Origin of the sequence: Planktothrix sp. PCC 11201 (genome assembly GCF_900009135.1) — a bacterium.
In the GTDB taxonomy this organism is placed as follows: domain Bacteria; phylum Cyanobacteriota; class Cyanobacteriia; order Cyanobacteriales; family Microcoleaceae; genus Planktothrix.
The window spans coordinates 142,163-199,833 of sequence record NZ_LT797699.1; the positions used below are offsets into that span (position 1 = coordinate 142,163).

The window sequence follows — 57,671 nt, forward strand, 5'->3', positions numbered from 1 at the left end:
AGGGGGGGCAGGGGGGGTTAGGGGATGCTGATCTGTTGCTTCTTTGCGAATGACTTGATTTTGTTCTAGGGCCACGGGATCGACCCAGAGAACTTTGGGGGTCTGGTGTTTGTGTCCACCAGAAATAAACAGGGTGGTTTCAGCCATTCCGTAGCAGGGATAAAACGCCTCCAGTTTGAACCCACAGGGGCCAAAAATTTCTGTGAACCGTTTTAAAGTGTCCCAACGCACAGGTTCGGCACCGGAAAAGGCCACATCCCAGGAACTTAAATCTAACTTTTCTAGCTTTTCAGGCGTCGCTGTCCGACAAACCAAATCATAGGCAAAATTTGGCCCGCCGCTGGTGGTGGCTTGATATTCAGAAACTGCTTCTAACCAACGAAAGGGTTTTTGTACTAAAGAAACAGGTGACATTAATGTTACGGGAAATTGTCCATATAAGGGTTGAATTACCCCTCCAATTAATCCCATATCGTGAAATAGGGGTAGCCAAATTAACCCTTGACTATTGTTATGATGTCCAAAAGCGTTATAAATAATTGCCGAATTATGTAGAACATTTTGATGGGTAACAATTACACCTTTTGGGGTTCCCGTTGAACCAGAGGTATATTGTAAAAAAGCGATCGTATCCCCGTTAATTGACGGTTCTTGCCAGTCCGTAGGGAGGTTTTGAGAAAAAAGGTCATCGGTCGCCACCCAATGTAGAGACGTGCCACGGTGCGTCCCCTCCTCCACAAAAAATTGGGTTTTCAGGTGTTCAATTAACCCTTTTGTACTTAAAATTGCCCGACATTGAGAAGATTCTAAACGGGTTTGTAACTTAACAATTGCTTGGGGTGAGACAGGAGGGTTATCAGTAACGGCGATCGCACCCGCATATAAACAGCCAAAAAACGCCGCAATAAATTCTAATCCCGCACTATAGGGATAAATGACTAAAACCCGATCGCCTGGGGATAAAAATGATTGTAAATAAGATGCAATTTGGACGGCTTGTTGATATAACTGTTGATAGGTCAAAGTTCCCGACTCGGTTTCTCCATCGGCTAAAAACCGATAAGCGAGTTGATCCGGTTGAGATTCGGCGCGATCGCGCAATAAATCGACTAAATTAGAAAAATTGCTCATACCTAAGATAGAGTCCTAAAGGACTCACTACGATAGAAGTACAGTTTAAATGAAAATTGCCATTATTTCCTCTGGTTTTTTCCCCGTTATTGATGGTGTTACTGTTAGCGCCATGATGCGACTACAAAGGTTAAGTCAGTGGGGACATGAGGTTTTATTTTTTTGTCCCGACTATAGCACCATTGAAACTGTTTATCCCAATTGGCGAGAATATAGCGGAAACATTTTACCAGGTGTGCGAGTTTTAAATTTACCTAGTACGCCATTTTTAGGATTAGATTTTGAACGTAACCCCTCTATTACATCCTATTCTATTTTATTAAAAGAATTAGAAAAATTTCAGCCAGATTTAGTTCATGTCGATGAACCAGAAAGGCTGTTTTTTGGATTTTTTAGACGGGCTGGAATAGACTATGCTAAAAAAGCCAATATTCCCTGTATTGCGTTTTTTAGAACTTGGTTTTTATCCTACGCTGAAGATTATATTCCCTTGCCAAAATTTGCCGTTGAAATTATTAGAGAAATATTTAGAAGAATTTTTGCTTGGATTTATAACGGTTATGATGTCACCTTATTTACCAGCAAAATCACCTATCAACTCGCCCCCCAGATGGGAATTACCAATGCAATTTACGAGAATTTAGCCGGATTTGATGCCCAACGCTTTGATCCCAATTTAAAGGAAGAACACTTTTTTAAAACCTATTATAATTTACCCGAATTAGATGGGTTAACTAAATTAATCTTTGTGGGTCGTTTAACTCCCGATAAGGGCTGGAATTTCACCTTAAAAACCATCGCAAAAATTGCAGAAAAAATTGATTTAGAAAAAGTGGGTTTTATTATTATTGGGGATGGACAAATGCAGGACGAAATCATCGCAGGTTTAACAAAATTTACCCGTCATGTCTATTTCCTGGGTCGGGTGGCTTATGACCAGGTTCCGGCGGTTTATGCTAATAGCGATATTCATATTACCACCTCAGAACGGGAATCGAGAGGATTAACCGTATTAGAAGCTTTTGCCTCGGGAATTCCAGTATTAGTTCCCCGGGCGGGAGGGTTAGTTGAAAATGTTATAGATGGGGAAAATGGATTTTTATATACCCCTAAAGATTCCGAGGATTTTACTCACAAATTAAAACAATTAATCGATGATCCTCTATTAAGAAAAACCCTAGGAAATCGCGGAATAGAATCCGTCGGAAATTACAGTTGGGATGTAGTTATTAAAAATTTAGTTGATATTTGGGAACAAAAAATTAAGGCAGCTAATCAAATATCCTCTCATTAACCTAATTTTAAATATCTTCGTGTCTTAGTACCTTTGTGTTTCTGTGCAAATCAGTTGCCTAATATTGAAATAGATTGACAAATGCTCTTTACAATACTTAATATAGGCAAGCTATAACTGATGAAACTGTGGGACAAAGAGCGTATGCCGACTTTTTTGCTGGTTTGGTTGGGACAAATTGTTTCGATGTTTGGTTCCAGCTTAACCGAATTTGCCTTGGGGGTTTGGGTGTATCAAACCACAGGTTCCATTACCCAGTTTGCTCTGATTTCTGTTTGTATTCATCTTCCTAACCTGTTGATTTCCCCCCTCGCAGGGGCGGTGGTAGACCGTTCTAGTCGTCGCGGCGCGATGATTATTAACGATATTATTGCGGCGGTCGGAACGCTAATTTTAATGGGTTTGGTGTTTTCCAACCGTTTAGAAGTTTGGCATATTTATGTTGCGGTGTGCGTGAGTTCGATTTCCAATGCCTTCCAATGGCCCGCTTATATGGCCTCCATTCCCCAATTAGTTCCCCGCAATGATCTGAGTCGTGCTAATGGGATGGTGCAAGTTTCTAGGGCGATCGCTAAAATTTCTGGCCCAACGGTTGCGGGAATTTTAGTCGGGAGTATTGGCATTGGTTCAATTTTAATTATTGATTCTGGAACCTTTGTTTTAGGGTTAATTACTTTATTAATTGTACGTTTTCCCAAAGTAGAACCTTCAAAATCCCAACAAAAACCCTTAAGTTTTAACCGACTTTGGAAAGAAACTCTTTCCGCCTGGAATTATATTCTCATCCGTCCCGGTTTAAAAAAATTATTAGGCTTTTTTGCTGTCACCTACTTTACCGAAGGAATGCTTGCTATTTTATTCTGGCCTGTGGTTTTAACCTTTGCCAGTAGTCAACAATTAGGCTTAATTCTTTCTATTAGCGGTTGTGGAATGCTCCTGGGAAGCGTGGCGGTCAGCGTTTCGGGAGGCCCTAAAAACCGGATGAAAGCAATTTTATGGTTAGTGGGTTTACAGGGTTTATGTCTGTGTTTGAGCGGGTTTAGACCTTCGATTTTCCTAGCTGGAATTGGGGGATTTGGTTATTTATTTGCCCGGCCTTTTATTGTTAGTAGTAATCACACCATCTGGCAATCTAAAATACCCTTTGAATTACAAGGACGGATCTTTTCTTTACAAAGTGTGGTCGAGCGATCGCTTTTAATTCTATCCCATTTAACCGTTGGGCCCTTAGCTGATCGGGTTTTAGAACCCATGATGAAACCCGGTGGACTCTTAGCTGATAGTATCGGTCAAATTATTGGAGTCGGCGCGGGACGAGGAAGTGGGTTATTATTTATGTTAATTGGTATCCTCAATATTGTTGCCGCTTTAATTGCCTATCGGATGCCTCGTTTACGACGAGTTGAAAAAGAAATTCCCGATGCCATTCCCGTCATCAGTTAACAATGTAGAGACGTGCCAGGACGCGTCTCTCTTTCAAATCTTGTAAATCTTTTAACAGGTTACTAAATACTATTAACTCTTAACTTATTATGAAAATCCTACAAATTATTCCTTCAATTTCCTTAGTATATGGTGGCCCAAGTCAAATGATCCGGGGTCTGTCTGCTGCGTTAGGAAAACTGGGGGTTGAGGTGACGGTTTTAACGACTAATTCTAATGGCGATCGGGGACAACCGCCCTTAGATGTTCCTTTGGATATTCCTGTACAGGAAAAGGGTTATCAGGTGCGCTATTTTCCCTGTTCTCCCTTTCGTCGTTATAAATTTTCTTTAGATTTATTAAACTGGCTAAAAAACCACGCCTCTGAATATGATTTAGCCCATATTCATGCCTTATTTTCTCCCGTAACTTCGGTGGCTGCAACCGTCGCCCGTTATCAAAAATTACCCTATATTTTACGCCCATTAGGAACCCTTGATCCAGCCGATTTAAACAAGAAAAAACAGTTAAAAAAACTCTATGCAGCCTTATTAGAACGTCCCAATATTGCCGGGGCGGCGGCGATTCATTTTACCAGTCAGGAAGAAGCCCGAATATCGGAACGATTTGGAGTCAAAACGAATGATTTAGTGATTCCTTTAGGCGTAACTTTACCTGAATTAACCGAAATTCCCCAAGTAATTTTATCCCATTTAGAAATAAAGCCGAATATTCCGATTATTTTATTCTTATCTCGAATTGAACCCAAAAAAGGACTGGATATTTTGATTCCGGCTTTAGAAAAAGTCTTAAAAACCGGATTAGAGTTTCAATTTATTTTAGCAGGTTCTAATCCTCAAGATCCCGAATATGAGGCCAAAATCAAACAACAAATTCAACAATCTCCTTTAGGCGAAAAAACAATAATTCCCGGGTTTGTCACCGGAGAAATCAAAACCGCTTTATTAACAATAGCGGATTTATTTGTTTTACCTTCCTATTATGAAAATTTTGGCATTGCCGTCGCAGAGGCGATGGCGGTTGGTACTCCGGTGGTGATTTCCAAGGGAATTTATATTTGGGAAGATGTGGAAAAAGCCCAAGGAGGTTGGGTCGGAAATGGCAATATTGATGAAATTGCAAGTTTAATAGAAACCGCATTAACTAATCCACAGGAACGTCAACAGCGAGGATTAAATGCTCAAAATTATGCCTTAAATTATTATAGTTGGGATGCGATCGCTCAACAAATGATTCAAGCCTATCAAGGATTAATTTCAACTTCAAGATCATTATAAAGTTAGATATAAGCTCTATCTTTCTATTTGTGGGAGCTACAAGGATCAAAAAGCGATCGCTTTACAAAATCGGCGATCGCACGAGGGGAATTATCTTAAGAAAGACCGTGAGCAAGTCTTATAAAAGAGTCACATTCACTGCGGAGGGGCCTTTTGGCCCCGGTTCGGTCTCGAACTCCACAACCTGGCCTTCCTCCAGGGTTTTAAAGCTGTTGCTTTGAATAGCCGAGAAGTGCACAAAAACATCTTTAGAGCCATCCGCGGGGGCAATGAAACCAAAGCCTTTTTCTGCGTTGAACCATTTGACCTGACCTTTCATTCTAGCCATGTTTTGACCTCTAGGGAATTATGATCACCACGAACCTGTGATCGCCGACTTTGTAGAGCGATCACACGAGGGAGTTATCTAAAGAAAGACCGTGAGCAAGTCTTATAAAAGAATCACATTCACTGCGGAGGGGCCTTTTTGACCCTGTTCGATCTCGAATTCCACAACCTGGCCTTCAGCTAGGCTTTTAAAGCCACCGCTTTGAATAGCCGAGTGGTGGACAAAAATATCTTTAGAGCCATCCTCGGGGGTAATGAAACCAAAGCCTTTGGAGTCGTTGAACCATTTGACCCGACCTTTCGTTTTAGCCATGTTTTAACCTCTAGGGAAATAAAATTAACCTCAAACCACTATTCTATAAGAGTTTGATTGAAATTTTTGGATATGTCTATTATAGTTTAGCTTACTCAAGGATCAAATTTCGACAAATAAAAAAGGTCTGACTGATAAAATCATCCGATCCAATTCAGATCGATTGTGTTCAAGAAGATCATGCCCCCATAATTCATTCGTCTTCTTGGCACAATCTTCTGCTAGAGCTTCCCCGATCCCTTCAAAACTCTTATTAGTAACTCTCCTGAGCTTCTCTGGGTTGGATTTTACTCCCAGAATAAATACTCTTTCTATTAAATCATCTGGAATATAACTCTGCACATAACTGAATCGATCCTCCCGCTTATCAAAATCAATCAGTAAAACCATTCTTCTTTCTTGGAATTGCCTAATTTTTGGGAGATGATCATTGATAAAAGTCTCCAAAAGATTTTCCCAACCCCGATCATGGGGTAGAACTTGAATAACTGTCCCATTCACGTTTCGATTAAGAATAAATCCATTAGCAATTTGGCGGTTCGCATCATCTTCAGGCAATATAAGAATATGGAGTAGATGCCGATTAATCCTCATACTTCGATATCCCCAGAAATCAAGGTATTAATTAAGTCCCCTGTAAAAGTTATATCACTGAGGGATCTAATTAAAGTCGGCTCTAAATGGCTTTTGCGATCTAGTAGAAAGGTATTTTCATCCGAAAACTTTCGGATAGCTTCAGGATTATGGGAAGTCACCAAAATTTGCCCATTATTCTTAAATGAGCGTCGTAATGACATGACAAAATGTCCAACTTCTGATAAAGAAAGATAGTTATCAGGCTCGTCCCAGAAGCAAAAAAGCGGGCCATAGAATTTATTGGCAGCTAAAACAAAAGCACAAATGAAAAAGCATTTTTCGCCATCAGATAAGTCTTGAAAGTCAACACTCAGATTCGCATTATTGGCTTCAAATCGAACAATCATGCTTTTGGTGTCTTTGCCAATCTGTTCATTCAAAAAATCCTGAATATCAGGAATAACTTCTCGGAGATATTTGTCAACTTGTGTATAGGCTGCTGGATAGCGACTCAGTAACCCAGAAAACCACTCCCCTAAGTTTGAACCGTCTCGCTTGGGCTGTAACGTTTCGGCGTGAGAATCTCCCGTCATTAGACTGGGAATGGGAGCTAAAATAATCATTCTAGCCAGCCAAGTCTTAAAAATCCGAAGCGGATCAGTTTCCGATTGCTCCTGAATAATAGGAAGGGCAACTAAATGCCAATCTACTAGAAATTGAGCTTCACGATTTTGTGAACTGGTGTAAAGAGTAACTTGGGCTCCTTGGCGAGAGTAAATTGGAGATCCTGAAACTAGCAATTCCTCCTCAAAAACTCGAAGCTCTTTAAATCTTTCTGGCAACTCCAAAGCCAGAACATATTTGTATAATTTTTCATTTAATAATACTTCTATTTCAAATCTGATCGGAACATCAGATCTGCCACGAGCGAAATCTTTGGGACTAATCAGCTTAATCTTTTCAAGTTCGCCCATTCTATTGACACCCCGACCAATCGTCTGAAGTATCTCTAATGCAAGGGCAATAGTTGATTTACCCGAACCATTTTTTCCAATCAAGAGGACAGATGGCATCCCTTTTATAATCAGTTCAAAGTTTTCTAAGCATCTGAAGTTATGGACATATAACCTTTGGATCATGGTAAAATCACTCCACAGTATCCACAAAAATTTCAACAATACCGACGTAATCGCCCTTTCTCCATCAATCCTACATCAATTCACGGGTTGCGCCCAGATGTAGTTACAATAGGGGCAGTATATGAATGACTATTTTTACCCCTTATTGATCCCCCCAACGATGCAACCGACCGATCCGACAAAATTTACAGATAAAGCCTGGGAAGCCGTGGTTAAATCCCAAGATGTGGCGCGTCGTTTTCAAAATCAGAATTTAGAAGTCGAACATCTGATCACCGCCCTGCTAGAACAAAATGGACTCGCCACTAGCCTCCTGAGTCGGGCGGGAGTCGATACGGATATTTTTAGCCAACAGTTGGAAGCCTTTACCAAACGCCAACCCAAGGTCGGACGCATCGAACATTTATATTTAGGACAGAGCTTAGATCTGTTATTGGATAAAGCTGAAGCAGACCGTCAAGCCCTACAGGATGGTTTTATCTCCATTGAACATTTAATCCTAGCTTTCTCCGAAGATGACCGCATTGGTCGGAAACTCCTGGCCGGAGAAGCCCCCACCAGCCAACGGCCCGGACGTCCGGGTTATGATCGTCCTGGACGTTCTCCCTCCCTGCGTCCGAAATTAGAAGAAGCTATTAAAGCCATTCGCGGCAGTTCTAAAGTTGAAACCCAAAGCCCAGAAACCAGTTATGAAGCCTTAAAAAAATATGGCAAAGACTTAACAGAACTGGCGAAAGCCGGAAAACTTGATCCGGTAATTGGTCGGGATGAAGAAGTGCGGCGGGTGGTCAGTTGTTTATCTCGCAGAACTAAAAATAATCCGGTGTTAATTGGGGAACCGGGAGTCGGAAAAACCGCGATCGCCGAAGGTTTAGCCCAACGAATTGTGAACGGAGATGTGCCAGAATCCTTAAAAAATCGCCAGTTAATTTCCTTAGATATGGGAAGTTTAATTGCTGGGGCAAAATATCGGGGAGAATTTGAAGAAAGACTGCGCTCGGTATTAAGAGAAGTCACCCACTCCGAGGGACAAATTGTATTATTTATTGATGAATTGCATACTGTTGTTGGGGCGGGTTCCGGGGGCGGTTCATCAGGAATGGATGCCAGTAATTTACTCAAACCCATGTTAGCCCGGGGAGAATTGCGGTGTATTGGCGCTTCAACTGTTGACGAATATCGCAAACATATTGAAAAAGATCCGGCCTTAGAACGACGGTTTCAACAGGTTTATGTGGATCAACCTTCTCCAGAAGATACTATCTCGATTTTAAGAGGATTAAAAGACCGTTACGAGCGCCATCATGGGGTAAAAATTACTGATAGTGCGTTGGTGGCAGCAGCGATGTTATCGAGTCGGTATATTAGCGATCGCTTTCTACCCGATAAAGCCATTGATGTTGTCGATGAAGCCGCCGCCCAATTAAAAATGGAAATCACCTCAAAACCCGTGGAATTAGAACAAATTGATCGGCGGGTCATGCAGTTAGAAATGGAAAAATTATCCATAGAAGGAGAAAGTTTAGGAACCGGAGAAAGTAACCGCCGAAATGATGGCGGGGTGGCGATTCGTTTAGGCAGAATTAAGGAAGAAATCGAGAGTTTAAAAACCAAACAGGAAAAACTTGCCTCCCAATGGCAAGGGGAAAAACAACTCTTAGATAGTATTAATAAACTCAAGGAAGACGAAGAAGAATTACGGGTACAAATTGAACAGGCAGAACGGGCCTATGATTTAAACAAAGCCGCCCAATTAAAGTATGGTCAATTGGAAGTTTTACATCAGGAACGCGAAGGCAAAGAAGCGGAATTAGTTAAGTTACAATCTCAAGGTTCTTCGATGTTGCGTGAGGAGGTCACGGAGGCCGATATCGCAGGAATTATTGCTAAATGGACGGGGATACCCGTTAACCGTTTATTGGAGTCAGAACGGCAGAAATTACTGCGCTTAGAGAGTCATTTGCATCAACGGGTCATCGGACAACAGGAGGCGGTGGCGGCGGTTTCGGCTGCGATTAGAAGGGCGCGGGCGGGAATGAAAGATCCCGGCCGTCCGATTGGGTCTTTCCTGTTTATGGGGCCAACGGGGGTGGGAAAAACCGAGTTGGCAAAGGCCCTAGCGGAGTTTTTGTTTGATAGCGAGGAGTCGATTATTCGGATTGATATGTCTGAATATATGGAAAAACACGCGGTTTCTCGGTTAGTGGGGGCGCCTCCGGGCTATGTGGGGTATGACGAAGGCGGTCAACTATCGGAAGCGGTGCGACGCCATCCCTACTCGGTGATTTTATTTGATGAGGTGGAAAAAGCCCATCCCGATGTGTTTAATATCCTATTACAAGTATTAGATGATGGTCGCATTACCGACTCCCAAGGAAGGACGGTAGATTTCAGAAATACGGTTATTGTGATGACCAGTAATATTGGGGGGGAACATATTTTAGATGTGGCGGGGGATGAGTCCCGTTATGGGGAAATGGAGAAGCGAGTGATGACGGCTTTGCGATCGCATTTTCGCCCAGAATTTTTAAATCGGGTGGATGATACTATTCTATTCCATCCGTTAAGTAAAGGGGAATTACGGTATATTGTGGCAATTCAAGTTAAACGGATTCAAAGGTTATTATCAGATCAAAAAATATCGATTGAATTATCGCCTGCAACCTTAGATTATTTAGCGGATGTTGGTTATGATCCGGTCTATGGAGCCAGACCGTTAAAACGGGCGATTCAACGGGAATTGGAAAACCATATTGCCAATTTATTGTTAGAACAGAAGTTCGTCACGGAAGATACAATTTATGTGGATTATGAAGATGACAAATTAGTCTTTAATCATCAACCTTTGATTCCTAAAGCGAAAGAAGAACCGTTAATTATGAATGTTCAACCGATGAGAAAAACAATATCTGATCCGTTGGAAATGGATGTGCAACCCGTGATATTAACTACCTCTAAAACAGCAGAGGGGGATGATATTATTACGGTTGAAACCGTGAAAGATGAATAGATTTTGATTGAACTTGAGGGACGTTCGCTGCAACGTCTCCTAAGATTTGACTCAGCTATAATAAAAACAAGAAATTTTAATCCTTGTGACTCCTATGGTTGATATTACTATCGCGATTCCTACCTATAATGGGGCGACCCGTTTACCTGCGGTTTTAGAAAAATTGCGATCGCAAACTGGAACAGAACAAATCAACTGGGAAATTATAATTGTTGATAATAATAGTACGGATAGTACCGCAGAATTAGTTAAAACTTATCAAGATAATTGGTCAGATATTGTTCCTTTAAAATGTGTTTTAGAAACAGAACAAGGGGCAGCCTTCGCTCGAAAACGAGCCATTAAAGAGTCGGAATCGTTATTGATTGGCTTTTTAGATGATGATACCTTACCCGCTTTAGATTGGGTGGAAAAAGCCTATGAATTTGCTCAAAACCATCCTAAAGCTGGGGCATTTGGGAGTCAAATCCATGGGGTTTATGAAGCAGAAACCCCTACTAATTTTAATCGGATTTCCAGTTTTTTTGCTATTACAGAACGGGGGGATAGTCCCCATTTATATGAACCCAAAATGAAGATGTTACCGCCTTCTGCGGGGTTGGTAGTCCGTTGTCAAGTTTGGTTAGAAACTGTACCAGAAGACACCTTTTTAAGTGGACGTTCTAGTCAATCTATTTTGAATAGTGAAGACTTAGAAGCGATTATGTATATTCAAAATGCTGGGTGGGAAATTTGGTATAATTCGGAAATGCACCTCTATCATCAAATTCCTAAACAACGGTTAGAACGAGATTATTTATTGTTTTTAATGCGAAGTACGGGGTTAGCACGGCATCATATTCGGATGTTACGGTTAAAACCTTGGCAACGGCCGTTATTATTTCCCCTGGGGTTAGGAAATGATATGAGAAAGGCGATCGCTTACTATCTCAAACATCGAAAAGAATTAAAAACCGATGTGGTGGCGGCTTGTGAAATGGAGTTTTTAAAAAGCACTGTGATTAGTCCCTTTTATTTGTGGAAAACATCTTATCTAAAAAAATTATGATTGATTTTACCGTTGTTATTCCTACCTATAATGGTGCTAGTCGGGTTCCTGATGTGTTAGAGAAATTGCGATCGCAAACTGGAACAGAAAATATCACTTGGGAAATTATTGTTGTTGATAATAATAGTAATGATCAAACGGCTGATATAGTTCAGAATATCATTGCATCCTGGCAAGAAGTTTTCCCGCTCAAGTATGTATTTGAAGCCAAACAGGGTGCAGCTTTTGCCAGACAACGGGGACTAGAGGAAGCTCAGGGGGAGTTAATTGGGTTTCTCGATGATGATAACTGGCCGGATGAAAATTGGGTAGCCCAAGCCCATAATTTTGCACAGCTTTATCCCCAAGCGGGCGCTTATGGCGGACAAATTCATGGAGTTTATGAAGTGCCACCCCCAGAAAATTTTAAGGCCATTGAGGGATTTTTAGCCATTCGAGAACGGGGGCCAGAACCCAACCGTTATCAACCCCAGGTGTTAAGCTTACCCCCAGGAGCAGCAATGGTGGTTAGAAAGCAGGTGTGGAGTCAAGTTGTACCCAAGCAACCTCAAATGAGTGGGAAGTTACCCGGGGGAAAAATGGTGCAAGGGGATGATTGGGAACCCTTGATGTATTTACATAAAGCAGGCTGGGAAATTTGGTATAATCCATCTATGCACACCTATCATCAGATTCCGGCTTGGCGACTCAAACGGGATTATTTATTATCTTTGATTCATGGGTCGTGTTTATCTTTTTGTCCCTTACGAATGATTGGTGCTAAATTCTATGAAAAGCCTATAATTTTATCGCGAACTGTAGTAGGAAATAGTTACAATGCTATGCGGCATTATTTTAAATATCAGGGTCAGCTTAAAACCAATTTAATTGCCGAGTGTCAAATGCAGATTTATTTAAGCCGAATTAGTAGTGCTTTTTATTGGATGAAGCGAAGTTTAAACCCTTAATTATCATGATCTAATTATGACTTTAATTTCTGTGATCATTCCTGTTTACAATGCAGAGCTAACAATTAAAGAAACAATTGAGTCGGTTTTAAATCAAACTTTTAAAGACTGGGAATTAATTATTATTGATGATGGATCTCAAGACTCAACAGTGAGGATAATTAGGGAAATAGAAGATTCACGAATTAGAATATTTTCTTACTCTAATGCAGGTTTAGCATCAAGTCGAAATCGAGGCATTGATCATGCTCAAGGGGAATATATTACTTTTCTGGATGCTGATGACCTATGGACTCCAGACAAATTAGAAGCGCAGTTTCAAGCATTACAAGAACATCCAGAGGCTGCTGTTGCCTATAGTTGGACAGACTATATCGATCAGTCAAGTCAATTTTTGCATTCTGGTAGACAGATTACAATAAATGGCGATGTTTATGAACATTTATTAGTTAATAATTTTTTAGAAAATGGTTCTAACCCGTTAATTCGTAAACAAGCTTTAAATCAGGTGGGAGAGTTTGATACATCTTTAAAAGCAGGAGAAGATTGGGATATGTGGCTGAGATTAGCAGCAGATTATCAATTTGTAGTAGTTACACGCCCTCAGATTTTATATCGAGTTTCGACTGGTTCCATGTCCTCTCAAATTAAAAATCAAGAAAGAGAATGTTTAAAAGTTATTGAAAAAGCTTTTAAATTTGCTCCTGAGTCTTTACAGCCTTTAAAAAGAAAGACTTTAGCAGAACTATATAAATATCTCATGTGGAAAATTTTTCAGCAGCAGCCGAGTCATAAGCAAGGTTTGATTTTAATGGAATATCTCATTAATTATTCTACTCATGAGCCTGAATGGAAAAAAGAAATAAAATTTATCTTGATCATGTTTATAAAAAGTTTAACAACTTTAATTTTACCTTCTAGGTTTTCCCAAAAAATTCTTAAAAAAGATTAGTTATATTAAGAAGTTAATTAACTGTTTTGACTTGAAAAAACATGAGTATTATTTTAATAGTTACACTTATAATAATTTTGGGTTTTAATAATAATTCTGGTTTATATTTGCAATATTGCCATAAACAGTAGGCAGCTATTCCAGCATTCTGCCGTGAAGGAGAATCTTCAATAGCTTTAAAAGTGAGATATTTATAAAGATTTGATAAACTTAAATACTTTAAATTTTGTCGAGATTCAGGAGCAAATTTAAAAGCTTTTTCAATAACTTTTAAACATTCTCTTTCTTGATTTTTAATTTGAGAGGACATGGAACCAGTCGAAACTCGATATAAAATCTGAGGGCGTGTAACTACTACAAATTGATAATCTGCTGCTAATCTCAGCCACATATCCCAATCTTCTCCTGCTTTTAAAGATGTATCAAACTCTCCCACCTGATTTAAAGCTTGTTTACGAATTAACGGGTTAGAACCATTTTCTAAAAAATTATTAACTAATAAATGTTCATAAACATCGCCATTTATTGTAATCTGTCTACCAGAATGCAAAAATTGACTTGACTGATCGATATAGTCTGTCCAACTATAGGCAACAGCAGCCTCTGGATGTTCTTGTAATGCTTGAAACTGCGCTTCTAATTTGTCTGGAGTCCATAGGTCATCAGCATCCAGAAAAGTAATATATTCCCCTTGAGCATGATCAATGCCTCGATTTCGACTTGATGCTAAACCTGCATTAGAGTAAGAAAATATTCTAATTCGTGAATCTTCTATTTCCCTAATTATCTTCACTGTTGAGTCTTGAGAACCATCATCAATAATAATTAATTCCCAGTCTTTAAAAGTTTGTTTCAAAACTGATTCAATAGTTTTTTGAATCGTTTTTTCTCCATTATAAACGGGTATAACAACAGAAATTTTAGGCATATTTTTTAATTGATATCGGTTTTAATATACATCATTAAAGCTCCAATATTAGAGATTCTACCAAATTTAGATAAAATCCATTCAGCTTGTTTTTTAGGTAAGAAAATAAATGTGGAAATTTTTAACAAAGTTCTGAAAGTAACTTTCTGACGGAGCATGGTTGGATCATTAATTAGGATATTGTATAGAAAATGCAACGCTAATAAACCCTGCTTTGGGCCCGGTTGAACTTCGAGAGCTTTAAAAGTCAGATTTTTATATATATTAGCAAGACTTCTCTTTTTTAGAGGTTTTAATGAATCAGGAACTTGGCTAAAAGCTTGTTCAATTACCTTTTTGCTACCTGCTTCTAGTTTTAACACATTAGCAGATGCTGATTCAGAGGATTGTCTATATAAGATTTGAGATTTAGGAACAGTAATAAACTGATAATGTTTTGCTAACCTTAACCAGATATCCCAATCTTCTCCAGAAAGTAAAGACGAATCAAATTGACCTACTGCTTCTAAAGCCTGACGACGAATTAAAGGATTAGAACCATTTTCTAAAAAATTAACCACTAACAAATAAGGATAAACATTACCATTAATGGTAACGTGACTACCTGGACGTAAGAACTGGCTTGATTCATCAATACAATCCGTCCAACTATAAGCAACAGCCGATTCCGGGTTATCCTGTAGGGCTTGATATTGAGCCTCAATCTTATCGGGTGTCCACAAATCATCTGCATCTATAAAGGCAATATATTCACCCCTAGCATGGGATATTCCTCGATTCCGACTGGTCGATTGATTCGTCTTAGCATAGGAAAAAACCTTGAGTCGAGGATCATTAATTGGGTTAACAATATCTAAAGTTGAGTCAGTGGAACCATCATTGATTATAATGAGTTCTAAATCGGAAAAAGTTTGATTAAGCACAGATGTAACTGTTTCTCTAATCGTTTTTTCTCCATTGTACACAGGAATAATTACAGAAACTACAGGCATATTTTGATCAATTAAAAGTCAAAAAACATGAAAATTAATTCATTTCAAACTTTCTTTTTAGTCGGATGTTCCCGTTCTGGAACCACCTTTTTACAAAGTCTATTAGCAGCCCATCCTCAGATTACTTCTTTTAAAGAATCCCAGTTTTACCATTTCATGGTTCCTGTAAAATATGAACGGAAAAGATTTGCTTTAAATTTGGCTTCTCGGAAACTCAAGCCCCATATTCAAAAGTATTTTGAACAGGATCTTAAACGCCCAGAGTTATTAAAATATTTTCCGAGTTTACCTCTGATGCGCTGGCAAAGCGATGCTTTCATCAAAACCATGAGATCTTTAACTCAGGAAGAAGGAAATCATGTTTTTTTAGAAAAAACCCCTGACCATATTTATTATATCTCCTATATTGTCAAACTCGTACCCAATGCCAAATTTATTCATATTGTTCGCAGTGGTGCGGAAGTAATTGCTTCTTTATACGAAGCTACCCATCAATACCCTGAACCTTGGGCGGGGGCGAGAAGTTTGGATGTTTGTATTGAAAACTGGTTGAAAGCCATTAAAATTACTCAAGATTACATGAACGAACCTAATCATATCGTAGTGGGTTATCAAAATCTTGTAAACAATCCTGAATCCACCTTAGAAAAACTCTGTGAGTTTATGGAACTTAATTTTGATATACAAATGTTAAATAACTATACAAAGGTGTCGGAAAAACTAACTTTGGAACAGGCCGGAAGAACCGTTAACAATGAAATTAAAAATACGGGTTTGAAGAAGTTCTATAAAATTTTTGATGAAACTCAACAGCAGTATGTTTTGAGCCAAATTAAAAACGTCAATCTTGAATTAATCAATCAGATTTAATTGAAAGTTAGTCAGATACGGAAATCCGAATCAACCTTGGGGCGGTGATCCATCCCTAGTAAGGGAACGGCGATCGCACACAATCATAACATCACCATTCTATAGATACCTTAACCTGAAATCACTATGACCGTACTCGAACAGGGAACCATTACCATCCATACTGAGAATATCTTCCCGATTATCAAAAAATCCCTCTACACCGACCACGAAGTCTTCCTGCGGGAACTCGTTTCCAACGCCGTTGACGCCATCGCTAAACTGAATATGGTGTCTCGGTCTGGGGAATACTCCGGGGATGCGGGAGAACCCGAAATCACCATCACCCTCGATAAAGAGAACAAAACCCTTGCCATTACCGATAATGGTATCGGTATGACCGCCGAGGAAGTCAAAAAATATATTAACCAAGTCGCCTTTTCCAGCGCCGAAGAATTTATCGAAAAATATCAGGCCAACTCTGACCAATCCATCATTGGCCATTTTGGTTTAGGGTTTTACTCCTCCTTCATGGTCGCCCGTCAAGTCGAAATCGATACCCTCTCCTATCAAGAGGGCTCCCAAGCGGTTCACTGGACGTGCGATGGTTCTCCGGTCTTTAAACTGGAAGACTCTGGCCGCATCCAACGGGGAACTACTATCACCCTGACTTTGATGGATGAGGAAATCGAATATACCGAACCCTCCCGCATCCGTCAACTAATTAAAACCTATTGTGATTTTATGCCCGTCCCGATTAAATTGGACGGCGAAATCATTAACCGCCAAAAAGCACCCTGGCGGGAATCTCCTAATAACTTAACCGACGAAGATTATTTAGAACTCTATCGCTATCTCTATCCCTTCCAAGAAGAACCCCTGCTTTGGGTACATCTAAATACTGACTATCCTTTTATTGTGAATGGGATTCTTTATTTCCCCAAACTCAAGCCCGATGTGGATGTCACCCAGGGCAATATTAAACTATTCTGTAATCAGGTCTTTGTCAGTGACCACTGCGAAGATATTATTCCTAAATTCCTGATGCCTTTACGGGGGGTGATTGATAGTACGGATATTCCGTTAAATATTTCCCGCAGCGCCCTACAAAGTAATCGCACCGTCCGTAAAATTGCCGATTATGTGGCGAAAAAAGTCGCCGACCGTCTGAAAGAATTATATCGGGATAACCGCAAAGAATATATCCGTTGTTGGCAAGATATTGGTACTTTTGTTAAGTTTGGTTCCCTCAACGATGATAAGTTTAAAAAACAAGTTGAGGATATTCTGATTTGTCGTACCACCTATACCCCAGAATCTGTTAATAACGAGGAAAAAGCCGTTGATGTGCAGGTGCAAACCGAAGCCGGAGATGTGTGGCAGGATGTCGCCGCCCAAACCCCTGAAAATACCGATGAAAAAGGTCGTTACTATACAACCTTAAGCGAATATCTCGAACGCAATAAAGAGCGCCATGAGAATCGGGTATTTTATTGTACCGATGAAAGTAGCCAAGCCACTTATATTCAGTTACATACCAGTCAAGGATTAGAAGTTTTATTCTTCGATTCCTTTATTGATAGTCATTTTATTAGTTTCCTAGAACGGGAACACACGGATGTTAAGTTTTCCAGGGTGGATGCGGAACTAGATGACAATTTAATTGCTAAGGATAATAGTCCTGAAATTGTTGATCCGAAAACCAATAAAACCCGCAGTGAAATCATTAAAGACCTGTTTACCGCAGCCTTGAACAAGCCTAAATTAACGATTCGGACTGAATCATTAAAATCCGAAAATACCCCGCCTGCGATGGTTTTATTACCGGAATTTATGCGACGGTTGCAGGATATGACCGCTCTGATGCAGCAACAAAAAGTTGAATTTCCTGAAGAACATATTCTGTTAATTAATACCGCCCATCCGTTGATTCAGAATTTAGTCAATTTGAGTCAAGGGGCGATTATTCAAGAGGGTGGCGAGTCACCTTCGACGGAGTTAGCAAATATGATTTGTCATCATGTCTATGATTTAGCCTTAATTGCTCAAAAAGGCTTTGATGCGGAGGGAATGAAAGACTTTGTAGAACGTTCTAATCAGGTGTTAACGCGGTTAACAACTAATTAAGATGACAGTAAAAAACCCCTGATGACATCTTCAGATAGATCCCCCTAAATCCCCCTTGAAAAAGGGGACTTTGAGATGACAGATCCCCCTAAATCCCCCTTGAAAAAGGGGACTTTGAAACGATAGATCCCCCTTGTAGGGACTTTGAAATCCAGTTCGTTTCTCAAGGGGGGTTAGGGGAGATCTAAAACTCAAGTTAAAATCAAAGGACTTTCAAAGCGATGGGATTGTTAGAACCAAAATTCTGTATAATGGAGGTTTGGGTGCGAGACGTTCCTGCCAAAGTCTAGGAATAAAACCCGAAAACGTAAGCAGGGAGATAGGTTCAGACAATTGGTCAATGGAGTTAAAATCCACCAATAAATCCAATCAAAACCTGTCTTAACTTTAAATATGTGACCTTAAAGGAAGGTCAATCTTGGAATCAATGGTACGGATATCCGAAATTAAAAAAAATACGGTAGCCAAACCAAAAAGATTCGGCAATTCCCACAACGCCAGACTGATTATCAAAACGTTGAAGCTGGGAATAACGGGAAATCGGGTGTAAGTCAAATGCCTAGGTAGTTCTCTAGCCAATTGCCCAAGTTTAACGCGAGTAAACATCCGTCTGAACTGTCGTAAACATTATGTAGTGAAATTGACTTGATACACTGCGTTCAAAAGAACAAGGGGAAAAGATAGAGGTCTCCAAACACCTTTATAAAAGGTAAGGTTTTTTATACAACACTTACTGAGATTCCCAAAAGTACCCCGGCAGATAGGATGAAACTAAAGGCAATAATCCCATATTTAAGGAACGTGTGCGATTCGTTTAACCTAAAATAAGCTGAAAGGCTTATGGGACGGTTAGCCTAACTGCTTAAACAGTTAGTGACAACTGATTACATTTATGGGTGAACTGCCGTGCAGTAAGTCCCATCCCTCAAGTGCTGACTAGATTCGAGGGTGAAAGCTACGGGTTCAGACCTGGACGTTCAGCCCACGACGCAATGTCAAGAATCTTCCAAAGCATCAATCAAGGTGAATACTACATCCTAGATGCTGATATCTCAAAGTGCTTTGACCAGATTAACCATAAACACCTACTGTCCAAAATTGATTGTCCATCAACAATAAAAGCCCAAATCAGACAATGGTTAAAAGCTGGAGTTATGGACAACGGCATATTTAACGCAACAGAGGCAGGCACTCCGCAAGGAGGTGTCATTAGTCCTTTACTTGCAAACATCGCACTAGATGGAATGATTAATTTAGTTAAAAATTTCTTTCCAAAGAAACCAAATAGCAAAAATTACGCTACCACCATCAGATATGCCGATGATTTCGTGGTAATCAGTCCACAATTAAAAATCATTCAACAGTGCCAAGCCTCCATCGAAAAATGGTTAAAACCTATAGGGTTAGAACTGAAACCAGCCAAAACCCGTATATGCCACACACTGAGAGAAATCGAAGTAAACGGCAAAAAGGTAGCACCAGGATTCGACTTTCTAGGTTGGAATTTTCGCCAATATCCAGTTGGTAAACATCATGCCAGTAAAACTGGTGGTAAAAATCCTAAATTATTAGGACTCAAAACCCTAATTAAACCTAGTAATAAGGCAATCAACGCTCACGCGAATAAGGTAAAGGAAGTGATAAAAAACCACAAATCCTCACCCCAACACGCATTAATCAAAAACCTAAATCCGGTCATAAGAGGATGGTGCAATTATCATTCCAAAGTCGTTTCTAAAGAAACGTTCTCCTCCTTAGACCACATGACATGGCAAAGATTAAGAGCATGGACAGTCAGAAGATGCGGTAAAGCAAGTTATGGAAAACTGAAAAATTATTTCAGGAAAAACGGGAATAGTTCGTGGAACTTTGAAACCAAAGAGGGTTATAAACTATTAGCCCATCAAGATACATCTATCACCCGTCATGTAACTATAAGACCTGAAGCATCACCCTATGACGGAAACTGGACATATTGGAGTACAAGAAAAGGTACATCCTTCGATGTACCCAACAAAGTAGCGTTTCTGCTTAAAAAACAGAAAGGCAAGTGTACCTTCTGTGGACAATATTTCACCTCAGAAGACATTGCAGAAATCGACCATATCATTCCTACGTCTTTAGGCGGAAAAAATGACTATAAGAACCTGCAATTACTACACCGCCATTGTCACGATACTAAAACGGCAACTGATGGGTCTTACAACTCAAAAGAAACCGGATGTTCTGATGATAACAGTCAACTAGACTAGGAGCCGTGTGCGATGAAAGTCGCAAGCACGGTTTTGAATGGGAGTCGGGGGTTGCAAAGCCCCCCTCGACCCCTAATACTTTTAAAACAAGAGTAAGCTGGAGTTAACCATGTCTCGGATTTGTCAGTTAACGGGAAAGAGAGCCAATAACGGTATGGCTGTGTCCCACTCCCACCGTCGCACCCACAAATTGCAGGAAGCGAATTTACAGTGGAAACGGATTTGGTGGCCCCAAGGCAATCGTTTTGTCAGATTGAAACTTTCTACAAAAGCCATTAAAACCATTGAACTCAAAGGGTTACAAGCCATGGCAAAAAAAGCCGGGCTTGATTTGAACAAATTTTAAATGTGGCCGAACAACAGCCAAGATTTCCCCAGCCCCCCTAGACAACAGGGGGGCTATTTTTTGGGGTCTATCTGAATTTTAGTTTTCGCGATCGCTTTTCAAAAAAAACTGGGCATTCTAATAGAGTAGAGGAGAATCCCTAAATTGTATCCCTGACAGTCGAAAGTGTGATAGCAAGCACAACAAATCAAGAATTATTGACTGTTTTGATTTGGGCTAGAGGTTTTATTTTATCATAGGGTTAGCATCTAAGAAGTCTGCAATCCCATGGAGTTGAAGCGCGACTGAACCCGGAAAGATCCGTATTTTTACTGGAGCTATTCTGGGGGAAGAAATGCTAAAACTAAGGGTAGGGAGTTTTCCCCATATTAATACAATTTAATCCGTTCACGGTTTTACTTAATTTTGGCTTCAGGCATTATTCCCCAATACTTCCTAGTAAACGTGAAATTTTAAACTGATTAGCCATCACAACCATTCCAATAAAAGGTTAGGTAGGCATCTATGTCACAACATCACAAAAACAAGTTCTCTAACCCCATTCTGTCTTTGTTCCGTTCGATTCGGATTGCTGTTCAACGGATGACACGGCAGACACTGCGATCACTGCTTAGAGTTTGGGTCAAAATAAACCGTCAGGGTCATTATAGTCGGGCGGGTTTTGTGTTGCCTACTGTGACCATGGTGCTGTTAGTGGTGGTGCTATTGACCATAACGATTATGCTGCGATCGATGGATCGGGCAAAAATGGCTCAATATCGGCGGGTAGATGAACAGGTTTTACAAGCCGCAACCCCGGCATTAGATCGGGCAAAAGCAAAAATTCAACGTTTATCTTCAGCTAAAGATCCAACACTGCCCCGTGCTACCCCATCAGACAGTGAACTATATCGAGCTTTAACAGGAAGTATTTATAGGTTAAAAGATGAAACACAACTTCAAGTTAGATATGCCACAGATGGTAATATTAACCTGAATGAAGATAGTGCTACTCCACCCATACCGTTAGAAGACCGGACAACAATCTCAACAGCCTGGAAGTTTCCAGTTGATACGGATAATAACGGTAAATTTGATACTTGGACAATTTACGGAGTTTACTTCCGTAACCCTATTGAGAAAAACGGCATTGTTCCTGCTAGAAACCCTTTAGATGCTCGGACTCCACCCTACACGGCGGTATCTGATATCAAATCAGGTTGTAATGTGGAAGGAACCAGTTCCAGTTTAGTGGGAGGGGGGTGGTATCCCGTTGGCAGTAAATTGAAAAAAGCAATTTTTACCTATGTTGTGAATGTTCCGATCGCAGAAGATCCAACAAACGATGCAATTACTAAATGGAATGCTGCGAAATACGGCGGTATTACAGCCGAAGCTAAAGCAACTAGTGCGGTTTCTGCCCTGGAATATCAACAAGATGTCAGCCGACTTCCCCTAGTTAATAATGCGGTGGTCTATCGAGATGATTTAGAAATGGCACCTGGGGGGGGATTAAAATTTCAATTAAATGGGCGAATTCTGACCAACAGTAGCCTGTTGGTAACTCAGTTTACCGGACTCAGATTTTATCAAGTTAGTAGCCCGGGTTCTTGTTTCTTTGAAGATCCAGAAAATAGCAAGATTATTGTTGGCGGAGAAGTGGTCAGAGGGTTTTCAGGAGGTACTACTGGTAACTTGGATGTCGATGTTGATTTATTCCAAGGAGATTTTTTAACTCCTACCGGAGCTAAAATCTCAACAGCTAATCAAACCGTTACGGACGCAGCCCTAGACACCCTATCTAATAGCAGTGCCTACGAGACCCGTCTAAATTATTTAGTCAGTAAGGCTCCTGCTAGTTTACTAAATCAGATCACAGACCCCATTAAACGCAGTAAAGCTCTCAGAACCTATTTTGAAGACCGCACCAGAAAAGTTCCCTATAAAGAAGTTGATGTCAATGGGACAGATACTATGCAAGATCCTCTAGTCAGTGGCACAGTTGTTAGACCTGCTGATGGTTGGATCTACCCAACTAAGCCCAATGACGGGGGAAAAATTAGCTTAGAAAATCAACGACTGAATTTATTAACCGCCAAAGGAACCTCTACGGCTGCTTATCGCATGGAAGCAAGCGAGCCCTCTGATGATGAAAAAGAAAGCAAGTTAGGTGATCGAATTCTAGCGGGGAATGGTTTACCCCTGAAATGGTATATCAACAATAAAGAGGTGAGCGGTTCAGAGCCCCAATATCTCACCAATGCTGGTACAGCGATCAACTGGACAGTTGGTGCTGGCGGAAGCGGGACTTCCTCACAACAAAGAACCCGTCAAACCCGCATTCAAGAACTCCCCGATGTGGGTTCAACCGATCGAGATGGGTTCTGGGAAATTGTCGCGGGAACAACCCCAAAAAACCCCGATGAGCCCTATGGGGGCCTGCGGGTGGTCACAGGGGCAGGAATTTATAGCCGGAATAACTCCTTCTTACCTCCTCCTGAACTTGATGTTGATTCAGCCGGAAAAGTGATTGCGGGAGTCTATGACACCTCGACATCCGTCAAAAATCCCATCGTCTGGCCAGATACGATGCCGATGTCTGTTCCCGACAAAGCCAAAATTTTCGATAATAGTGACCTCTATGATACCGATGGCCTCACTCCTTTAACAACCTTGATTGGAACCGCAAAAGAAGCAGGTGATGGAGGACGTTGGAAACCCCAAGATAGTGCATCTCCAACGAAAGGAGATTTACAAATGCGGGCAACGGTGGTGTATCACTATGCTCAAAGTAGTTTTTCTAAAGAACTCAGTGAAGAAGCTAATCTAAAAGGAGTTTGGACTAATGTTAAACAAACTCCCATCGCCTGTGTCAGTAACTATTATGATCCTTCAACGGCTTTAACTGCCAAGAATATGCCGACTCTGAGAGTCGATAAATTGAACGCCACCGGAAAGATTGACACAGATCCCGCAGGACAAGTCATCACCCTACCCTGGAATACCGCAACCGGTGGTAAGTCCAATAATGGGATCGTCTATGGCCCACCTCCGGCAGAAAGCTCTTACACCACGGCTTTGAAGAATCAAGCCGCCCTGGTTTTCCCCGATGGTAGACAGGTTAACCCCACATTAGCTTCGGCATTAGCCGCCAACCCTCGGAAGTTATCAGAACAATCGGCCATCGACGCGGCTCTGTGTGCCTATGGCATTCTCGATGGAACCCTAAAACCCTTAGCCTCTCCTCCAATTCCCCATGGGGCGATTCGAGAAACAGCCTTCTTAGATGCCCGACAAATCAAAGCCATTGAGCAGGATAAGACGACAGCTAATGCTGTTGATGAAACCTTTACCCTTAATAAAGAAGGAGGAATAAAAGGCACTTTAAGCGGAAGTGCCTACGACTTACCCTTAGAAAATCGTCAACCCCTGGAAATCCGAGCCACAATTCTGGATCTGTATCAACTGCGGAGCAAACAAATTGCCCAAACAACAACCGGGCCAACAAAAGGGGGTCAAGAATATCTGCTCCCCCTGAGTGGAGTTGTTTATGCCAGTCGTGAGGATGCACTGCCCGACGAGACAGGTTCAAATACTTATGCCAGTTCAACGGACTCTTTGCTAGACCCGACGCGCCGTCCCAATGGGATTATGTTAATTAATGGCAAATGTTTGGCACGGGATACCGCAGGCACTTGTAACCCCGCTCTCGCAGGCAATGATGAAGCAAAAATTCAAGCGATTACCCGTGAAAAGGGCCTAACCTTGGTTTCCAATCTTCCGGTCTATATTAAAGGACAGTTCAACCCCCATACGAAGGAAGAATTCAAAACAGCCCTAACTGCTGACTGGAGTAATTTCTACACCCGCGCCCCTAGTGCTGTTAACAAAACCACAGCCACCATTACCAAAGCAGACCGCAACTTAGAGGAGAATTTTGCCTGTCGTCCTGGTGATCCTCGACTGCCCGGTTGTACAACTGGGGATAATTGGCGACCAGCAACGATTCTGTCTGATTCTGTGACTGTTCTTTCGGGATCTACAACCACTGCTGCTGATACCCAAGGAACAGCCCTAAATACGGGCTTCCGATTTGGCTTCCGCAATGAAGGAGACTTTGACCTGAGAAATAATGCCGGGGTTGCCAGGGTTGGTTATGACTTAGATGCTGATGGCAGTATTAAAGCGACATCAATAGTTAATGAATCAACCTTTGGTTTAGATTTGAATGGGAATGGAACAACTACTGATACGAATGTTAAAGAGGTAGATATTACCGCTAAAGCAGCCAGGATGATCAATGGTTTCGATCCTTATAACAACTTTGTAACGAATGGCTTAAGCAGTGGTCTTCGTACCTTTGATACAAATAACGATGCGATAATCAACAGTTCCGATACGGTTTATACCGATGACAACTATATAGCACTAACAGGCTTCAACAGTTCTTACTTCAATAACTTTGTCACCCCAGTTCAACGACGTTCTGCCGATTTTCCTGATTACATCATGGAAACTTGCCTCAAGTTGCCCCTTTCTGCCTGTGGGCCTCAAGATTGGGCTGTGGGATACAATATTGATGCAGATTACACGGATATCGATGGCAATAATAAATATGATGAACTGATTGATTATCAAAATTTTGATACGGTTTATCCCGGCAGCAGTAACTTACTGAATAAACCTGATGGAACCAAGAAAAAAGAGTCAGAGTTAACCATTCGAGATTTGTTTAATCTTAAGAATTTACCGAACAATGATTCTTGGAAGCTAGATATTACTCAGAAAGGAACAGGTCAGTGTAAACAATTTTCAACTACTCCTAGTGGTTCAAATTTGGATAAATTTTGCCCTAATCGTTTGATTTCAGGTGGGGGATCTTATTGGAATCAGCCACAATTTCAGCGCTTTCCTCGTCGATTAGCTTTTCCACGAGATTCTCAATACAGATTGGTATTAGACAGTAATGGTCAACCTCCGATGGTGGGAGTTGCTGACCCAGGTGCTGGGGGGGGTAACGATATTTATAACGGTTCTTTAGGATGTTTTGGGATCAGTAGTGATGTTAATCAGGATATCTATAGTTGTGCTCAACACGGTTCAGGTTCTGGCGGAAATAAATGGGAACCCCGTCGCTTGAATGATAATAAGAACTCGGTTACTACCCGTGCTTTATGGTTTAGAACCAGAAATGGTAACGTAGTAGACTACGGTGCAAACTATCCCCTGTGGTACTACGATCCTTTAAATCCGGGGACTCCCAACAAGTTACAAACAACTGTTCAAAACCCCCTATTAGTTCCAGTTTTGCAACTTGAAATGACCACTGGAACACCAACTACCTCAACAACCAACACCAAGGCGGATCTAGGTACTAGCTGGTTGATGATTCCTGATAATGGCCCGACTGGCAATAAAGTTACACCCTATGATGTGGTTATGGGTACGGGTGATGTCCCTTCTCGGAAAACTGGCGCAATTGGAGATTTTAATGGGGGATTACCCAACCTAGCCAGACTTCTGGAAAACTGGCAGGGGAAAACCGTTAAAGTCAGTGGCTCGTTTCTTCAATTCCAACGCAGTAAATATGCCACTGCCCCTTTCTGGGGTGTCTTCACCACCACTGCCCAGCAGGCTCCACCAATCTTTAACACGGGCGCGCGAGTCTACAACACATCTAGTGCTAGTGGGCAAACACCTTACTTCTCGCAACCTCAACGGAACTGGGGGTTTGATGTGGGTTTGCTCTCCCAATCTCCTGACCTATTCGCCCAAAAACTAACTACTCCTCCTTCTGGTTCCCAACCGGCGGAATATTTCCGAGAAGTGAGCCGGAGTGATGAATGGGTGAAAACACTGTTGTGTGCTAAAGAAGTGGACGATACTACTGGCCAACCCACAGCCACGAACGCTGTTCAAAATACTTCTATACGACCAACAAAATCATTCTGTAAAGATTACACAGGAGGCTAAAATGAACAATCAATTTCAATTCAAGGGGGGCAGTCCCCCCACATCGGGTTACACGATCTTGGAAGGTTTAATGGCTGTGGTGGTGGTATCCGTAATGCTATTAGCAATTGGCCCAGTTATTGCCTTCTCCGTGGGAACCCGTGTTCAGGCTAAACGGGTTGAACTAGCTACCCAGGCGGCAAGAAGTTATATTGATTGGGTAAAAGCTGCTTCTGATGACAATACAGTAACGGAAAGAACGCCCAAACAAAGTGCAATTCCTGCAATTACGGCTCCAGCAACAGGTGATTTAACAGGTGATTGCACATCAAAAGATGGTTATTGTACAACAGATAAAAAATTGTACTGTGTAAATCTTGATGAAACACCAGGATGTCAAACCAATAGTCCGGTGGATATGGTGGTTCAACCTATCATAACTCAGGTAACTGATAATGATGTTGCTAATTCAAACAAGGGTTATCAAATGCAAGTTGGAGTTTATCGCGCTAACTCTTTTGTCGCTGGTGTAACCCTTCAACCTGCTACCAAGTCAGATAGCTTAACAACAAATGCGGTAGGCAATCGTAGTTTACCTTTAGTTGTTATCAAAACAGAAGTTTTACCGTCAGGTGCAACCTTTGACAATCTTAAAGAACGACTAAATGGTACACCTTCACCGTAATATTTTGAGTGTAACTTAATTCCCCTGCTTTTCTGAAGTTAATGGAGCAATAAAAATGAGTATCTTTCTAAAATTATTACTTAAACATCAAGTTAGGTCAAGTTCGGCAAAATTTGATCAAAACTATCAAGTCAAAGGCATGACGATGATAGAACTGTTAGTCGGTACAGTTATTGCTTTTATCGTGATCACTCCCTTGATGGGAATGGTGCTTGGTATGTTAAATGATGATCAACGAGAAAGTGCCAAAGCCAACACTGAAGAAGAAATCCAATCTGCATTAGATTATATTGCAGAGGATGTTAGTCAAGCTCTATATATTTATGTTCCCAACAAACAAGAAACAACATCATCAGGAACAACTATAACTACTGATGAAATTAAAAGTCTAAAAGATAATGGTTTTTTACCGAATACTGCAAGTCCTAATAATGAAATACCTGTTCTCGTTTTTTGGAAACGAAAAATAGTAGAAGATGCTGTTCCCGTTGATTCTACTAAACTACCTAAAGACTGTAACCCCAAACCCTACACTCCACAAAAACAAAGGAACTGTAATGATACCTACGTTTTATCATTAGTCAGTTATCAATTGCTTCCAGGAACAGATAAAACATCAATTTGGTGTCAACCTTCAGGAACAACTTGTCCTAGTCGAATAGTTCGGTATGAAATTTCTGATGGATTAAAAAACTCTAATGGAATCTACTACAAAAAGGCTGAACTTACGACAGAACTCCAGGAGTATGCAGAAGAAAATATTACAGATTATAATAGTGGTTTTAGTCTATCTGATCCATCAAAAAATGTCACTACTAAAGCTAATTTTCCAGTAAGTCAAGTGTTAGTTAACTACATTGAAAAATTTGAACTAGATCCTAGCTCAACAAATAACTTAGCTAAATTAACAATTCAGGCAAATGCAATAAGACGTAACGACGCTAATGCAGTTTGTCCGACTGATTCTAAGATTGGTGTTAACAGTAATTCACCCTATTGTCCAAAATCATCAGTTCAATTGCGAGGCTTAAGTCGTCTAGGCAATTAGAACTAACTCAAAAATTATTAAATCATCAAAAAGGATTAATTATGAAAACTCAACAAATATTAAATAGGCTGTTAATAAATCGCTTAAAAAAAAATCCTAATCAGATTAATCAGGGATTTACCCTGATTGAATTATTAGTTGTAGTTTTAATGATTGGTATTCTGAGTGCGATCGCGGCTCCGGGTTGGCAAGCATTTACAACCGGACAACGGATTAAAAGTGTTAATAATCAGATATCTCAAGCTATTAAAACTGCTCAAGCAGAAGCTAAGAGAAATAAATCCGACTATGTACTAGGATTCGATCCCGCTCAAGATCCACCAAAGTATAGTATTTACAAAAAAGATACACCAGATGCTGAGAAACAATGGCAATCTTTGAGTCTTGACGGTGCAATTAAAGAGAATATGCTCAAAATTTATTCTCAAGCTGATGGTACGAAAAATAATGAAATTCCTTTTAAGTCAGATGGGACTGTAAATGTAGATGGAGATAAAATTAAACTTGCAGACACGGGTAAAAATACAGATGGTTTTAGCGTTGTTGTTTACCCTAAAGATAGTCCAAATTCTCGAAACTGCATAATTGTACAAACGATTTTAGGAGCAACAAGAACCGCAGAAGGCACTGATCCAAAAACAGGTTGTCCACCAGAACCCAAATAGTTGAAAGAATGCGATCGCGTAGCCTCCACCCTGCAACATTGCAATTATAGCAATGGGCAAAAACTTCCTGTGTCTTGGTGGTCAAATTAAGCCTAATCTCTCTCAGGATAACAGCGTCTGCGATAACTCCGTAATGTCCACAAATTGATTAATCTTTCAACGTTCAAAATAGTTTTAAAAAATCCGTAATTCTCCCGTGGTCAGAGCCTCTGATTTTTCGCAAACTGGTAGTTAGGTTCGTTGAACAAACATAACTATTTAAGTTGAAATCAGGCGTGCTTTCATGATCAACAAAAAAAAGACCTGCGATCGCTCCCTAACCCCCTCTGATAGCGGATTTACCCTAATTGAACAACTAATTATTATCTCCATAATTGGTGTTCTGGGTGCCATTGCCGCCCCCAGTTGGTTAGGCTTCATTAACCATCAGCGCCTCAATACATCCATAGACCGAATTTACTGGGCGATGCAAACCACCCGTGCAGAAGCCAAACTCAATAAAGAGACCAGGCAAATCAGCTTTCGAGATCAAAATAATACCGTGCAATGGGCAATTCATCGTCCAGATGAGACCCCCACAGAAAATCAATGGACGATCCTAGATCAAGGCGTTCAAATTGACGAGGCAGAAACAACCCTATATCAAAATAAAACTACCAAAATCTGGAGGATGCAATTTGACCATAAAGGTCGTGCTAATGGTCAGTTAGGACGGGTGACCGTATCCCTTCGCAATGGTAGCCCCGCCAAACGCTGCACATTCGTGTCCACCCTATTAGGAACATTAAGAATAGCCCAAAATAACCCAAAACCCAAAGATGGGAAATATTGTTATTAAAAAAGTTGACAATAGAATTTCCTTTTCCCTTTCTTTGTGTCTTTGTGCCTTAGTGGTTATTGGTGTCAACTTAAGTAATAATTTCATTGTTTTTATCCTAGACCAGATCCCCCTAAATCCCCATTAAAAAGGGGGACTTATGAAGTACAGTTTCCCCATTTTTAAGGACTTATGAATCCAGTTCACCTATTAAAAAGGGGGACTTATGAAGTACAGTTTCCCCATTTTTAAGGACTTATGAATCCAGTTCACCCATTAAAAAGGGCGACTTATGAATCCAGTTCCCCCCTTTTTAAGGGGGGCTAGGGGGGATCTACACGCCCAGAGAAAATCAGTTGAATATTTTTTTTTCCCTATTTTTTTGTGTCTTTGTGGTTCGTCAAATTGACCAATAACCCAACTATTCACCACCAGACATCATTTTCTGTAAAGAACTCAACCCTTTTTTCACCCGACGAGAAACCGTCACCGAACTAATACCCAAACGTTCCGCCGTTTCCTTCTGGGTTAAATCATACAGAAACACAAACTCCAAAACCTTACGGGTTCCGTCCTCTAATTTAGCTAAAGCCTGCTGGACACGAATTTGATCCTCTTGCGCCAACTGAAAACTCCGATAACGACCGTCAGGAACCATTTCCCCCAAACAGGTCGCCCCATCTTCCCCATCTTGAATCGGAGCATCCAAACTCAGCACAGAACGGTTGTAGTTAGCCAGCTTCACCTCATTCCACTCATTCACAGAAATTCCTAACACCTCCGCCACTTCTCCATCCGTGGGCGGGCGCTTGAGTTCTAACTGAAGTTGTTGAATCACCTTCACCGATTGCCGTTGTAGGGTCAACCATTGACGAGGTACCCGCACTGACGGGCTTTTATCTCTTAAATAGTGCTGAATCTCTCCCCGAATATAGGGAATCGCAAAGGAACTAAAGGCATGACCTTTGGACAGGTCAAATCGCTCGATTGCACGAATCAAGCCAATACAGCCGACTTGAAGTAAATCTTCATAACTTTCCGTACACTGGTTCACCCAATGGTGTACCTCCTTACGCACCAATCCAATATTTAACTGAACAATCCGGTTGCGGATATCCTTAGAAGCAGACTGTTGATATTGGTGCAACAGTTCTAAACTTTCTCCTCTAGGGTAATTGACAACTTGAGTAGGCATGACAAGATCCTGCGTTGGTAGGGCTGGCTAATTAGTTCCGTATTAATCTTGACCACACTCGGCTTTAATGGGATGGGAGGTTAGAGGGCTTGCCCCAACACAGGGGGGACTCTGAACCTATATTCAATAGTCAATGTGAGGTCGCGCTGAAGCACTAAACGAGGACTTTTAAGCCATCGGCTAGAAGCCTAGCTTTAGTAAATTTATATACACCATTAGGGCTAATAACATACTATTGTAGCCCAACTTGCGGGGTTAACGCAAGATATTTATAGAAGTTTGATTAATATTTTTTGAAATTGGGAATTATATATGTTCACTTAGTAAAAATACCCTCTGTTAATTCAGGAAGGCTGAGGGTTGAACCCTTACCCATCATCAGTCAGTGATTAAGTCCACAAACCGGAGACAGGTAACTGTTGATCCCCCATTCTTCCTGGATCAAATCATGGGTTAATCTATCGATAGGTGAGCTTAGGAAGCGGCTTCAATCCGACCATAGAAGACACCCCGAACCTTCACGTCCAAGGATTCCTTCGCACCCAAATCATCATCAGAAGGCTGTTCACTTTCAAAAATTCCAGCCACTTCTCCGGTTTCGCCGTCGATTTTAGAAACCTGTAAAGAAATCCGACCCGCTTTGACTTTGGTATCGGCTAACTTAACATTAGCATTACTTAAATCGACTCCATCGGCGGTTGCCGGTAAAGCAACGGCGTTGTCATAGCCAGCATTCACCCCACGGGCTTTAGGATCTAAGAAGTTGGCGCCTCGATAGGAAGGAACATTAAAATCTCCCCGTAAATCGGTAGAAGTGTTAATACTGGATAATCCGGGCTGGGAACTGGCCACTAACCCTTTAACCGTGAATAAGAAAGGAACTTCTTCGCCACCTGGTAATAAAACCGTAATCGCTTGGAAATCAATCCCATCTTTTTCTTCAAAGGTGAGTTTACCATCGGAACCGACCAACAGGTTGCCGGTAATTTGATCTAAGCTATAGGTGAATCGGGTTAATAGACGACCCGGAACAAATTCGGCTTCTTTGCGTTTGTTGGTGGGTTCTTCTTTAACAAAATAGCTGGTGGGTTGCAGACACAAACCACTGATACTGTAGGACTTTCCACTATCAATTGGAATAGAACCCCGGGCAGTTTCTGGCAAAGTTGGACAGTTTACAGCTAATCCTGTATTTCTAATGTCATCATAGGTCAGTAGCTTCGGATCTTTAGCCTCTGGGCCATCAGAACAAGCTGTAAGTACAGTTAAACAGATTGCTAATAGTGCAGCAACCAAAGCGCGATATCTCATTGTCAACCTCAAATATGCAAAATTGATATTTGACACTCTGCCCTGTAAAGAGAGGCAGATTCTTTAAGACTTGCTTAAAAGGGATAGTCAAATATCCCCCTAGACACTCAAAACAACTATCAAAAAGACGCTGTAATTGCGCTTACTTATACCATTTTTTGGCTTTCCGAGTCCATCACCATGCCAATTCGGTACGCTCCGCGTTTTTCCGTTGCTTGCTTGCCCTCCGGCTACAACTTTGTAGGGGCGAGGCAAGTCAGGGGTTACTCCTTAAAAAACACTTCTTCGCGTAGATGGTTATTCCTACTTGCTGCCGATATTTTATCATTTCTCATGGCAGTTAAAACTGCGGTGAGTCGTTTTTCCTCCCCAAAGCTCAATCCTCCGTGCTTCCCAACTCCGGGTTTATTGCTCGTGACTGTTTTTGTGACGAAGTACAAATTTTTCAAGGATCAGTTAAACTACTTAAGTTAATGTTACCGATCGCTCTCTCTCAGACGGTTGTCGGCAATGATAGATTTCAATTATGGACAATCCCACGGAATTTGATTCACAAGCTCGGTCAAATCAGCTTGAATTTTTAGCAGAAAAGGTTTTAACCTTAGCCAAAACCGCCGAAGGAAACCCTCTGGAAATTTTAGCGGTATTGAGAATTTTAGAACAGTTACACCAAGACATCCGAGAAAGTTTCTTTCAGCAATCTTTACCCGATAATCGTCAAAAACTCTATCATTTATTACGAGAGATTGAATCTAAAGGAGGTTGGCCCTATATTCCTCGGAGTTCTCTCAACTCTGTAATGGAAAATTTACAAAAGGAGTTTCCAGAATTGATGCAGGAGTAGGGATACCGATGGTGCGGGAGAGAAAAATCAAGATAGATTAATGGGTTTTTAATTCTGAGAAAAAAGCCGAAAGTGTTTGAAATAATTGACTCACTTTTACCAAATCTTTATCACCAGCAGAACGTTCAACGCCACTAGAAAGATCAATGCCATCGGGTTTTAACTGTTGCAATGCGTCCCCAATATTATCGGGGGTTAATCCTCCGGCTAAAAACCAGGAACAGGGGGGGTAAAATTGTTTCAAAATTTGCCAGTCTAACCTTTGACCCGTCCCTCCCAACTGTTGTGGATGATAAGCATCTAATAATAGGGCATCAATATGATTAAAATAGTCTTGGGCTTGAATTAAGGTGGCTGGGGATTTAATCCGTAGGGCTTTAATCAGTTCTGTATCAGGAAGAATCTGACGCAGGCGATCGCAAAAATCGGGAGATTCATCCCCATGCAGTTGTACACCAGTTAATCCCGTTTCCCTGACCGTTTGATAAATTTCTTCCACACTCACATTAGCAAATACACCAATGGTTTGAATCGAGTTCGGTAAATTCTCTAAAATCCGGCAAATTTGCTGCGATGTGACATAACGAGGGGAGCACCGAACACAAATAAATCCTAACATTGTCGCCCCCAGTTGGGCGATCGCACGCCCTTGATCCGGTCGAGTAATTCCACAAATTTTAATTCGCATTGATGGTCTTGAAGTTAAGTTTAAGGTCTGATTCACAGCAGACAATTCAGATCAAAATTTTACAAGAATTATATCAATCGGGTGCATTCTGTCTATTCCCTGTTCCCTGTTCCCTATTCCCTATTCCCTGCTATATTAACTTTTTCAACAAATTAGGAGTTTTTGGCATCAGATTTTTATAATCAATTGTTGAAATTAAGAAAATCGTAAAATTACTCAGGAGAATAGAAACTTGATTTACACTTCATTACTGATGTCGATACAAAGCAACGTTCCCATCACCGTGAGTTGGTCTCCGAGTGTAGCCATTGTTATGATTATCTCTAACCTAGTGGCTATTTTCATCGGTTTCTATGCCATTTCTAAAGAAAATCGTGGCAAAGGGCCTAGTTTACCCGGTTTACCCCGGATGTTTACGGGATTTGGAATTCCCGAATTATTGGCCACCGCCAGCTTTGGACATATTTTAGGGGCTGGGGTGATTTTAGCTTTAGGCAACGCAGGAGTTCTTTAACCCACCCCTCGTAGAGACGCGCCATGGCACGTCTCTACACTGGCTCCATGGCGCGATTAATGAATGGGTAAAGAAGGCCCTGGAGGTGAATTAACGGAACCTGCAATCGTGATTTTGTTGCTTTCTCGTTGGGTTTGCATTTCCACCGCGATCGCTTCAAATAAAACTTCCAAACTACTGTAGGGAATCTCTAAATCAACCGTGGTTTCAATTTGATCAAACCCATTAGGAGAAAATTCCGTTAACCAACGGGGGCCATCAACAACGGTGCGGGTTTGACGGTCAAATAGCCAAACTTTGATATAAATTCGCGGTAAACCATCGGGAAGTCTTACCCTCAGTTTAACTAACCTTCCGGCAATAATTTCCGTTGATAAAACCTCAACTTGAGGGTCTGGAACGGGTTGATCTTCTGGCAAAACATAGGAAATTGGTTGATTGACCGCCGGGGTTTCTGGTTTAACTCCTTTGATATTTTTACGGCGGGGAAAAAATGCCCCAGGGGATTCTAAAGGTTCATCATCAACTACAATTTCTTCTAATTCCTCCTGAGCATTGATTGATTCTGGGTATGGCAAAGGTGCTGTGTCCGATGCAGTTGGATCAGAACGTTTAACAATATTAGTCGCAGCATTAAACGGAATCTCCGGTAAGGGATTAATATTAGCCCGTTTCACCCATTGTGACCATTCTTGATCACCCGCCAAAGCATTCAACCGCGACCAAAACCGATTATTTAAGTCTAAGGCTTGAAAAGCTTCTTGAACTTCTGGATCAGATTTCGGTTTAGCTATCGGGTCAATTTTTTCAATCCCATCTGTCGCCGGGATTAATTCCGATGATTCCCCTGCTAATAGGGGTGAAATTGCAGTTGATATATCTGTATAATTCGATTCCCAAGAGGGAAGAACCGTCGATGAATCCCGATCCTCAGACGATACAACACTTTGATCCGGTTTTGGTGCAGGTTCAACTTCCCCAGTTATGGAACTAGGGCTGAATATTGGCAAATCTAGGGATGTAGCAGAGCGAGATTCCCAGCTAGAATTATTTAGTTTGGGAGGAAGCACTGTAGTCGTTTCGGGGGTTAGGACTTCAGCCCGATTAGTGGTATCGGTCAGGTCGGGTAATTCCAGAACTCCCATATCTAAATTAGAAAGGTCGGGGAAGTCGTCTTGATCCAATTCTGGACTAAAACCCTGATCTATAGCTTCTAAAAGATGTTCAACCTGGGTAACAATATTAAAGGATTGAGTCGTTACCGCCACCCCATCATGGGAAAAAATCACTTCCCCTAAAATTAAACGGGTTTTACATTCAAAGGGAATATAAACTACACCGGAAAAAGCCAGAGGGAAGTCAGAGGAAGGAAGGGTTTGGTTAACCTCAAATAACGGTTCTGAGCTTTGGGGGTCGCGTAGGCGAAATTGCAATTGTCCGTCAGTCAGAATTGGGTAAGTAGAAGATGGGGTAGGCGTTGGCAATTCTACCCGTCCCGACACGATTAAGGCTTCTCCTAAGCGGCCAACAAAGGAATCTTGCTCTAGGAAGATGTGCAGAGCATTTAGTAACTTGTCTACAGTATCAAGAGGTTGGGGGGATGGTTGGGGAGTATCAGGAACAGCAGGCGTTAGCTGGGTTGGTTCAGGAACAATATGGAGGCCAGAGGTAGGGAATTGTACAACGTTAGAATACTGTTCTGTAGGCGAATCAACAGCCTGGGGTGCTGCGGAGTTAATATTAGCCGTCGGGGGTTCCGTATCCCCAAAAAATTGCTCAAATTCTTCTGCTTCCGAGGGGAGAACCCGCAATTGTATGGTTTTTTTACCAACGGTTGCTAATAACCCGGACGTTAGTTGAGGCGCACAAGAAAACTGCCAATTCCCAGGTTTAAGGGAAGTATAAGGCATGACCACCATTAAACCTTCGGCATTGGTGGTTAGTGTTCGGGTTTGAACCTGTTGGACAGGTGGAACCGCATCAAAATCTTGATAAATAATCCGAACATCAATTGAGGTGTTTGTATATCCAGACCGGGCTACCATCCGGTAGCGTCCTTCTAAAATTTCAACATCCGGGGATTCCAAGGTTAACCAACTATTGTCCCCTTCTTTTTGCAGTAGAAACTCCCAACTTGCCATTTCCCGCCTCTATATTAGGTGGTTTTTCGTCTCTCTAATATAATAGCGGAATTGAATTGCACCGAAACAATAGGAGGCAGGAGGCAGGAGGCAGGAAGAATTAAGAATCAAGAATCAAGAATTAAGAATTAATCTTTTTTCTTTTTTCCGGTGTTCTTTCTACCTTCTGTCCCCTGCCTCCTGTCTTCTACAGCAATCCGGCGTTAGTTCCGGGCTTGCCCGTTGCCAGTTCCACTTTGACAATTTTACCGCCCATTTTCATGATCCGTTGTTGTTCTTTAAACCAACTGTCATAGGGAACTAACTTAGTAAAGTAGGTATTTTGTAATTCCCGTTGGGTACGAATCCGGCTTTGGCTTGGAACACAAGCCGTTACTTTAAACATCCGCATGAGGTTCGTCTCTCCTAGGCAAATTTAACAAGTTTTACATCAATTTTAAAATGCTCAAAGGCCGGGAGTCGGGAGTCAATCCTAGCTCGCTAAAACTTATCAGGAAAAACAGACAAGCCTTTGGCGGTCTAGCATTCACTCCAGACTTCCCTGGCCTTGAAGGTCGTTTAGATTTGGGACGGGGAATCAAACTGAGTGATCACCCTCAAAAACCTAACCTCGGTTTTAGCTTAAGCCAGAGGAGATATAGTCCAAGTAAATACCCATTTCTTTGCCAGCATCAGCACCCACTAAACTAGCGGTCACTTCTTTGATGGCTTGGATGGCTTGCACGGTAGAACCGATGGGTACACCCAGGGAGTTATAGGTTTCTTTCAAACCGTTGAGAACGCGCTCATCGAGAATGGAAGGATCGCCAGCTAACATTGCATAGGTAGCATAACGCAGGTAGTAGTCTAAGTCGCGGATGCAAGCAGCATAGCGACGGGTGGTGTACATATTTCCACCAGGACGAGTCACGTCAGAATACAGCAGAGATTTGGCTACTGCTTCTTTGACGATGCTGGCTGCGTTAGCACTAATGGTGGAAGCAGCACGAACCCGCAGTTCGCCAGTGGCGAAGTAAGCTTTTAACTTTTGCAGGGAGTTGGCATCCAGGTACTTACCCTGAACGTCAGCAGAATTAATTACGGAAGTAATGGCGTCTTGCATGATTGTTCTATTTCCTTGTAGTCGCTGAATCTAGGAATCGTTTAAAAAATGTGATAAAGCGATCGGACTTATGAGAGCGCACCGATCACATAGTCGAAGTAAGCTGCGGCTTCGGCTGCATCTTCACCAGATAACAGACCTGTAGCAACACTCTTCAGCGCACGAATTCCTTCGGCAACGGCTTCAACGGGAGTACCCAAAGATTTGTACATTTCCCGAGCGCCAACAATCCCAATTTCTTCGATGGGGGTAATATCACCCGCAACGACTCCATAGGTAACCAGACGCAGGTAGTAGTCAAGGTCGCGTAAGCAAGTAGCGGTCATTTCCGGGCCATAGGCGTTACCAGCAGGGGAGACCACATCAGGGCGTTTCTGGAACAGTTGGTTTCCAGCTTCTTTGATGATCCGTTCACGGGCACCGCTCACAGTTTCGGCGATGCGCAAACGACGCTCACCAGAGGTAACAAAGGCTTTGATCCGGTCTAACTCACCAGGGCTGAGGTAACGCGCTTCGGCGTCGGCATTAACAATGGATTTTGTGACGATACTCATTTTCTACAAAAGCGTTTAGCTAACGTTTTCCTGATTGACGCTCTCCCGAAACCCATTAACTGAGTTGGAGAGCCTCATCGTTACCGATGAGCGTTCGGTGCTGGTTTAGATACAGTCTGGGTCAGGTTATGACATAGAGTGCATCTGCTTTTTGATCCGCAATCAAATCTATCGGTTTGAGATTTCTACTGCTTCACTTCCTGCTGGTTTGTACCCTCAAAAATTTTTGAGATTTTCAGGGGACAATTCACAAGTTTGATATCTTCCACTGGCTTTTGGGCAATGGATTCCCAAACTGCTCCCCTTGGGGCTACAGTCGATGGGGTAACTGGCTTTGGACATTAATCCGCCCAACACCGTCACTACCTATCGCTTGTATTTTCAGGCATGGAGTACACATTCTGAGCCAGATTGTAATAGTTTTTAACATTACCAACGAAATCGCGGGTTGACGGTTGAGGTGTTGACAGTTGTGATATTAGGATTTTAGAGCCGATGTCGGGTTCGTTTTCCCTTTCCTTCACTGGGCTGAAACAGACCCAAAAATGTAACAATAGATTCTGTTTAGAATCTCAATGGCTTTCGACCTAGTATGCGTTTAACTCGATGGAATTCTCCCCAGTTCAATGTCCCGCCACAGTGCTTTCAGGGTTTTAGGGGTTTCAAAATCCTGCTGACTACCTTGGTGATTATTTGTGTATTATTTTTGACCATCACTCCTTCCGCACTAGCGGGTCTGGATGATGACCATTTTGATGGTAATATTTTTGCGCTGTATGCTGGGAATGGTTCCTTGGTTCCCCCGAGAGTTACCTTAACAGAATCCATGAACCAGGGTAGACCCTCATTATTAGTATTCTTTTTAGATGATAGTAAAGATTGTAAAAAATTTGTCACTACGGTATCTGAACTTCAGCGTTTTTACGGACGAGAGGCGGACTTTATTCCGGTGAATGTGGATACCCTCTTACCCGATGCCCAAAATTCCCGCCAGGAACCGGGCTATTATTACAAAGGCTATGTTCCCCAAACCGTATTAATTAACCAATCGGGGAAAGTCGTTTTAGATAAAAAGGGACAGGTCGCCTTTGAAACCGTTGATGATGCGTTTCGCCAAGTCTTTGATTTATTGCCTCGGAATGAATCCGTAGAATTACGACGTCGTTCTTTCAACGAATTTAACACCGAGTTAGTCCCATCCCAGAAGTAAATCTCTGCGGAATATAGATTCGACGGCGCGATCACTTCATAAAATGTAACATTTTTGTTATGATCAAGTCAGTCGGTCTATTTCCCTAGCAAAATCCCCCCATGAATACCCCATCAACTCCAGACCTAGAACCCCAGGACAAACCCAAGGAACCCCAACCCAGCTATGTTAAATTAGCGATGCGGAATATGGTTCGTAAAGGCGGAAAATCCCTATTTCACTTCACTTTAACCACTATGGGTCTAGTCGGATTTCTAGTAGGAATGGCTTATCTAACTCGCTAAATTCTTTAAATTCTTATTAGATTGTTTATTAATGACTGTACAGGTTGAAGTTAGTATACAGGACTATTATTGGGAACAGTTAGAAAACTTAAAAAATAACACAATTCCTAATAATTCAATAGAGTCTTCTCCTCGGCAAATCGAATGTCCCTTGACGCTCGAAGAATGGGAAAATTGGTTCCAAAGTTGGTTAAATTATTTAGAGTCCTATCTTCCATTGGCATCCAGTTACGAGTTAAGCTTACGTCTTACGGATAATACGGAGATAGAAATGTTAAATACTCAGTATCGTTCCCAAAATCAACCAACGGATGTGTTAGCCTTTGCTACATTAGAAGTCAATTGTCCCCAACCTCCAGAAGAATTTTCTTCTGAATCTCTGTATCTTGGTGATATTGTAATTTCGGTGGAAACTGCTTACCATCAAGCCCAACAACAAGGACATTCCCTAAAAATTGAGCTAGGATGGTTAGCGACTCACGGTTTACTACATCTCTTAGGTTGGGATCATCCCGATGATCAAAGTTTAACCGAAATGTTAGACCAACAACGGGTGCTCTTAAAAACAGTTGAGTTAGGGGTTTAACAGGTAGCCTGGGTTTGGGTTAATCGAAAACGGCAATCAGACATCATAAATTCCAGAAATCATAGAAAATATAAGACAAAATAAAATCTATAATTCCTGAATTTATTGATAATTAAGGCTGTAAATTCTAGTAACTCAATCAACAAATCATCAAGAAAACTGTGATAAATTTCTCCCTATAGCAGACCTAAAATTGCTGGTCGTGATCACGTATTCAGCGAAGGATTTAGAAATGAATGTAGAAAAGCCCTCCCTTTCAACATTTCCTACACCGTCAATTCCCCTTCCTCAAACAACAACCTTATCTAAGTCTAATCTTTCCGAGACTATGGGGAACAAATATGACCGAGAACTATCATGGAAAATCGCTTCTAATTTATTAGTTAGCTTTAAATATGCTTGGACAGGAATTAGTTATGCCTTTAGAACTCAAAGAAACTTTCGGATTCATACTATCATTGGAACCCTCGCAATTTGCCTGGGTCTTTTTTTGCAGTTAACCCGGGTGGAAATTGCCATTATTGGTCTGACCATTGGTGCGGTGATGACTATGGAATTATTGAACACCGCCATAGAATCAGTAGTTGACTTAACCGTCGGTCAGTCCTACCATGATTTAGCCCGAATTGCGAAAGATTGTGCGGCGGCGGCGGTTTTAATCTCCGCTTTAGTGGCATTATTGGTAGCTGGAATCTTACTTTTACCGCCTCTGTTCACCTGGATTCAAATTATAGTTTCAGGAGTTTAACCCTTGATTATTGTTATTGATAATTACGATAGTTTTACATACAATATTGTTCAGTATTTAGGCGAACTAGGGCAGGAATTACCGATTGCTGCTGAGGTTCAGGTATTTAGAAATGATCGGATTTCCCTAGAAGAAATTCGTCAAATGAAACCCGATGCAGTGGTGATTTCTCCAGGGCCAGGTCGTCCCGAAGATGCTGGAATTTCCCTCGAATTAATTCGGGAATTAGGGCCAACTTTGCCTATTTTGGGCGTATGTTTAGGTCATCAAAGTATTGGTCAAGTGTTTGGGGGGAATATTATTTCTGCACCGGAACTAATGCACGGAAAAACATCTCCTATCCATCATACGGGCGTTGGTGTGTTTAAAAATTTAGAGAATCCCTTAACCGCAACTCGCTATCATAGCTTAGTGATTGAACGAGAAACTTGTCCCGATAGTTTGGAAATTACCGCCTGGGTGGAAGATGGGACAATTATGGGGGTTCGTCATCGGGACTATCCCCACATCCAGGGGGTACAATTTCACCCGGAAAGCGTTTTGACCCAGAATGGAAAACAACTTCTAAGAAACTTCCTAGAACGAATATAATTGTCATTTAATCCATTGATACGTCAACCTCAATATTATGAAACGGCGAAAATTAATTCAATTAACAACTACAACACTATTGACCACCTTAGCAACTGGGTTAACGTCTCAATGGCAAAATTCTTCCGCACAATCTACTTCTGAAAATACCTTAACTGTCCAATGGTTAGGACATACTTCCTTTTTATTTACCGGGGGAGGATTAAGAATTTTAGTTAATCCTTTTCGCCAAATTGGTTGTACCGCAGGTTATCGGAGTCCCCAACAATTTTCAGCCGATTTAATCTTAATTAGTAGCCGTCTTTTAGATGAGGGTGTGACCGAAGGATTTACGGGAAATCCGGCTTTATTATATGAACCTGGGGTTTATCAATTTAATGGTAATCAAATTCAAGGAATTCGCACCCTTAAAGATAGATTTAATGGCCGACAATTTGGGGTAAATGTAGCTTGGTTGTGGAAACAAGCGGGAATTAAAATTTTACATTTAGGTGGATTGGCTGGGCCATTAGGAATGGAAGAACGCATTTTAATCGGTCGTCCTGATTTAATGTTGATTCCGGTGGGAGGCGGGGCGAAATCCTATACTCCAGAAGAAGCCAAAAAAACCATTGAATTTCTCAATCCTAAAATTGTCATCCCCACCCATTATCGCACCTTGGCGGCGGATGTAGCGGCCTGTGATATCGAACCCGTTGATAATTTTTTGTCTGTGATGGCGGGAACATCAATACAAATTAAACAAACCGATACGCTGACATTAACCGCAGATAATTTACCGAAACAAGGGCCGATAATTAACGTCTTAAATTATAACTTTGATGTTACCCCTAAAAGTTAACTAAAAGTCTCCATCTCTATTTGTGTTTGATAACCATGATCACCATTCAAAATTACTCGAAAAAATTCATAGCTAGGTTTGTAGGTGTTGTTGGGTTGACGCTATTCGGGATTTTACCCGTTCAAGCTCAACTTTATAATTATACCTTAACAAACTCAACCCAAATTACTCAAGTTCCGGCTACAATTTCCCTCGATATTATTGATACAATAGTGAGCGCGGGTGAATTTACCATTCTAACCCAAGCGTTACAAGCGGCGGACTTAGTAGATACCATTAAAGGTGAGGGGCCATTTACCCTATTTGCACCCACGGATAAAGCCTTTTCTGCACTGCCCCCGGGAGTTTTATCGGACTTACTGAAACCCGAAAATAAAGCCCAATTGGTCAAAATTCTTACCTCTCATGTTGTGGCGGGAAAGGTGTTATCCACTGACCTAAAATCTGGAGAAGTCCAAACCCTAGAAGGGAATAAGATTAAGATTGAGTTAGGGACATCCGTAAAAGTTAATAACGCCACGGTAATTAAAGCTGATGTTTTTGCTAGAAATGGTGTAATTCATGTGATTGATGCGGTGATTTTACCTGAATAATTTTAATAATTTGGAGAGGATAAAACCATGAAAACTTTAATAGAAAATCAAACCCAAGGCAAAAGTTTAGGAATGGTCAGTCTTTTAGGTTTATTAACATTAGGAACTATTTCCCAGGGAGTCGCAGCAGAAGTTCAAATGTCTGCTAATTCCGAACTAATTTGTCGTCAACCTAACCAAGATTTGGCTCAACTACCGATTTCTCCGAAAGTAATTCAAGGTGTAGTCGGAGATTTAGCCACGGTTATTTTATCCGATGAACGCTTTAAAATCCTAGGGATGATTTTACAATCGATTGGATTATTGGATGCTTTAAAAAAAGGGGAATTTACTATTTTCGCACCTACGGATGAAGCCCTTGCTAAGTTACCCCAACAAATTTTAGATGCGATTCTAAAATCGCAAAACCTCAACCGATTTACCGAACTATTAGAATATCATGTCATCCCAGGTAAAGTCACAACAACGGAGTTGAAATCAGGTAAAATTAAAACTTTAGAGGGAGATTCTGTTACGATTAAGACCAAGAAAAATCAAATTAAAGTCGGAAATGCCACGATAATTGATTCTGATATTCCGGCGAGTAATGGAGTCATTCATGTTATTGATCAAATCTTAATTTTACCGAAATAAGCTAAAATAGTGATCAGTCGTAGGGGCGGGTTCGCCTTAACCTTAGATATGTACAATAAATCTACCTAAACCCGCCCCGACTTAACTTAACTTAACTTAACCTTAGATATGTACAATAAATCGACCTAAACCCGCCCCGACTTAACCTTAGATATGTACAATAAATCGACCTAAACCCTCCCCTATTACATATCCTCAAAATTAATGATCAATTGAATTAGGACTTACACAACATACAGTAGGGGCTGGTTTAGAAAGAATATCTGTGAGTATCAGAAATTTGCACGGAACCCGCCCCTACAACTGATAAACTGATGACAGATTGAGGCGAAGTGGGGCGGGTTTTTCAAGATTATCTGTGAGAAACGGAAATCAATACAGAACCCGCCCCTACAAATCCTTCTATCTACTAAATAACCAAATTTATATTTATGAAATTAAGCCTTTGCATGATTGTTAAGAATGAACAAGAAACTTTAGCAAAATGTTTAAACAGTGTTAAAGGAATTGTTGATGAAATTATTATTGTTGATACCGGGTCAACGGATAAAACCCCAAAAATTGCCCAACAATTTGGAGCAAAAGTTCATTCCTTTAATTGGTGTGATGACTTTGCTAAAGCCAGAAATGCTGCGCTTAGTTATGCCACCGGACAGTGGATCTTAGTATTAGACGCAGATGAAGTTTTAGCCCCTGGAATTGGGGCGCAACTCCATCAAATTATGGAAAATCGTAATTTAATTGTGGTGAACTTAATTAGACAGGAAATCGGCGCCAGTCAGTCTCCTTATTCCTTAGTTTCTCGACTGTTTAGAAATCATCCCCAAATCTGTTTTTCCCGTCCCTATCATGCCATGGTAGATGATAGTGTTACTGAATTAATCCGCCAAAAACCGCAATGGCAAATCGGAACATTACCCCAAGTTGCTATTTTACATGAGGGATACCAAGCCGAAGCGATCGCCAAACGGAATAAATGGCAACTGGCAAAAACATCCATGGAGCGTTACTTAGCAGAACATCCAACGGATGCCTATGCTGCGAGTAAATTGGGAGCTTTATATGTTGAAATAGGAGACTTAGAGCGGGGCATAGAACTATTAAAATTAGGATTATCTCAAGAGAGTAATGGAGAAGATGGGGTTTTATATGAACTCCATTATCATTTGGGCATAGCCTATAGCAAACAAGGACAATTTACCCTAGCCAAACAGCATTATCAAACCGCCGTTGATATTAACATCTTACCACAATTAAAGCTGGGAGCCTATAATAATTTAGGCAATATTTTCAAACAAGAAGGAGAACTAGAATCGGCAAAAATAGCCTATCAAACCGCTATAGAAATTGATCCTGGTCTAGCGATCGCCTATTATAATTTAGGCATGACCTTGAGGGCAATGGGAGCCTATCGAGAAGCGATCGCCGCCTATCAAAAAGCATTAGAATTCAATCCCAACTCAGCCGAAACCTTCCAAAATTTAGGAGTCCTCCTACTACAAATTGGGCAACTCAGCGATAGTTCGACAATGTTTAAAGCCGCCATAGAATTACACGAGCAAAATAACTCCCCAGAAGCCCAACGTTTGCGTCAGGAACTTGGGGAAATGGGTTTTCGAGTTTGAGAGATCCTAGAGAAATTCCAAAACATTTTTCCAAATTTTTCCAGAATCCGCTATCATGCAGCAAAAGTTAGGTCATTTTTCTAGGAGTTCAGTAATATGGGTAATGCAGAACGGATTCCCGTCGGTATTGTGGGAGCCTCGGGCTATGGGGGCGTGCAGTTGGTACGTTTGTTACAGGATCATCCCCTGGTCAGAATTGCCTATTTAGGCGGGGATAGTAGCGCCGGAAAACCCTTTTGTAGTCTCTATCCCCATTTGAATGAATGTGTGGATTTAGTGATCGAACCTATTGATATTGATAAAATAGCCTCTAAATGTCAAATTGTTTTTCTATCCTTACCTAATAATTTAGCCTATACCATGGCGCCCCAATTAATAGAAAAAGGATGTAAAGTATTAGATTTATCGGCGGATTATCGATTTTCTAATTTAGACATTTATAAAAAATGGTATGGGGGAGAACGCACGGATCAAGCAATTGCCGCCACGGCCGTTTATGGCTTACCAGAATTGTATCGCGATCGCCTAGCTACGGCTCAATTAGTTGGTTGTGCGGGGTGTTATGTAACAGCAAGTTTATTAGCGATTTCTCCTCTATTAAAACAGGGATTAGTTGATCCCCATACCACAATTATTGATGCGAAATCAGGCACTTCTGGCGGGGGAAGACAGGCTAAAGTTAATATGTTATTAGCCGAAGCGGATAGTTCAATTGGGGCCTATAGTGTGGGTGGTCATCATCGCCATACCCCAGAAATTGAACAGGTTTGTAGTGACTTAGCCGGACATGATATTCTAGTCCAATTTACCCCCCATTTAATGCCTATGGTCAGGGGAATTTTAGCGACGGTTTATGCAACTTTACGAGATCCGGGGTTAGTAAGAGAAGATTTAATTACCATTTATAAAGCGTTTTATCGCAATTCTCCTTTGGTTAAAATCTTACCTGGTGGTACCTATCCCCAAACAAAATGGGCCTGTGGAACTAACCTTTGTTATTTAGGAATTGAAGTGGATCAACGCACCGGACGAGTGATCGTGATGTCTGCTATTGATAACTTAATTAAAGGTCAGGCCGGACAAGGGGTGCAGTGTATGAATATTATGATGGGTTGGGAAGAAACCTTGGGTTTACCCCAATTGTGTTTCTATCCTTAAGTCATACGTTGTTGGGCTTTAGCACAAAGATTGGAGGGCTTTAGCACAAAGATTGGAGGGCTTTAGCCCAACAACGGGATTATTTTTTCGGTTTCAACTGTGTTTTCTACAATACTATATAACAATTGCACCTGAACCCCGTTTTTTCATATCTGTTGTAATATTTTTATGATTTGGCTATAATCTTAAGAATGACTGTTTCAATGAAGCGCGAGGTCTTATGGTTAAAGCAATTCAGCAAGACAGAATTACTGCCGCAGAACAGCAAATTGAGGATAGAAGGCAAGAAATTGACTATGATACGAAAGACTGGACAATAGAGTTCATCGTCAATAAATACTTAGAGAAAGATGAGCAGGATGAAAGCGACATTTATGTGCCTGAGTATCAAAGAGAGTTTGTATGGGATATTAATCGTCAATCCAGATTAATTGAATCTATTATTCTCGGTTTACCTATCCCTCTACTCTTCATGGCTGAAATTAAAGAATCTGGAAGGCTAGAAATTGTTGATGGCTCTCAACGAGTTAGAACTCTTGCCGCTTTTATCACAGACAAGTTGCGATTAACTAACTTGAGAACATTAGATTCCTTGAACGGTTTTTACTTTAAAGATTTTGCACCATCACGCCAGAGAAAGTTTAATAATACTTCTCTTAGAACGATTGTTCTTTCAGACAAAGCCAATGAAGAAGTAAGAAATGATATGTTTGACCGAATCAATACCAGTAGCCTTGACCTCACTCCTATGGAGATGAGGAAAGGAGTATACAGAGGCGATTTTATTGATTTTGTCTTTGAATGTGCAAAAAATAAAACACTGATCAAGCTCTGTCCGATTTATAGATATTTTCAGAAGAGGAATGAAGAAGCTGAACTTGTGCTAAGATTTTTTGCATTTTCAGAAACCTATCCAGATTTTTGTCTTTCTAATGTAAAAAGTTATCTCGATCTTGAGCGAATAGGAGTAGCTAGATTTCTTGACGAATATGTGATTTGGAAAAATAACAGCTTTACAAATGAAGAAAAAAGCAAAAAACTGAATGATTTTGAGCAAATGTTGTTTTTTGTAGAAAAAACCTTCCCCAGTGGGTTCAAAAAATATCATAATTCCGATGCAACTTCGCGCCCTTACTTTGAGGCTATTTCAGTTGGTTCTCACCTCGCTCTTCAGGAAAAATCTGATTTAGTCATTAACAGATTATGGCAAACTGGGGAGAAAAATACTCAGACAGATTCTTTCCGCATTCCTATTGGTCGCTACCAAACCCATAAGCCTGAGAATATGAGGCAAAGAATTGACTATGTTAAGGATAGCCTGCTTAAGGACAGTCTATGAGAGATTTCATAAGGGAATTTCACAAGCGAGTAGCCGAGATTAATAAATATTTTGAGTTAGTAGATAGGATTGAAGAACTAGGGCCTTTGTCTACGAACTCAATCATTTTTCCATCAGGTGAGTACACAGTTGATAGGGATCTTCAGAAAATCCTGAAATCCCATTGCTATTTACTTTTATACAACTTAATTGAATCTTCGATTAGGAATGGGATAATTGCAATCCATGATGCGATTTTAATGGATCAGCTAACTTACCGAGATTTAAGTGAAAAAATTCAGAAGTTATGGTTATTAAATGATCAAAGCAAAAGCTTCATAGATTCTAATATTAAAAAGGAAACTATAGCGAATAATCTTCAAGATACAATTAGATCAGTTATAAAGGATGAAATAGTTACATTAGATCCAACTAATATTCCCATATCCGGCAACCTAGACGCTAAGACCATCAAGAAACTTATAGATATGTATGGTTTTCACGGTAATTTAGGAGTTCCTGATAAAGACATAGATGACATCCTTAACTTTGTAGTGAGGATACGATGCAATTTAGCTCATGGAAACGTTTCATTTTGTGACGCATCAAATCAAATTGGTTGGAAAAAGCCTGATGACAGTGCTGATGATCACAAAAGTGTATTCAGATACTTGATTGATGATAAAGAAAAAGTAGTTAAGTATCTGACTCATCTGCTGCAAAACATTGATGATTATATTGATAATAAAAAGTATAAATTATAGTAGAAGACTAGACATACTGGAAAACAGTTAATTTTCCCGTGTGTTACTACTGCTTTGCAAGTGTCAAATTAGGACTTTTGGAAAGCGTTTTACCGCAATTCTCCCCTAGTTAAAATCTTACCTGGCGGCACTTATCCACATAAATCGTTGTTGGGCTTTAGCACAAAGATTGGAGGGCTTTAGCCCAACAACAATTTATTTCTTAGGTTTAAACTGTTTTTCCACTAAACTAACAATCGTATCTCTGGGGAAAAATCGAGGTAAATTCACAATAAATTGATTAGTGAATCCTCCAGTTACTAAGGTTGAAAAGTCTTTTTCTAAAGCGTTCAATGTATCCTTAACAACTTCTTCCGCCGTCGTATAATTCTGTCCGCCGGAAAAAGTTTGAGGAAATTCTGCCGCGACAAAAAAGTTAGATTCCGTAGGGCCAGGACAGACCACTAAAAGTCTCACCCCGGAGTCTTTATTTTCTGCCCATAAAGCCTCAGTAAAATTCAAAACAAAGGCTTTTGTTCCCGCATAAACAGAACAATAGGGTAAGGGTTGATAACCGGCAATTGAAGCGATATTAACGATTGCACCCGCACCCCGTTTTTTCATATCAGTTAAGAATAAATGAGTCAGTTCAACTAATGCCGTAATATTTAACTGAATCATTTGCACTTGTTTAGTTAAGGGGCGATCGGCAAAGGTTCCATAATCTCCAAATCCGGCATTATTAATTAATAAATCAATGGTTAATCCTTGTTGAGAAACTGCATCAAAAACCAATTGTGTTGCCTCTGGTTGTGTCAAATCTTGAGGAATGACATGGGCTTTAATATTATATTGCGATCGCAATTTTTCTGCCAGTTGTTCTAATTTATCTTGAGAACGGGCCACTAAAACCACATCTATTTTCCGAGATGCCAATTCCTTGGCAAACGCCGCCCCAATACCAACAGAAGCTCCTGTAATTAACGCAGTTTTCATTGATTTTCCATCCTAGAATAACTTTCTAGTTAATAATTGTATTTGGTTTCAAGGCTGGTTGACACCCACTAAAAATGATTTATCTGACTTGGGAGCAGGTTGGGCGGTGGCAAACTATTGACATTGCAGATAAAATCGATGACTATGTTCTTCAGTTAGGTAGAAGGGTAAATATCGAAGTTTATGGCTTTGAACCAAATTATGTTCATCAATTCCCCCATTTGAGTATTCCTGATTTAGCAAAATAAGGTTGATTTTCCGATGGGGAAACAGTATTCATAGCGGGAATTTTGGATTCATCGGGGGGAGGAAGGGGTGCTGTTAAAGGTTGGGTAATATCACGTCCAACTAATCGTTTTGATAAACGAGAAATCCGAGGATTTTGTCGCATCTGAGTTTCATTCATGCCATAAATGTGCAGATCAACATATTCTTGACTAACCGGATTATATAAATGTTCTTTCATAATTCCTTCTAATTGAAATCCTGCGGTAATTAAAGCTGCATGGACAGGATGGTTATAACCATAACAATAGGCATAATAGCGATGTAAATGATAGGCATTAAAAATTAAGTCTGTCATTAATAAACCCGCTTCAATCCCATAGGAAATAGAACGATATTTTTCCTCAAAAATCCCAATTAACAGTTCAGCCCTTTGATGGAGAGCACTATAGTCGGCGGCGGCAATAATTCCAATTATGCCATGATGTTTATGAATCATTAAGCATTCTAAATAACCACTTTTGGCAGGTGTTAAATAGGATCTGCTGATTAATTTTTCTCTAACTTGTTCTACGGTTTCTGCTGTATCATTTAGACGAAATAAACGCATAAACTCATAACAGGAATACATTTTTTCAAACAGAAAAGCAGCATCATCGGGAGTTGTACGTTTGAGGGTTAGAGAGCGTCCTTGATGAAGAATGAGAGGATTAAAAGTCATAGAGTTATAGCAGAAAACAGGGAATAGTGTGACTGAAAATTATAATAAACCAGGGTAAAAAGTTTGATAAAACCAAGTAAAATTCTGTTTAATTGTGGTTTCAAAACGCTTTGGAATAGGATAATTAACTAATGGCTGATGGGAATTGTAGGGTTCTTCGACATATTTACCGAAAGACTGAGAATAATTAGATAATTCAAAATTAATTAGGGTTAAATTCGGTGTAATGGGTTGGAGGTTTAACCAGTTGAATAATTCTGTTAAGACTTCTTGAGGATTGGTCATTAAATGTTCGTAAACGACATAAAATAACCGTTCTTGTAAACTAATTTCTAAGTCTTGGATTTGTTCTAAAGCCTTGATACCTGAACCTACAATCCCTGGAGGAATGAATAATTTTTGAGCGCGTTCTGCTCTGGAAAGAGAGGCTAATTTTTCAGGAAAATCTAATAGTAATGTTTTTTGATGTTGGGTTTCTATAGCTCCATAAATTTGACCTAATTCTCTCACAAAAACTACCATTTTAAAATCAGGATCAATTAAATGAACTAACTCTAAATGCTCCAACCATTGAGGATGAAAATTAGCAATCCAAGGTTGAGAAATCGGTTTATCCCAACCATTGATAAACCCTCTCATTCCTAAGAGAGATCGCTCCATTGTCCCCTGAAAGTCTTGATTTAGTCCGTTAATTAATTCGGGATTAGTGGTCAAAAAGTTGCGAAAGTTCAGCAGTAAGTCACAAATCGGCGATCGCAAATAATTACTCTCAATTTCAGGATGTTGGGCTAACAGTTGACTGAAAAAAAACATCCCAGAGCAAGGGAGTCCGGTTAAATAAAGGTAACGATGATGGAGCATAAAAATTGTTGAAGTTTTCAGGAATCTTTGAAGAAACCCGGCTTCTTGAAGAAACCGGGTTTCAGGATTTATGCGTTAATTAAGGGTAAAAGAATTAGCGGTAATTGAGTTAGCAGGAACACCAATTAAAGTGGCTAAAAGTTCATTGTTAGCTGCTACTTGAATCAAGGTATTTCCCGCCTGAGTCCCACTGCCTTGAAGGATGGTAAGCTGATTAAAACTATAATTTTGGGTCAATTTTAACAGATCCTCACCTCCGACAAAATCTAGGATAAAATCAGCATTTTCACCCGGATTTAACATAAAGATATCTGCTCCTTGACCCCCGATCAGCGAATCACTTCCGACTCCACCATTCAGGGTATCATTGCCTAAATCTCCTGTGATGAAATCATCCCCATTAGCTCCATCTACAAGATCGTCGCCTTGACCGCCATGAATCAGATCCTTACCGTCGCCACCATAAAGGTTATCGTTTCCTGAACCACCCGACAAGAGATCATCTCCGACATTACCAACTAACAGGTCATTTCCAGTTTCTCCTAATACCGTATCATTGCCTAAATCACCACTGAGGGTATCGTTTCCTAAACCTCCGAAAATCAGGTCATTGTCCTTACCGCCTTGGCGGGCGCTATAACTGTGGAACCACTGGTTTTTGTGAAGGTAATACTACTGAGAGTTTTGTCTTGGTTGGGAGCGAACTTCAGCCCGTACAGGGCGACTGTGTTAGCATCATGATAGCTGCTCCCTGTTAAATCAAAGCTCCGATCTGTCCCATCAATCAGATAGTATGTGTTAGCGGATTCGGTAATAGTGTCAAACCAGTCAGGCACATTGGCTGTGCTGGTTTGATTAGTGCCATCGCTATAGTTAAACTTTACCTCTATCCCGGCTGTACCATCTGCACTGGTGGCGAACAGGTGGATGGCTGAATATTGACCAGATGTAATGTTGAAGGTAAAGCTGGTATTGTTGGCACTGAGAACTTTGGCGTTGTTGCCGTTACTGGTGTTACTGTAGCCGAGTTGAATTGCGGGATGGTAGGTGCTGGCGGCGAAAGAGCCGTTGTCGGGTAAACCATTACCATTAGCACCTACTTTAAAGGTGGCAAAGGACTGAGTGATTAGGGTTTCACTCGATGTGCTCATGCCGTTTTGGGTGGTGTCTGTAACTCCACCAGTGTAGTTAACAATGACATCCTCGGTGAAGATTGAGCTCACATCGAAGTTGGCGGTTGCTAACACTCCGGCATAGCTTTCTATTGTGACTGCTGAAAAAGCTAGGGGGGTTTCAATTGACCCGATGGTTTTGTCTAATTTCCAGTTTCCTCCTAGGGCGACGTTGCCGGTTTTGTTGCTGGATGCTCCTATGTTGGCTCCAATAATTTTATTCAGGCACCTGATAAATTTTTCTCCTGTTTCTCCTGCTGCTACTTCACACCCATAAAGCAAAATATCTGCGGTTTTTGTTAGGGCTTTTCCCCACTGCTGGAGTAGACTATTAAAACTGTCTAAATTTTCCCTATTTAAAATGTCTGAACCGAGTTGTAAACTGCCCGGGCTACCGTGAGAAACTATGTGCAAGGCTTTTATATTTGACCAGCTTCTGAGTGCCTGTGTGATCTGTTCTACGCCACTACGGTCTTTTTCTAAAATGACTATTTCTGTGTTCTTGTTTGCTCCTGTGATCAAGCTTGGGTAGTTTTCTACAGAGGAGTCAATGAAAATAATTTGCTTATTTGAAGATTGAAAAGCTAGGTTAGTCTGGTTTAGTGTTTGCATTAGGATAACCCAATCTGGTTTCTTGAGTCTATCAATTTTCAATTAAACTATTAAAAATCAGAACAAATATTAATTAATTTTGTGAATTTATGTGTACTTTTATGTATTAATGTAAATTCGATGGGATGGGATGTGATGGCGTAGCCACAACGATCATGGCGTCACGCTTAAAATAGAAAACATAAGGGCAATCAGCAAGGTGTGGATGTTCGCCTCAGTAAACTATTAATTAATTTTTTAGATTATAAAATATAAATATAGCAGTTTTCAATCATGGTAGCTCCCACAAATAGAAAGCAAGATCAGTTCCAAGCCTATTACACGAATTGTCATCATATTACCTCCTATATGGTGGGACTTCTCGAATGTAATTCTCATCTGTCTGTGCTTGAACCTTGTGCGGGTGAGGGTGTGTTTATTGACGAGTTATTAAAACAAGGATTAACTCCAGAAATTACCGCCTATGAGTTGAATATTGATGCTGTAAATCAGTTAAATATCAAATATAATTACTTAAAAAATATTGAGATTATACATCAAGATTTTATCCTGGCAAACACTAACAAAAAATTTGATAGAGTGATTGCTAATCCACCCTATGGAGCCTATCAATCACCGGAAAAGAGAAAACAATTAAAAAAAGCATATCCTCATATATACGCCAAGGAAACCTACGGTTTATTTTTAATTCAAACGCTGGAATTATTAAAACAGGACGGACGCCTAGTTTTTATTATTCCCGATACCTATTTATCACTCCATCAGCATCAAGGTTTGCGAAAAGAAATTATTAGTAATTATAAAATAGAATCAATCACGCTTTTTCCTTCGGATTTTTTCCCGGGTGTCAACTTTGGCTATGCGGGATTGAGTATAATATCTATTGTTAAGGAAAAACCTAATATTGATTACAATTTTCCTGTATATAATGGTCTGCATTCACCGTCAGAGTTAACGAAATTATTAACTAATGCCAAGAAAAATTATGAACTTTGTAGACTTTCCTACCGTCAACTTATTAACAATCCATCCCAGGCTTTTTTTCTGTTTTCAAAAGACTGGATTTCTCAAGTTATGAGTTCTGATAATATGACAATAGGTGATATTTGTTTTGTGGTCACGGGTTTTTATTCGGGGAATGATGGCAAGTATTTAAGGCGATCGCCATCTGTTACTAGGGGGACTAAAAAATATGCTATTGTAGAGGATCATAGGATCTGTAAAGATGATCTTTCTATTAATCCACCTCTGAATGGAATTAAAAATAATTGTTATTGGGTTCCGATTGTCAAGGGTGGTAATCAAAGATTCTACAAACAATCAGAATGGTTTATGGACTGGGGGGAAGAAGCAGTTTATGATTATACAGTTACTAATAAGCAAAAAGCCAGATTTCAGAATTCGCAATTTTATTTCCGTCAGGGAATTGCTGTACCGATGATATCATCTTCTTCAATTACGGGATCATTACTTGATGGGAGATTATTTGATCAGTCTATTGTGGGAATATTTCCCCGCCAAGATTATCAAGATTTAATGTACTATTTACTTGGTTTTTTTAATAGCAAAATTTGTAATAATCTGATTAGAACTATTAACATAAGCACTAATAATTCTGCAAATTATATTAAGAAAATACCTTTGATTATACCAGGAAACTCGTTATTAGAAAAAATATCAAAAGAAGTAAAAAAGCTGGTAATATTATCTAAATCTAATGTTGTTAACGAGGAAAATTTACAAGAATTGAATCAATACTTTTATGAGGTATATGGTGCTAAAATATCTGAATAAAAGCGATGTATATAGAAATTATTAATGGTATTATTATAAAAATAAAATTCAATTTAAACACAAAGATACAAAGAAGTTGTAAACACTAACCTAACTAAAACTGGTCTTATCTATAGAAAAAATATGGCTAACCGATCGCACAGAAATACACGACTTATGGGAATGAATGCCCTAAGAAAACGTAAGGGGGTTCACACTTCTGAACTAGAAATTGAAGTTAAAGAATATCAAGAAACCGTTCATTCAGTAATGAATCTCGATTGTCTTGAACTGCTTAAAAAGATTCCCTCAAACTCGGTTCAACTGATTGTTTGTGATCCTCCTTATAATATAAATCTCGCGGAATGGGATAACTTTGATAATTATATTAAGTGGGCATCTAATTGGTTGATAGAGAGCGAGAGAGTTCTATCTGAGACGGGAAATATTGTTATATTTGGTGGATTTCAATATCAAAGTGAAGCCGGAAGTGGTGACTTACTAGAAATTATGATGTATATGCGTCATCAGAGTAAGATGCGATTAGTGAATATGATTATTTGGTACTATAAAAATGGCATGAGTGCCCATCGATTCTTTGCTAATCGCCATGAGGAAATAGCCTGGTTTGCGAAAACAAAAAAATATGTTTTCGACCTAGATGCAGTTCGTATACCTTTTGATCAAGAAACTAAAGCACTTTACTTAAAAGATAAAAGACTAAATCCTGAGAATGTTGAGAAAGGAAAAAATCCGACTAATGTTTGGGAGATTGGAAGATTGAATGGTAATTCCCTGCAAAGGGTAGGACATCCCACCCAAAAACCAACGGAAGTAATTAGAAGAATTGTCCGGGCGATGTCTTACCCTGGTTCTGTTGTGCTTGATTTTTTCGCAGGTTCAGGAGTAACAACAAGAGTGTGTATAGAAGAAGGAAGACATAGTATAGCAAATGATCTTTCTACTGATTTGAATAGCTATTTAGATCAGCATATTGCCAAAATCAAACCCGATATTTTTTCTGATTTTGTCTCCTTTAAGTTATTAAACGAAACTGAATTTGAGTCCCATCCAGTGTTTAGCAAATATAACGGGAAATAGGGAGCTTTATGGAAAGTCATTTTTCAGGAGCGAATTTAAAGATCTTATTGATGTCCTAATTTCTTTGCACACTGCGATAGATATTGCTGTAATGATGTATGATGGGGTTTTAAGTTAAGTGTTGTAAAACTAGAAATTTATGGGGCATAAGCGATGAAACGCTATATTTGTATTGCCATTGGCATTAATCAATATCAATATCTGCAACCCTTGAATTATGCCCAAAAGGATGCAGAGGCTATTTATGAATATTTGGTTGATGTTGCCGGATTTCCTCGTGATCAGAGTTTATTGCTCTGCGATCACTCGCCTCCAGTGTCGAAGATGTCTACCTATCCCAATCGGGAAAATGTTTTAGATTGGGTAGAGTCTTTCTGTAAAGAGCAACTTGGCCCGGAGGATGTCCTTTGGTTTTTCTTTAGTGGTCATGGGTTCGCCAAGGGGGGACAGGATTATCTATTACCAATTGACGGTAACCCGACTCAGTTAGAAACAACGGGAATTCCCATTCCAAAGTTATTTGACTATTTTAAAGCCGCAGCAACCGATAAAATTTTGGTGTTGCTGGATATTAACCGCGCTCAGGGGGCGCACGCGGGGGAAAGTGTCGGAATTCAAACGGCTGAAATCGCCCGAAAATTAAAAATTCCGACGATTTTATCTTGTCAGCCCGAACAGTTGTCCAGGGAAACTTCGGCTTTGCGCCAAGGATTCTTTACTTCCGTATTATTGGAAGGGTTAAAAGCCGGACAATTTTCAACTTCAGATTCATTAATTCATGGACTGGAGAAACGTTTACCTGAAGTGACGGAACAACATTTAAGACCCCGACAAAACCCCGTATTTGCAGTTTATCCAGCCTCTAAACTCCAGCAGGTACTTTTACCTGAAAGTCGTCAGGTGGCTATTAATCTTTCCAATGGTATTAGAGAAATAAATATGGCAACTGTAGAATCTCACCAAAATGGGACTGCGACCGTATCGGAAGATCCACTGAAATTATCCCTATCCTCTGATCAAGGAAATGGAGATCGGGGTTCTGCGACAGGTGAACCCGTCGAACCCGGAAATTTACCCCCCAATCCTCCAAATTCTGTAGTTCAGATGAACTCCCAACCGCCTGCAAGTTCAACAGAGGACACTATGACAGAAAGTTCATTTTTACAACGGTTAATTCTTTGGAGTGGCGCAACGGCGCTGGTACTGTTGCTGGGTGTGTTTCTAACCAATAAACCGATATTTTTAGGTCAAAAAACCGCTAAGTCTTCTGTTGAGACTTCAACGGTGGTTAAAACTCCCAAACCACTGCCCGCGACCACAAAACCGGAAAGCACACCCCCGACTCCAACTCCTGCAAGTCCGGCTCAATTGTTGGATGAATCGAAACTCCTGTTAAAAGATGCTTCCGCTTCTGATTTTAGTAAGGCGATCGCC

51 protein-coding genes and 1 pseudogene (1 of these 52 cut by a window edge) are annotated in these 57,671 nt (G+C 40.5%); 33 read left to right on the top strand and 19 right to left on the bottom strand.

What is annotated here, in order from left to right; all coding sequences use genetic code 11:
- Window positions 1-1,131: AMP-binding protein (locus tag PL11201_RS09270; protein ID WP_144017715.1), on the bottom strand; the 1,131-nt coding region annotated here is incomplete at its 3' end.
- Between the two features lie 49 nt (window positions 1,132-1,180).
- On the opposite strand from PL11201_RS09270, the gene PL11201_RS09275 reads away from it, so the two are divergent.
- The 3 genes from PL11201_RS09275 to hpsP all read left to right on the top strand — a co-directional run bounded on the left by PL11201_RS09275 (window position 1,181) and on the right by hpsP (window position 5,145).
- Entirely contained in the window at window positions 1,181-2,425 is a 1,245-nt protein-coding gene (locus tag PL11201_RS09275; protein WP_079678304.1) for a glycosyltransferase, read from the top strand.
- A 120-nt stretch (window positions 2,426-2,545) separates the two neighbouring features.
- Window positions 2,546-3,868: an MFS transporter gene (locus PL11201_RS09280; protein ID WP_234996651.1), complete on the top strand. Its 1,323-nt coding sequence runs from the start codon at window positions 2,546-2,548 to the stop codon at window positions 3,866-3,868.
- 89 nt (window positions 3,869-3,957) lie between these two features.
- Window positions 3,958-5,145 carry a hormogonium polysaccharide biosynthesis glycosyltransferase HpsP gene (gene hpsP, locus PL11201_RS09285; RefSeq protein WP_079678306.1) on the top strand — a complete coding sequence of 396 codons (1,188 nt, stop codon included), beginning with the start codon at window positions 3,958-3,960 and terminating at the stop codon, window positions 5,143-5,145.
- Between the two features lie 118 nt (window positions 5,146-5,263).
- On the opposite strand, the gene PL11201_RS09290 is transcribed toward hpsP, so the two are convergent.
- The 4 genes from PL11201_RS09290 to PL11201_RS09305 form a co-directional block, all read right to left on the bottom strand.
- Complete coding sequence (locus tag PL11201_RS09290) at window positions 5,264-5,473, bottom strand: cold shock domain-containing protein (protein WP_079678307.1); 210 nt, start codon at window positions 5,471-5,473, stop codon at window positions 5,264-5,266.
- A gap of 102 nt (window positions 5,474-5,575) precedes the next feature.
- Complete coding sequence (locus PL11201_RS09295; RefSeq protein WP_079678308.1) at window positions 5,576-5,785, bottom strand: transcription antiterminator/RNA stability regulator CspE; 210 nt, start codon at window positions 5,783-5,785, stop codon at window positions 5,576-5,578.
- A gap of 102 nt (window positions 5,786-5,887) precedes the next feature.
- The gene (locus tag PL11201_RS09300; protein ID WP_079678309.1) at window positions 5,888-6,379 is read right to left on the bottom strand and encodes a hypothetical protein; all 492 of its coding nucleotides are present in this window, start codon (window positions 6,377-6,379) and stop codon (window positions 5,888-5,890) included.
- Window positions 6,376-7,500, bottom strand: coding sequence for an AAA family ATPase (locus PL11201_RS09305; RefSeq protein ID WP_079678310.1), 1,125 nt, complete (start codon window positions 7,498-7,500; stop codon window positions 6,376-6,378). Before PL11201_RS09305 ends, PL11201_RS09300 begins: the two co-directional genes overlap by 4 nt.
- A 160-nt stretch (window positions 7,501-7,660) precedes the next feature.
- On the opposite strand from PL11201_RS09305, the gene clpB reads away from it, so the two are divergent.
- The 4 genes from clpB (at window position 7,661) to PL11201_RS09325 (ending at window position 13,457) form a co-directional block, all read left to right on the top strand.
- A complete protein-coding gene (gene clpB / locus PL11201_RS09310) occupies window positions 7,661-10,510 on the top strand; it encodes an ATP-dependent chaperone ClpB (RefSeq protein WP_079678356.1) in 2,850 nt (949 codons plus the stop codon).
- Window positions 10,511-10,604: 94 nt separating this feature from the next.
- Window positions 10,605-11,558, top strand: coding sequence for a hormogonium polysaccharide biosynthesis glycosyltransferase HpsE (gene hpsE / locus PL11201_RS09315; protein WP_079678311.1), 954 nt, complete (start codon window positions 10,605-10,607; stop codon window positions 11,556-11,558).
- Window positions 11,528-12,505, top strand: a complete 978-nt coding sequence (hpsE, locus tag PL11201_RS09320) for a hormogonium polysaccharide biosynthesis glycosyltransferase HpsE (RefSeq protein ID WP_234996652.1) — start codon at window positions 11,528-11,530, stop codon at window positions 12,503-12,505. The genes hpsE (PL11201_RS09315) and hpsE (PL11201_RS09320) overlap by 31 nt, the downstream gene beginning before the upstream one ends.
- Window positions 12,506-12,521: 16 nt before the next feature.
- Complete coding sequence (locus PL11201_RS09325) at window positions 12,522-13,457, top strand: glycosyltransferase (RefSeq protein WP_079678312.1); 936 nt, start codon at window positions 12,522-12,524, stop codon at window positions 13,455-13,457.
- Window positions 13,458-13,470: 13 nt separating this feature from the next.
- Here PL11201_RS09325 and PL11201_RS09330 read toward each other — a convergent pair whose 3' ends face one another.
- Complete coding sequence (locus PL11201_RS09330; protein ID WP_079678313.1) at window positions 13,471-14,385, bottom strand: glycosyltransferase; 915 nt, start codon at window positions 14,383-14,385, stop codon at window positions 13,471-13,473.
- Window positions 14,386-14,390: 5 nt separating this feature from the next.
- The gene (locus PL11201_RS09335; protein ID WP_079678314.1) at window positions 14,391-15,377 is read right to left on the bottom strand and encodes a glycosyltransferase; all 987 of its coding nucleotides are present in this window, start codon (window positions 15,375-15,377) and stop codon (window positions 14,391-14,393) included.
- A 27-nt stretch (window positions 15,378-15,404) separates the two neighbouring features.
- Here PL11201_RS09335 and PL11201_RS09340 point away from each other — a divergent pair, with 27 nt between their 5' ends.
- From PL11201_RS09340 to PL11201_RS09380, 9 genes and pseudogenes are all read left to right on the top strand, one after another.
- A complete protein-coding gene (locus tag PL11201_RS09340; RefSeq protein WP_079678315.1) occupies window positions 15,405-16,247 on the top strand; it encodes a sulfotransferase family protein in 843 nt (280 codons plus the stop codon).
- Between the two features lie 126 nt (window positions 16,248-16,373).
- Complete coding sequence (gene htpG, locus PL11201_RS09345) at window positions 16,374-18,353, top strand: molecular chaperone HtpG (protein WP_079678316.1); 1,980 nt, start codon at window positions 16,374-16,376, stop codon at window positions 18,351-18,353.
- Between the two features lie 923 nt (window positions 18,354-19,276).
- Window positions 19,277-20,605, top strand: a pseudogene (locus tag PL11201_RS09350) (group II intron reverse transcriptase); the annotation flags it as partial.
- Window positions 20,606-20,714: 109 nt separating this feature from the next.
- A complete protein-coding gene (gene rpmB / locus PL11201_RS09355; protein ID WP_026787250.1) occupies window positions 20,715-20,951 on the top strand; it encodes a 50S ribosomal protein L28 in 237 nt (78 codons plus the stop codon).
- Window positions 20,952-21,455: 504 nt separating this feature from the next.
- Complete coding sequence (hpsA, locus tag PL11201_RS09360) at window positions 21,456-26,903, top strand: hormogonium polysaccharide biosynthesis protein HpsA (protein WP_144017710.1); 5,448 nt, start codon at window positions 21,456-21,458, stop codon at window positions 26,901-26,903.
- A 1-nt stretch (window position 26,904) separates the two neighbouring features.
- Window positions 26,905-27,567 (top strand): hormogonium polysaccharide secretion pseudopilin HpsB, encoded by a 663-nt coding sequence (gene hpsB / locus PL11201_RS09365; protein ID WP_079678319.1) that lies wholly within the window; start codon window positions 26,905-26,907, stop codon window positions 27,565-27,567.
- Window positions 27,568-27,622: 55 nt separating this feature from the next.
- Window positions 27,623-28,615 carry a hypothetical protein gene (locus tag PL11201_RS09370; protein ID WP_079678320.1) on the top strand — a complete coding sequence of 331 codons (993 nt, stop codon included), beginning with the start codon at window positions 27,623-27,625 and terminating at the stop codon, window positions 28,613-28,615.
- Between the two features lie 41 nt (window positions 28,616-28,656).
- On the top strand, window positions 28,657-29,280 hold the full coding sequence (locus tag PL11201_RS09375) for a prepilin-type N-terminal cleavage/methylation domain-containing protein (protein ID WP_079678321.1): 624 nt from the start codon (window positions 28,657-28,659) through the stop codon (window positions 29,278-29,280).
- 283 nt (window positions 29,281-29,563) lie between these two features.
- Complete coding sequence (locus PL11201_RS09380) at window positions 29,564-30,118, top strand: pilus assembly FimT family protein (RefSeq protein WP_079678322.1); 555 nt, start codon at window positions 29,564-29,566, stop codon at window positions 30,116-30,118.
- A 400-nt stretch (window positions 30,119-30,518) separates the two neighbouring features.
- Here the strand turns inward: PL11201_RS09380 and PL11201_RS09385 are convergent, their stop codons facing one another.
- Together PL11201_RS09385 and PL11201_RS09390 are read right to left on the bottom strand one after the other, a co-directional pair.
- A complete protein-coding gene (locus tag PL11201_RS09385; RefSeq protein ID WP_079678323.1) occupies window positions 30,519-31,292 on the bottom strand; it encodes an RNA polymerase sigma factor SigF in 774 nt (257 codons plus the stop codon).
- Between the two features lie 474 nt (window positions 31,293-31,766).
- Complete coding sequence (locus PL11201_RS09390; RefSeq protein WP_079678324.1) at window positions 31,767-32,603, bottom strand: photosystem II manganese-stabilizing polypeptide; 837 nt, start codon at window positions 32,601-32,603, stop codon at window positions 31,767-31,769.
- A 526-nt stretch (window positions 32,604-33,129) separates the two neighbouring features.
- On the opposite strand from PL11201_RS09390, the gene PL11201_RS09395 reads away from it, so the two are divergent.
- Complete coding sequence (locus PL11201_RS09395) at window positions 33,130-33,447, top strand: hypothetical protein (RefSeq protein WP_079678325.1); 318 nt, start codon at window positions 33,130-33,132, stop codon at window positions 33,445-33,447.
- Between the two features lie 37 nt (window positions 33,448-33,484).
- Here PL11201_RS09395 and PL11201_RS09400 read toward each other — a convergent pair whose 3' ends face one another.
- The gene (locus tag PL11201_RS09400; protein WP_079678326.1) at window positions 33,485-34,135 is read right to left on the bottom strand and encodes a phosphoribosylanthranilate isomerase; all 651 of its coding nucleotides are present in this window, start codon (window positions 34,133-34,135) and stop codon (window positions 33,485-33,487) included.
- Window positions 34,136-34,388: 253 nt separating this feature from the next.
- Here PL11201_RS09400 and psaK point away from each other — a divergent pair, with 253 nt between their 5' ends.
- Window positions 34,389-34,649 (top strand): photosystem I reaction center subunit PsaK, encoded by a 261-nt coding sequence (gene psaK / locus PL11201_RS09405; RefSeq protein WP_369821834.1) that lies wholly within the window; start codon window positions 34,389-34,391, stop codon window positions 34,647-34,649.
- A gap of 56 nt (window positions 34,650-34,705) precedes the next feature.
- On the opposite strand, the gene PL11201_RS09410 is transcribed toward psaK, so the two are convergent.
- The 4 genes from PL11201_RS09410 to PL11201_RS09425 all read right to left on the bottom strand — a co-directional run bounded on the left by PL11201_RS09410 (window position 34,706) and on the right by PL11201_RS09425 (window position 38,446).
- A complete protein-coding gene (locus PL11201_RS09410; RefSeq protein WP_079678328.1) occupies window positions 34,706-36,790 on the bottom strand; it encodes a hypothetical protein in 2,085 nt (694 codons plus the stop codon).
- Window positions 36,791-36,977: 187 nt separating this feature from the next.
- The gene (locus PL11201_RS09415; protein ID WP_026787259.1) at window positions 36,978-37,181 is read right to left on the bottom strand and encodes a phycobilisome linker polypeptide; all 204 of its coding nucleotides are present in this window, start codon (window positions 37,179-37,181) and stop codon (window positions 36,978-36,980) included.
- 225 nt (window positions 37,182-37,406) lie between these two features.
- The gene (apcB, locus tag PL11201_RS09420; RefSeq protein ID WP_026787260.1) at window positions 37,407-37,892 is read right to left on the bottom strand and encodes an allophycocyanin subunit beta; all 486 of its coding nucleotides are present in this window, start codon (window positions 37,890-37,892) and stop codon (window positions 37,407-37,409) included.
- A 68-nt stretch (window positions 37,893-37,960) separates the two neighbouring features.
- Window positions 37,961-38,446, bottom strand: a complete 486-nt coding sequence (locus PL11201_RS09425) for a globin family protein (protein ID WP_079678329.1) — start codon at window positions 38,444-38,446, stop codon at window positions 37,961-37,963.
- A 706-nt stretch (window positions 38,447-39,152) separates the two neighbouring features.
- Here PL11201_RS09425 and PL11201_RS09430 point away from each other — a divergent pair.
- The 12 genes from PL11201_RS09430 (at window position 39,153) to PL11201_RS09485 (ending at window position 48,797) form a co-directional block, all read left to right on the top strand.
- Complete coding sequence (locus PL11201_RS09430; RefSeq protein WP_369821835.1) at window positions 39,153-39,656, top strand: thylakoid membrane photosystem I accumulation factor; 504 nt, start codon at window positions 39,153-39,155, stop codon at window positions 39,654-39,656.
- A 101-nt stretch (window positions 39,657-39,757) separates the two neighbouring features.
- Window positions 39,758-39,940, top strand: a complete 183-nt coding sequence (locus PL11201_RS09435; protein WP_079678330.1) for a DUF3285 domain-containing protein — start codon at window positions 39,758-39,760, stop codon at window positions 39,938-39,940.
- 31 nt (window positions 39,941-39,971) lie between these two features.
- Window positions 39,972-40,526: an rRNA maturation RNase YbeY gene (gene ybeY / locus PL11201_RS09440; protein ID WP_079678331.1), complete on the top strand. Its 555-nt coding sequence runs from the start codon at window positions 39,972-39,974 to the stop codon at window positions 40,524-40,526.
- 232 nt (window positions 40,527-40,758) lie between these two features.
- The gene (locus PL11201_RS09445) at window positions 40,759-41,274 is read left to right on the top strand and encodes a diacylglycerol kinase (RefSeq protein ID WP_079678332.1); all 516 of its coding nucleotides are present in this window, start codon (window positions 40,759-40,761) and stop codon (window positions 41,272-41,274) included.
- Window positions 41,275-41,277: 3 nt separating this feature from the next.
- Window positions 41,278-41,865, top strand: coding sequence for an anthranilate synthase component II (locus tag PL11201_RS09450; RefSeq protein WP_079678333.1), 588 nt, complete (start codon window positions 41,278-41,280; stop codon window positions 41,863-41,865).
- Between the two features lie 37 nt (window positions 41,866-41,902).
- Complete coding sequence (locus PL11201_RS09455; protein WP_079678334.1) at window positions 41,903-42,706, top strand: MBL fold metallo-hydrolase; 804 nt, start codon at window positions 41,903-41,905, stop codon at window positions 42,704-42,706.
- A gap of 35 nt (window positions 42,707-42,741) precedes the next feature.
- Window positions 42,742-43,299 carry a fasciclin domain-containing protein gene (locus PL11201_RS09460; protein ID WP_079678335.1) on the top strand — a complete coding sequence of 186 codons (558 nt, stop codon included), beginning with the start codon at window positions 42,742-42,744 and terminating at the stop codon, window positions 43,297-43,299.
- A 27-nt stretch (window positions 43,300-43,326) separates the two neighbouring features.
- Window positions 43,327-43,932, top strand: coding sequence for a fasciclin domain-containing protein (locus tag PL11201_RS09465; protein WP_079678336.1), 606 nt, complete (start codon window positions 43,327-43,329; stop codon window positions 43,930-43,932).
- A 431-nt stretch (window positions 43,933-44,363) separates the two neighbouring features.
- Entirely contained in the window at window positions 44,364-45,557 is a 1,194-nt protein-coding gene (locus PL11201_RS09470; protein WP_079678337.1) for a tetratricopeptide repeat protein, read from the top strand.
- 96 nt (window positions 45,558-45,653) lie between these two features.
- Window positions 45,654-46,715 carry an N-acetyl-gamma-glutamyl-phosphate reductase gene (argC, locus tag PL11201_RS09475; protein ID WP_079678338.1) on the top strand — a complete coding sequence of 354 codons (1,062 nt, stop codon included), beginning with the start codon at window positions 45,654-45,656 and terminating at the stop codon, window positions 46,713-46,715.
- 220 nt (window positions 46,716-46,935) lie between these two features.
- Window positions 46,936-48,054 (top strand): DUF262 domain-containing protein, encoded by a 1,119-nt coding sequence (locus PL11201_RS09480; protein WP_079678339.1) that lies wholly within the window; start codon window positions 46,936-46,938, stop codon window positions 48,052-48,054.
- On the top strand, window positions 48,051-48,797 hold the full coding sequence (locus tag PL11201_RS09485) for an MAE_28990/MAE_18760 family HEPN-like nuclease (RefSeq protein ID WP_079678340.1): 747 nt from the start codon (window positions 48,051-48,053) through the stop codon (window positions 48,795-48,797). Before PL11201_RS09480 ends, PL11201_RS09485 begins: the two co-directional genes overlap by 4 nt.
- A gap of 195 nt (window positions 48,798-48,992) precedes the next feature.
- Here the strand turns inward: PL11201_RS09485 and PL11201_RS09490 are convergent, their stop codons facing one another.
- From PL11201_RS09490 to PL11201_RS09510, 5 genes are all read right to left on the bottom strand, one after another.
- On the bottom strand, window positions 48,993-49,772 hold the full coding sequence (locus PL11201_RS09490) for an SDR family NAD(P)-dependent oxidoreductase (protein ID WP_079678341.1): 780 nt from the start codon (window positions 49,770-49,772) through the stop codon (window positions 48,993-48,995).
- A 208-nt stretch (window positions 49,773-49,980) separates the two neighbouring features.
- On the bottom strand, window positions 49,981-50,718 hold the full coding sequence (locus PL11201_RS09495) for a GNAT family N-acetyltransferase (protein WP_079678342.1): 738 nt from the start codon (window positions 50,716-50,718) through the stop codon (window positions 49,981-49,983).
- Window positions 50,719-50,757: 39 nt separating this feature from the next.
- Entirely contained in the window at window positions 50,758-51,579 is an 822-nt protein-coding gene (locus tag PL11201_RS09500) for a sulfotransferase (protein WP_079678343.1), read from the bottom strand.
- 75 nt (window positions 51,580-51,654) lie between these two features.
- Window positions 51,655-52,185: a calcium-binding protein gene (locus PL11201_RS09505; RefSeq protein WP_079678359.1), complete on the bottom strand. Its 531-nt coding sequence runs from the start codon at window positions 52,183-52,185 to the stop codon at window positions 51,655-51,657.
- The gene (locus PL11201_RS09510; RefSeq protein WP_079678344.1) at window positions 52,182-53,363 is read right to left on the bottom strand and encodes a DUF4347 domain-containing protein; all 1,182 of its coding nucleotides are present in this window, start codon (window positions 53,361-53,363) and stop codon (window positions 52,182-52,184) included. The genes PL11201_RS09505 and PL11201_RS09510 overlap by 4 nt, the downstream gene beginning before the upstream one ends.
- A gap of 273 nt (window positions 53,364-53,636) precedes the next feature.
- Between PL11201_RS09510 and PL11201_RS09515 the strand changes: the two genes are divergently transcribed.
- From PL11201_RS09515 to PL11201_RS09525, 3 genes are all read left to right on the top strand, one after another.
- Complete coding sequence (locus tag PL11201_RS09515; protein ID WP_079678345.1) at window positions 53,637-55,157, top strand: Eco57I restriction-modification methylase domain-containing protein; 1,521 nt, start codon at window positions 53,637-53,639, stop codon at window positions 55,155-55,157.
- Window positions 55,158-55,313: 156 nt separating this feature from the next.
- Window positions 55,314-56,237 carry a DNA-methyltransferase gene (locus tag PL11201_RS09520; RefSeq protein WP_200816737.1) on the top strand — a complete coding sequence of 308 codons (924 nt, stop codon included), beginning with the start codon at window positions 55,314-55,316 and terminating at the stop codon, window positions 56,235-56,237.
- A 153-nt stretch (window positions 56,238-56,390) separates the two neighbouring features.
- A protein-coding gene (locus PL11201_RS09525; RefSeq protein WP_079678347.1) for a caspase family protein crosses the window boundary here: on the top strand, window positions 56,391-57,671 show its 5' portion. The gene runs 516 nt beyond the window's last position; 1,281 of the gene's 1,797 nt are visible here — the first part of the coding sequence; it begins with the start codon at window positions 56,391-56,393; the stop codon falls past the right edge of the window.

What these genes read in the sequence shown, in the direction of transcription:
- hpsB (WP_079678319.1), top strand. Translation starts at nt 26,905, where the DNA reads ATGAACAATCAATTTCAATTCAAGGGGGGCAGTCCCCCCACATCGGGT.
- PL11201_RS09495 (WP_079678342.1), bottom strand. Translation starts at nt 50,718, where the DNA reads ATGACTTTTAATCCTCTCATTCTTCATCAAGGACGCTCTCTAACCCTC.
- PL11201_RS09330 (WP_079678313.1), bottom strand. Translation starts at nt 14,385, where the DNA reads ATGCCTAAAATTTCTGTTGTTATACCCGTTTATAATGGAGAAAAAACG.
- PL11201_RS09375 (WP_079678321.1), top strand. Translation starts at nt 28,657, where the DNA reads ATGAAAACTCAACAAATATTAAATAGGCTGTTAATAAATCGCTTAAAA.
- PL11201_RS09460 (WP_079678335.1), top strand. Translation starts at nt 42,742, where the DNA reads ATGATCACCATTCAAAATTACTCGAAAAAATTCATAGCTAGGTTTGTA.
- hpsE (WP_079678311.1), top strand. Translation starts at nt 10,605, where the DNA reads ATGGTTGATATTACTATCGCGATTCCTACCTATAATGGGGCGACCCGT.
- PL11201_RS09400 (WP_079678326.1), bottom strand. Translation starts at nt 34,135, where the DNA reads ATGCGAATTAAAATTTGTGGAATTACTCGACCGGATCAAGGGCGTGCG.
- PL11201_RS09390 (WP_079678324.1), bottom strand. Translation starts at nt 32,603, where the DNA reads ATGAGATATCGCGCTTTGGTTGCTGCACTATTAGCAATCTGTTTAACT.
- PL11201_RS09290 (WP_079678307.1), bottom strand. Translation starts at nt 5,473, where the DNA reads ATGGCTAGAATGAAAGGTCAGGTCAAATGGTTCAACGCAGAAAAAGGC.
- PL11201_RS09520 (WP_200816737.1), top strand. Translation starts at nt 55,314, where the DNA reads ATGGGAATGAATGCCCTAAGAAAACGTAAGGGGGTTCACACTTCTGAA.
- htpG (WP_079678316.1), top strand. Translation starts at nt 16,374, where the DNA reads ATGACCGTACTCGAACAGGGAACCATTACCATCCATACTGAGAATATC.
- PL11201_RS09305 (WP_079678310.1), bottom strand. Translation starts at nt 7,500, where the DNA reads ATGATCCAAAGGTTATATGTCCATAACTTCAGATGCTTAGAAAACTTT.
- PL11201_RS09370 (WP_079678320.1), top strand. Translation starts at nt 27,623, where the DNA reads ATGAGTATCTTTCTAAAATTATTACTTAAACATCAAGTTAGGTCAAGT.
- PL11201_RS09275 (WP_079678304.1), top strand. Translation starts at nt 1,181, where the DNA reads ATGAAAATTGCCATTATTTCCTCTGGTTTTTTCCCCGTTATTGATGGT.
- hpsP (WP_079678306.1), top strand. Translation starts at nt 3,958, where the DNA reads ATGAAAATCCTACAAATTATTCCTTCAATTTCCTTAGTATATGGTGGC.
- PL11201_RS09300 (WP_079678309.1), bottom strand. Translation starts at nt 6,379, where the DNA reads ATGAGGATTAATCGGCATCTACTCCATATTCTTATATTGCCTGAAGAT.
- PL11201_RS09435 (WP_079678330.1), top strand. Translation starts at nt 39,758, where the DNA reads ATGAATACCCCATCAACTCCAGACCTAGAACCCCAGGACAAACCCAAG.
- PL11201_RS09485 (WP_079678340.1), top strand. Translation starts at nt 48,051, where the DNA reads ATGAGAGATTTCATAAGGGAATTTCACAAGCGAGTAGCCGAGATTAAT.
- rpmB (WP_026787250.1), top strand. Translation starts at nt 20,715, where the DNA reads ATGTCTCGGATTTGTCAGTTAACGGGAAAGAGAGCCAATAACGGTATG.
- PL11201_RS09500 (WP_079678343.1), bottom strand. Translation starts at nt 51,579, where the DNA reads ATGCTCCATCATCGTTACCTTTATTTAACCGGACTCCCTTGCTCTGGG.
- PL11201_RS09395 (WP_079678325.1), top strand. Translation starts at nt 33,130, where the DNA reads ATGGACAATCCCACGGAATTTGATTCACAAGCTCGGTCAAATCAGCTT.
- PL11201_RS09480 (WP_079678339.1), top strand. Translation starts at nt 46,936, where the DNA reads ATGGTTAAAGCAATTCAGCAAGACAGAATTACTGCCGCAGAACAGCAA.
- clpB (WP_079678356.1), top strand. Translation starts at nt 7,661, where the DNA reads ATGCAACCGACCGATCCGACAAAATTTACAGATAAAGCCTGGGAAGCC.
- PL11201_RS09515 (WP_079678345.1), top strand. Translation starts at nt 53,637, where the DNA reads ATGGTAGCTCCCACAAATAGAAAGCAAGATCAGTTCCAAGCCTATTAC.
- PL11201_RS09380 (WP_079678322.1), top strand. Translation starts at nt 29,564, where the DNA reads ATGATCAACAAAAAAAAGACCTGCGATCGCTCCCTAACCCCCTCTGAT.
- PL11201_RS09465 (WP_079678336.1), top strand. Translation starts at nt 43,327, where the DNA reads ATGAAAACTTTAATAGAAAATCAAACCCAAGGCAAAAGTTTAGGAATG.
- PL11201_RS09415 (WP_026787259.1), bottom strand. Translation starts at nt 37,181, where the DNA reads ATGCGGATGTTTAAAGTAACGGCTTGTGTTCCAAGCCAAAGCCGGATT.
- PL11201_RS09335 (WP_079678314.1), bottom strand. Translation starts at nt 15,377, where the DNA reads ATGCCTGTAGTTTCTGTAATTATTCCTGTGTACAATGGAGAAAAAACG.
- apcB (WP_026787260.1), bottom strand. Translation starts at nt 37,892, where the DNA reads ATGCAAGACGCCATTACTTCCGTAATTAATTCTGCTGACGTTCAGGGT.
- PL11201_RS09295 (WP_079678308.1), bottom strand. Translation starts at nt 5,785, where the DNA reads ATGGCTAAAACGAAAGGTCGGGTCAAATGGTTCAACGACTCCAAAGGC.
- PL11201_RS09470 (WP_079678337.1), top strand. Translation starts at nt 44,364, where the DNA reads ATGAAATTAAGCCTTTGCATGATTGTTAAGAATGAACAAGAAACTTTA.
- PL11201_RS09445 (WP_079678332.1), top strand. Translation starts at nt 40,759, where the DNA reads ATGAATGTAGAAAAGCCCTCCCTTTCAACATTTCCTACACCGTCAATT.
- PL11201_RS09340 (WP_079678315.1), top strand. Translation starts at nt 15,405, where the DNA reads ATGAAAATTAATTCATTTCAAACTTTCTTTTTAGTCGGATGTTCCCGT.
- PL11201_RS09385 (WP_079678323.1), bottom strand. Translation starts at nt 31,292, where the DNA reads ATGCCTACTCAAGTTGTCAATTACCCTAGAGGAGAAAGTTTAGAACTG.
- PL11201_RS09490 (WP_079678341.1), bottom strand. Translation starts at nt 49,772, where the DNA reads ATGAAAACTGCGTTAATTACAGGAGCTTCTGTTGGTATTGGGGCGGCG.
- PL11201_RS09455 (WP_079678334.1), top strand. Translation starts at nt 41,903, where the DNA reads ATGAAACGGCGAAAATTAATTCAATTAACAACTACAACACTATTGACC.
- PL11201_RS09510 (WP_079678344.1), bottom strand. Translation starts at nt 53,363, where the DNA reads ATGCAAACACTAAACCAGACTAACCTAGCTTTTCAATCTTCAAATAAG.
- argC (WP_079678338.1), top strand. Translation starts at nt 45,654, where the DNA reads ATGGGTAATGCAGAACGGATTCCCGTCGGTATTGTGGGAGCCTCGGGC.
- hpsA (WP_144017710.1), top strand. Translation starts at nt 21,456, where the DNA reads ATGTCACAACATCACAAAAACAAGTTCTCTAACCCCATTCTGTCTTTG.
- psaK (WP_369821834.1), top strand. Translation starts at nt 34,389, where the DNA reads ATGTCGATACAAAGCAACGTTCCCATCACCGTGAGTTGGTCTCCGAGT.
- PL11201_RS09325 (WP_079678312.1), top strand. Translation starts at nt 12,522, where the DNA reads ATGACTTTAATTTCTGTGATCATTCCTGTTTACAATGCAGAGCTAACA.
- ybeY (WP_079678331.1), top strand. Translation starts at nt 39,972, where the DNA reads ATGACTGTACAGGTTGAAGTTAGTATACAGGACTATTATTGGGAACAG.
- PL11201_RS09410 (WP_079678328.1), bottom strand. Translation starts at nt 36,790, where the DNA reads ATGGCAAGTTGGGAGTTTCTACTGCAAAAAGAAGGGGACAATAGTTGG.
- PL11201_RS09425 (WP_079678329.1), bottom strand. Translation starts at nt 38,446, where the DNA reads ATGAGTATCGTCACAAAATCCATTGTTAATGCCGACGCCGAAGCGCGT.
- PL11201_RS09280 (WP_234996651.1), top strand. Translation starts at nt 2,546, where the DNA reads ATGAAACTGTGGGACAAAGAGCGTATGCCGACTTTTTTGCTGGTTTGG.